The sequence below is a fragment of the Mycobacterium sp. genome (assembly GCF_052145595.1).
Classification (GTDB): domain Bacteria; phylum Actinomycetota; class Actinomycetes; order Mycobacteriales; family Mycobacteriaceae; genus Mycobacterium.
The window spans coordinates 1-55971 of the sequence record NZ_JBKQOI010000161.1 but is presented as its reverse complement, the minus strand read 5'-3'; the positions used below and the strand labels follow the sequence as shown (position 1 = coordinate 55971).

At 66.7% G+C, this 55971-nt stretch carries 37 protein-coding genes and 1 pseudogene; 27 read left to right on the top strand and 11 right to left on the bottom strand.

Annotation, left to right across the window (positions count from 1 at the left end; translation table 11 throughout):
- Positions 1–135 precede the first annotated feature (135 nt).
- From ACLP4W_RS14570 to ACLP4W_RS14550, 5 genes are all read right to left on the bottom strand, one after another.
- Complete coding sequence (locus ACLP4W_RS14570; RefSeq protein WP_442387007.1) at positions 136–552, bottom strand: hypothetical protein; 417 nt, start codon at positions 550–552, stop codon at positions 136–138.
- 61 nt (positions 553–613) lie between these two features.
- Positions 614–1504 carry a non-homologous end-joining DNA ligase gene (gene ligD / locus ACLP4W_RS14565; RefSeq protein ID WP_442387005.1) on the bottom strand — a complete coding sequence of 297 codons (891 nt, stop codon included), beginning with the start codon at positions 1502–1504 and terminating at the stop codon, positions 614–616.
- The gene (ligD, locus tag ACLP4W_RS14560; protein WP_442387003.1) at positions 1504–2514 is read right to left on the bottom strand and encodes a non-homologous end-joining DNA ligase; all 1011 of its coding nucleotides are present in this window, start codon (positions 2512–2514) and stop codon (positions 1504–1506) included. Before ligD (ACLP4W_RS14560) ends, ligD (ACLP4W_RS14565) begins: the two co-directional genes overlap by 1 nt.
- Before the next feature lie 4 nt (positions 2515–2518).
- Positions 2519–2959, bottom strand: coding sequence for a DUF402 domain-containing protein (locus ACLP4W_RS14555; RefSeq protein WP_442387015.1), 441 nt, complete (start codon positions 2957–2959; stop codon positions 2519–2521).
- A gap of 97 nt (positions 2960–3056) precedes the next feature.
- The gene (locus ACLP4W_RS14550) at positions 3057–5786 is read right to left on the bottom strand and encodes an ATP-binding cassette domain-containing protein (protein ID WP_442387001.1); all 2730 of its coding nucleotides are present in this window, start codon (positions 5784–5786) and stop codon (positions 3057–3059) included.
- A gap of 280 nt (positions 5787–6066) precedes the next feature.
- On the opposite strand from ACLP4W_RS14550, the gene ACLP4W_RS14545 reads away from it, so the two are divergent.
- The 3 genes from ACLP4W_RS14545 to ACLP4W_RS14535 all read left to right on the top strand — a co-directional run bounded on the left by ACLP4W_RS14545 (position 6067) and on the right by ACLP4W_RS14535 (position 11816).
- Complete coding sequence (locus ACLP4W_RS14545) at positions 6067–8148, top strand: serine/threonine-protein kinase (RefSeq protein ID WP_442386999.1); 2082 nt, start codon at positions 6067–6069, stop codon at positions 8146–8148.
- Between the two features lie 114 nt (positions 8149–8262).
- Positions 8263–10422: an excinuclease ABC subunit UvrB gene (uvrB, locus tag ACLP4W_RS14540; RefSeq protein ID WP_442386997.1), complete on the top strand. Its 2160-nt coding sequence runs from the start codon at positions 8263–8265 to the stop codon at positions 10420–10422.
- Entirely contained in the window at positions 10419–11816 is a 1398-nt protein-coding gene (locus ACLP4W_RS14535; RefSeq protein ID WP_442386995.1) for an MFS transporter, read from the top strand. The genes uvrB and ACLP4W_RS14535 overlap by 4 nt, the downstream gene beginning before the upstream one ends.
- 86 nt (positions 11817–11902) lie before the next feature.
- On the opposite strand, the gene ACLP4W_RS14530 is transcribed toward ACLP4W_RS14535, so the two are convergent.
- Positions 11903–13471 (bottom strand): glycosyltransferase family 39 protein, encoded by a 1569-nt coding sequence (locus ACLP4W_RS14530; protein WP_442386993.1) that lies wholly within the window; start codon positions 13469–13471, stop codon positions 11903–11905.
- A gap of 309 nt (positions 13472–13780) precedes the next feature.
- Here ACLP4W_RS14530 and ACLP4W_RS14525 point away from each other — a divergent pair, with 309 nt between their 5' ends.
- A complete protein-coding gene (locus ACLP4W_RS14525; protein ID WP_442386991.1) occupies positions 13781–14224 on the top strand; it encodes a universal stress protein in 444 nt (147 codons plus the stop codon).
- Positions 14225–14659: 435 nt separating this feature from the next.
- On the opposite strand, the pseudogene ACLP4W_RS14520 reads toward ACLP4W_RS14525, so the two are convergent.
- Both ACLP4W_RS14520 and ACLP4W_RS14515 read right to left on the bottom strand, forming a co-directional pair.
- A pseudogene (locus ACLP4W_RS14520) lies at positions 14660–15740 on the bottom strand (PPE family protein); the annotation flags it as partial.
- Between the two features lie 311 nt (positions 15741–16051).
- The gene (locus tag ACLP4W_RS14515) at positions 16052–16738 is read right to left on the bottom strand and encodes an MBL fold metallo-hydrolase (RefSeq protein ID WP_442386989.1); all 687 of its coding nucleotides are present in this window, start codon (positions 16736–16738) and stop codon (positions 16052–16054) included.
- 120 nt (positions 16739–16858) lie between these two features.
- Here ACLP4W_RS14515 and uvrA point away from each other — a divergent pair, with 120 nt between their 5' ends.
- On the top strand, positions 16859–19771 hold the full coding sequence (gene uvrA, locus ACLP4W_RS14510) for an excinuclease ABC subunit UvrA (RefSeq protein ID WP_442386987.1): 2913 nt from the start codon (positions 16859–16861) through the stop codon (positions 19769–19771).
- Between the two features lie 77 nt (positions 19772–19848).
- Here the strand turns inward: uvrA and ACLP4W_RS14505 are convergent, their stop codons facing one another.
- Together ACLP4W_RS14505 and lysX are read right to left on the bottom strand one after the other, a co-directional pair.
- Complete coding sequence (locus tag ACLP4W_RS14505) at positions 19849–20088, bottom strand: hypothetical protein (protein WP_442386985.1); 240 nt, start codon at positions 20086–20088, stop codon at positions 19849–19851.
- Positions 20089–20278: 190 nt separating this feature from the next.
- Positions 20279–23602, bottom strand: a complete 3324-nt coding sequence (gene lysX, locus ACLP4W_RS14500; RefSeq protein ID WP_442386983.1) for a bifunctional lysylphosphatidylglycerol synthetase/lysine--tRNA ligase LysX — start codon at positions 23600–23602, stop codon at positions 20279–20281.
- A gap of 447 nt (positions 23603–24049) precedes the next feature.
- On the opposite strand from lysX, the gene infC reads away from it, so the two are divergent.
- The 4 genes from infC to ACLP4W_RS14480 all read left to right on the top strand — a co-directional run bounded on the left by infC (position 24050) and on the right by ACLP4W_RS14480 (position 26173).
- A complete protein-coding gene (gene infC / locus ACLP4W_RS14495) occupies positions 24050–24658 on the top strand; it encodes a translation initiation factor IF-3 (protein ID WP_442387013.1) in 609 nt (202 codons plus the stop codon).
- Positions 24659–24697: 39 nt separating this feature from the next.
- Positions 24698–24892: a 50S ribosomal protein L35 gene (rpmI, locus tag ACLP4W_RS14490; RefSeq protein ID WP_442386981.1), complete on the top strand. Its 195-nt coding sequence runs from the start codon at positions 24698–24700 to the stop codon at positions 24890–24892.
- Between the two features lie 91 nt (positions 24893–24983).
- Positions 24984–25379: a 50S ribosomal protein L20 gene (gene rplT / locus ACLP4W_RS14485; protein ID WP_442386979.1), complete on the top strand. Its 396-nt coding sequence runs from the start codon at positions 24984–24986 to the stop codon at positions 25377–25379.
- Between the two features lie 8 nt (positions 25380–25387).
- Positions 25388–26173, top strand: a complete 786-nt coding sequence (locus ACLP4W_RS14480; protein ID WP_442386977.1) for a TrmH family RNA methyltransferase — start codon at positions 25388–25390, stop codon at positions 26171–26173.
- On the opposite strand, the gene ACLP4W_RS14475 is transcribed toward ACLP4W_RS14480, so the two are convergent.
- The gene (locus ACLP4W_RS14475) at positions 26170–27213 is read right to left on the bottom strand and encodes an oxygenase MpaB family protein (protein ID WP_442386975.1); all 1044 of its coding nucleotides are present in this window, start codon (positions 27211–27213) and stop codon (positions 26170–26172) included. The genes ACLP4W_RS14480 and ACLP4W_RS14475 overlap by 4 nt on opposite strands.
- A gap of 261 nt (positions 27214–27474) precedes the next feature.
- Here ACLP4W_RS14475 and ACLP4W_RS14470 point away from each other — a divergent pair, with 261 nt between their 5' ends.
- From ACLP4W_RS14470 to ACLP4W_RS14385, 18 genes are all read left to right on the top strand, one after another.
- Positions 27475–28245 (top strand): PE family protein, encoded by a 771-nt coding sequence (locus ACLP4W_RS14470; protein WP_442386973.1) that lies wholly within the window; start codon positions 27475–27477, stop codon positions 28243–28245.
- Between the two features lie 117 nt (positions 28246–28362).
- Positions 28363–29211 carry an adenylate/guanylate cyclase domain-containing protein gene (locus tag ACLP4W_RS14465; RefSeq protein ID WP_442387011.1) on the top strand — a complete coding sequence of 283 codons (849 nt, stop codon included), beginning with the start codon at positions 28363–28365 and terminating at the stop codon, positions 29209–29211.
- 15 nt (positions 29212–29226) lie between these two features.
- Complete coding sequence (locus ACLP4W_RS14460) at positions 29227–30048, top strand: rhomboid-like protein (protein WP_442387009.1); 822 nt, start codon at positions 29227–29229, stop codon at positions 30046–30048.
- 213 nt (positions 30049–30261) lie between these two features.
- Entirely contained in the window at positions 30262–31305 is a 1044-nt protein-coding gene (gene pheS, locus ACLP4W_RS14455; RefSeq protein ID WP_442386971.1) for a phenylalanine--tRNA ligase subunit alpha, read from the top strand.
- A complete protein-coding gene (gene pheT / locus ACLP4W_RS14450) occupies positions 31305–33791 on the top strand; it encodes a phenylalanine--tRNA ligase subunit beta (RefSeq protein ID WP_442386969.1) in 2487 nt (828 codons plus the stop codon). Before pheS ends, pheT begins: the two co-directional genes overlap by 1 nt.
- Positions 33792–33974: 183 nt before the next feature.
- Positions 33975–35699 carry a PE family protein gene (locus ACLP4W_RS14445; RefSeq protein ID WP_442386967.1) on the top strand — a complete coding sequence of 575 codons (1725 nt, stop codon included), beginning with the start codon at positions 33975–33977 and terminating at the stop codon, positions 35697–35699.
- Positions 35700–35977: 278 nt separating this feature from the next.
- Positions 35978–37144: a PE family protein gene (locus ACLP4W_RS14440; protein WP_442386964.1), complete on the top strand. Its 1167-nt coding sequence runs from the start codon at positions 35978–35980 to the stop codon at positions 37142–37144.
- A gap of 559 nt (positions 37145–37703) precedes the next feature.
- Positions 37704–41384: a PE domain-containing protein gene (locus ACLP4W_RS14435; RefSeq protein ID WP_442386962.1), complete on the top strand. Its 3681-nt coding sequence runs from the start codon at positions 37704–37706 to the stop codon at positions 41382–41384.
- Positions 41385–41530: 146 nt separating this feature from the next.
- Positions 41531–42574 (top strand): N-acetyl-gamma-glutamyl-phosphate reductase, encoded by a 1044-nt coding sequence (gene argC / locus ACLP4W_RS14430; protein ID WP_442386960.1) that lies wholly within the window; start codon positions 41531–41533, stop codon positions 42572–42574.
- Positions 42571–43782, top strand: coding sequence for a bifunctional glutamate N-acetyltransferase/amino-acid acetyltransferase ArgJ (gene argJ / locus ACLP4W_RS14425; protein ID WP_442386958.1), 1212 nt, complete (start codon positions 42571–42573; stop codon positions 43780–43782). The genes argC and argJ overlap by 4 nt, the downstream gene beginning before the upstream one ends.
- Positions 43779–44666, top strand: a complete 888-nt coding sequence (gene argB / locus ACLP4W_RS14420) for an acetylglutamate kinase (protein WP_442386956.1) — start codon at positions 43779–43781, stop codon at positions 44664–44666. The genes argJ and argB overlap by 4 nt, the downstream gene beginning before the upstream one ends.
- Positions 44663–45874 (top strand): acetylornithine transaminase, encoded by a 1212-nt coding sequence (locus tag ACLP4W_RS14415; RefSeq protein ID WP_442386954.1) that lies wholly within the window; start codon positions 44663–44665, stop codon positions 45872–45874. Before argB ends, ACLP4W_RS14415 begins: the two co-directional genes overlap by 4 nt.
- Complete coding sequence (gene argF / locus ACLP4W_RS14410) at positions 45867–46793, top strand: ornithine carbamoyltransferase (protein ID WP_442386952.1); 927 nt, start codon at positions 45867–45869, stop codon at positions 46791–46793. Before ACLP4W_RS14415 ends, argF begins: the two co-directional genes overlap by 8 nt.
- A 49-nt stretch (positions 46794–46842) precedes the next feature.
- On the top strand, positions 46843–47343 hold the full coding sequence (locus ACLP4W_RS14405) for an arginine repressor (RefSeq protein ID WP_442386950.1): 501 nt from the start codon (positions 46843–46845) through the stop codon (positions 47341–47343).
- Positions 47344–47356: 13 nt separating this feature from the next.
- Entirely contained in the window at positions 47357–48553 is a 1197-nt protein-coding gene (locus ACLP4W_RS14400; protein ID WP_442386948.1) for an argininosuccinate synthase, read from the top strand.
- An 87-nt stretch (positions 48554–48640) separates the two neighbouring features.
- Positions 48641–50068 carry an argininosuccinate lyase gene (gene argH / locus ACLP4W_RS14395; protein WP_442386947.1) on the top strand — a complete coding sequence of 476 codons (1428 nt, stop codon included), beginning with the start codon at positions 48641–48643 and terminating at the stop codon, positions 50066–50068.
- Between the two features lie 105 nt (positions 50069–50173).
- On the top strand, positions 50174–51235 hold the full coding sequence (locus ACLP4W_RS14390) for a type III polyketide synthase (RefSeq protein ID WP_442386945.1): 1062 nt from the start codon (positions 50174–50176) through the stop codon (positions 51233–51235).
- Positions 51236–51460: 225 nt separating this feature from the next.
- The coding region (locus ACLP4W_RS14385; protein WP_442386943.1) for an acyltransferase domain-containing protein at positions 51461–55971 on the top strand (4511 nt) is incomplete at its 3' end.

The following is a 55971-nucleotide window of genomic DNA, read 5'->3' as shown; positions in this document are numbered from 1 at the left end:
CAGAGACACGCCGATATACCGCTTTCGATACATGACTACACATCAGCTGCCAAATGGACACAGAACACCTGCTCATCAAGGGCAAACTGGATTCAGACCCGTGCTACCAGGGGGAACTTCGGCCTAGCCGGGAACTTAGCTTGGCAAGGGTGCGCCGCACTGCAGCACCCCGTTCATCGGGTCGGCGCTTCCGGGCCCCGCCCTGACCATCTGGTCGACCTGTGTGAAGACGTTGTCGTCCACGTCGATCTCGCAGTGCACGTTCGCCGAGTAAGGGAAATGAAGCACAATCCGCAAGCCGGCCTGCTGCGGATCGCCCAGCACCGTGTTGGCCTCGAAGACGTTGCCTGGCATGGAGGGAAGGCCGGTGGTACTCGTCTGGCCGCCGTTGATCACGAACGTGGCCTGACTACCGGTTGTCAGCGCGTCGATCCTGGCCCGGTAGGTGATGTTGTGGAGATCCGCCCGCGCGATTGCCGGACTTGGCTGCGAGCCGGCCGCGATGACTGTCAAGGCGGCGATCGGCATCCATCTGCGCTTCCTGGGGAGCATAGCTGCCGAGATTACGCCCGGCCGCGCAGCTTGCGCAGGTCGGCAGCGTGGTTAACGCTGTTCAGGCACGAAGCTTCGCCAGGCGCTGCGCGGGACGGGTCAGCGAACGGGCATGCCGATACATATCGGCCCACGGATCGCGTTGCCCGGCAAGCCGTTTCGGAAGATCACGGATCGTGAATCGGTCGGCCCGCAAGTCGCGAACGTCCAGTTCATCCCACTCCAGCGGGGTGGCCACGGGCGCACCACCGAGGGCGCGGACCGAGTACGGTGCGATCGCGGTCTGAGCGTACGCGTTTCGCATGATGTCGAGATACACCCGGTCGCCTCGCTTGTCCTTGCGGGCTTCCACGGTGCGGTGCGCGGCGTCGTCCGCCACCACCACCTCGGCGACGTCGCGGGCGAATTCGCGGGCAGTGTCGAAATCGGTGTCAGCGCGCAGCGGCACGACGACGTGCAGTCCACGCGAGCCGGTGGTCTGCACATAGCGCGCCAGTCCCAGCTCGTCCAGCACCCCGGCCACCGCGCGGGCGGTCGCCCGCACCACGGCAAAGTCGGTGTCGGACGGGTCGAGATCGAAGACCAGCCGATCGGGATTGTTCAGCCGCCCCTGCCGCGACTGCCACACGTGCAATGCGATGCAGCTCTGGTTGGCCAGCCAGCGCAACGCTTCCGGGCGGTCGGCTAGCGGATGCACCACGGTGCCGCCCTCTTTGGCGACCTCGACGCCGCTCATCCAGTCCGGCAGGGAATCGGCGAAATCCTGCTGCACGAACCCTTGTTCACCGATTCCCCGGGGAAACCGTTGCACGTTCAGTGCCCGGCCCTTGAGATGCGGCAGCATCGTGCCGGCCACCTCGCCGTAGTAGTCGGCAAGATCGCGTTTGGTGATGCCGTCCTCGGGGAACAAAACCCGGTCCGGGTGGGTGATCTCGACCTCGATGCGTGGCATCAGCGTGTCTCCCGTACGACGTCGTCGGGGTCCTTATCGGTACGCAAGCCTTGGTAGCGGGGGTGGCGCAGCTTGCCGTCGCGTGTCCACTCGGTGAACCCGATCTGGACCACCAGCTGCGGGCGTACCCAGTGGGCGCCCTTTTCATGCACCAGACCCCGGGTGAACGGTGGTGCATCCTGCTCGAGCGGCGACAGCCGCTCATGCAGGCTATGCAGCGTGGTTTCGTCGAAACCGGTTCCCACCTTGCCGGCGTAAACCAGGTCGCGGCCTTCGTGGTAGCCGATCAATAGCGCGCCCAACTCGATACGGCTGCCCTTGGGACTGGTGTAACCCCCAACGACGAACTCCTGGTCGCGGACACATTTGAACTTCAACCAATTCGGCGAGCGGCGGCCGTCGTACTTCGAGTCGGCCAGCTTGGCGATCACCCCTTCGTCGCCACGTTCGCACGCAGCCCGGTAGGTTGCTTCTCCAACTCCCGTGCCATCCTCGACCCGGTGGGTGGTGTAACGTAGCGGATCGTTGAATTTAAAGGCATTGCGCAGCAGACGTTTACGCCACAGCAGCGGCACATCGATGGTCGACTTGCCGTCGAGGTGCAGCAGGTCGAAAAGGTAATAGAAGACGCGGACCGGCGACGCCCGGGCCACGTCGGGGTTGGTGATGCCCAGACGTCCCTGCAAACGGGCGAAGCTGGTGCGGCGTCCCTCGAACGCCACCACCTCGCCGTCCACGACAAACCGGGTGGTGTGCTGGGCGTTGAGCGCGTCAACGAGCTCCGGATAGGTTCCGTTGAGCGGCTGGCGATTTCGCGACAGCAGCCGCACCCGGTCGCCGTCGCGAAACGCCAGGCAGCGCATCCCGTCCAATTTCCGTTCGAAGATCCATTGCGGATCGGAAAACCGCTTCTCGGTCAGGGTCGCCAGCGCGGGAGCCCGCCAGTCGGGCACCGGCTCGTCGTGCAGCGCCGCGCGCACCGAGGCGGGCAGACCGGCGAAATCCGTCATGAGACTATGCTCCGCGCCAGGTGAGCTGCATGCCGTTGCCCGCGAGCCATGCGTGCAGGTCATAGTCGTTGCGGGCCAGACCGTCGACGGCACCCACGGCGCGCCGCACCGCCTGCTCGCCGACCTCCGGGGTCAGCAGACCCAGGCGCACGGCGTCAAGCAGCTCATCGACATCGGCCAGCTCGGCGCCGATACGGGTCCGCACCTCGATGTCAAGGTAATGGTCTTCTGAATGCCACACCTTCGGGCCGGGCGTGTATTCACCCACGTCGAGGTAGTAGTCGTGGTCGCGTTCATGACCCGGGTTGAAATGAAAGACGGTGGCGCGCAAGCCCAGCGACGGCAGCAGCCACGACTCGAGGTAGTGGAACTGAGCCCGTCCGGGGGTGGGACGGGCGACGTAGAGCCCCCACGGGCGCGCCACGTACTCGTCGACGGCCCGCACCATCCCCTTCGGGTCGGTATTGGTGCGGGCGACCAGGTCGAACGTCTCGTGCTTCGGCGGATGGATGATGGTCAGCCTTTCGGCCCGTAACGACCCCTTAACGTCGGAGCCGGATTTTCCACCGCACAAAGGTGGCATAGAACACCGACAGCGCGGCCAGCATGCCCATGTCGAGCAGCCAGATCTTTGATGTGTGCTGCCAGAACCGGTCCTGGGGCAGCAGCGAACCGGGTACCAGGTGGCGTACGTCGACCGTGGACGCCGCCGCCGCGTAGCCCCAGCGCGCCGGCATCGCCCAGGACAGCTGGTCGAGGGCGAGCCGGCCGGTCACCGGGACCATCCCGCCGCACAGCACCAGCTGCGCCATGATCGACACGACGAACAGCGGCATGATCTGCTCGCTGGAGCGGACCAGCGACGAAATGGCCAGGCCGAGGATGGCCGAGGCGACACAGGTGGCGGCGACGGTCAAGAACAGCTCGAAGGTGGCCCCCAGAGTTCCGTGGCCCAGCAGCACGGCACCCTGCGTCGGCGCGCCCTTGCCGACCACCACGATCGTGGTGGTGATCGCCGACTGCAGGATGGCGAAGCCGCAAAACACCGCGGTCTTGGCCAGCAGGTAGGCCGAGGTCGACAATCCGACTGCCTGTTCGCGCTGGAAGATGGCCCGTTCGCCGACCAGGTCGCGGATCGTCAGCGCGGTGCCCATGAAGGCCGCGGCGAGCAGCAGCAGGTTGAGTATCTGTGCGGACTCGTCGGGCGTGCCGGCGTGCGGGGCGGGAACATGGAATCCACTGTTGCCGGGGACGGTCAGCGACAGCGCGCCAAGGATGAACGGCAACAACGCCAGGAATATGAAGTAGGCGCGGTCGGCGACGACCAGGCGCACCTGCCGGCGGGCGACGGTCGAGATCTGGCGCCGGACGCTGGTGTGCACCGGTTCGCCCAGGTCACCCGGCTCGTCGGCCTTGTCCGGCATGAGCTTCTGGGGCCGCTTCTGGGCCTCACGCTGAGCCAGAAAGCGCCTGTTGGCCTCCTCGGGGTCGGCGCCGACCTTGGTGAAGATCTTGGCCCAGTTGGTGGTCCCCATCGCCTCACCGATCTGGTCAGGCGGGCCGCAGTAGGCCGTCTTGCCGCCCGGTGCCACCAACAGCAACTGGTCGCAGGTGTCCAGGTAGGACAACATGTGCGTCACCACGATCACCACGCGACCTGCGTCCGCCAGCTGGCGCAGCATCGTCATGACCTGGTGGTCCAGCGCCGGGTCAAGACCCGAAGTCGGCTCGTCGAGGATTAGCAACGACGGCCCGGTGAGCAGCTCCAGCGCCACCGAAGCGCGCTTGCGTTGACCGCCGGACAGCTTGTCGACGCGGGTGTCGGCGTGCTTGGTCAGGTCGAGTTCCTCGAGTACCTGCGCGACCACTTTGGCGCGATCCGCTTTGCTGGTGTCGGGCGGCAGCCGCAGTTCGGCGGCGTACCCCAGCGCCTGGTTGACCGTTAGCTGGCGGTGCACCACGTCGTCTTGCGGGACCATGCCGATCCTGCTGCGCAGCGACGCGTATTCGGCGTGGATGTCGTGGCCCTCGAAGGTGACCGAGCCCGAACTGGGGCGGAGATACCCGGCGATCAGCCTGGCGAGCGTGCTCTTCCCGGCGCCCGAGCCGCCGATGACCGCGGTCAGGGTGCCGGGCCTGGCCGCCAGTGAGATGTTGTCGAGCAGTTGTTTGCCGTTGTCGACGACGTACTTGACCCCGCGCACCTCCAGGCCACCGGTCCGCGTCGCGGCCTGACTTTGCCGGATCAGGGTTCCATCGCGGAATACCAGATCGACATTGCCGATGGTGACGACGTCGTTCTCGGTCAAGATCGCCGACCCGACCCGGGTGCCGTTGACGAAAGTTCCGTTGATGCTGTTGTCCCGGATCTCGGTGCCGAGCGGCGTCGGCACCAGTGTCGCGTGCTGACGCGACGCCAGGACGTCGGAGACGACGATGTCGTTGTCGGCGGCGCGACCGATCGTCTTGGCGCCGGCGGTGCCCGCGGCGGCCGACGAGCGCGGCGAGAACAACTTCACAAACCTGGTCGCCAGGTTGGACACGTCGGCCGTCTTGGCGTCGATCACGGTGACCTCGGCCGGTGGCGTCGACTCCGGCCGGGCAAGTGCTCCGGTACCGACCACGGTCGGCTGATCGGGTGGCGTTCCACGAGGCGGCATCACCGGCGGTGGCATTCCCGCGGTCGATATCGGTGGTGGCGGCGCCGGGCGCGGCTGCGAAACCGGCTGCCTCGGCGGGGGCGGGTTCGGTGGCCTGGCCGGCCGGTTGGGCGGCACTGGACGCGGCGGCGCGAGGTTGGGACCGCTTCGAGCGGGGCTTCTTGGCTGGCTGCCGGTCTGGCCGGGCGGCGGCGCCGGCGGCTGCGTGGGATTCGTCTGCTCCGGGATCGCCGACCAGGCCAGAGTGGGCGGTCCGGAGTCCCGGGTCGGTCGCGGCTGGGGTGGCCGGTTGGCTTGGCCGTGCTGCGGTCCGATCGCGAACGTCAGCCGCGGGCCTTGCGGGTTCCCGACGTTGATGCTCTGGCCGTCGTGGATGTCGATGACCGGCATCCGGTAGCCGTTGACATAGGTCCCGTTCAGCGACCCGTTGTCGATTGCCAGCCAGCGGCCTTGGTCGAACCGCAGTATCAGATGCGCGCGGGAGATCCGCGGATCCGGGATGCGCAGGTCGGCGTTCACGTCACGTCCGATGACCACCTCGTGGCCCGCGGCGTAGGAACGTTGGGACCCGTCGTGCCGGATTGTCAGGACAGGCGGGGCGGGTCGGGTCACTACTCAAGTATCGGTCCGCGGCTCGAGTGCGCTCCATGGGACTCGCCTGTGATTTGGCTTTGTTTCAACTCGGCCACTCATAGCAGTTTCATAGCCTGCTGAGACGAATCGCCCACCGAGGCCCGGCATGATTCGAATGTGAGGGGAGCTAAAAGAATTGTGTCCGGACGTGCGAAGCAACGGGTCCCGATCCCGACGCAAACGCCCAGGGTGTTCCGTCCCGCGTCAGATTTCGGCGATACCCGCAGGTAGTGCCGAGAAAACAAGGGGGCAACCATAGATGGACGATCACAGGGGGACTACCCGGCGCATTGATGCCGGGCGACGGCTGCTGAGCAACCCGCGCGGGGCCCGCGAGGCCCTGCGCGCGGGCTTTCAGTCGCTGCCCTCAGCGACCGTCGCGCACCTGTTCCGCCGCGTTCCTCCCGTCAGCTCGGCCCCGAACGCCGCGCCTGCGGCGGCGGAGCACCACGGCGAGGAGAGCGGATCGCTTCTCGCGTTGACCGGTGGCCCGCCATTTGCCGGCTACACGATCTTGCGGCAGCTCGGCGTCGGCGGCATGGCCGAGGTCTATCTGGCTCTGCATCCCAGGTTGCCGCGTCGCGACGTGATCAAGGTCCTCGCCGAGGCGGTCACCGCGGATCCCGAGTTCCGCGAGAGGTTCAACCGGGAAGCCGATCTTGCCGCAACGCTGTGGCACCCGCACATCGTCGGCGTCCACGATCGTGGCGAATTCAACGGTCAGCTCTGGATTTCCATGGACTACGTGGAAGGCACCGACGCCGCCCGACTGGTCAAGGAGCGCTACCAGGACGGGATGCCAATCCATGAGGTGTGTGCCATCCTGCAAGCCGTAGCCGGTGCGCTCGACTACGCCCACGATCGCGGCCTGCTGCACCGCGACGTCAAACCCGCCAACATCCTGCTCACCCATCCCGAGGACGGGGAACGCCGAATCCTGCTGGCGGACTTCGGCGTAGCGCGCCACCTCGGCAACATCAGCGGTATCACCGAGACCAATGTCGCGGTGGGAACGGTCGCCTACGCCGCGCCCGAACAGCTGACGGGTTCCAACATCGACGGCCGGGCAGACCAATACGCGTTGGCCGCCACCGCGTTTCATCTGCTCACCGGTGCGCCGCCGTTCCAGCACTCCAACCCGATCGCGGTGATCAGCCAGCATCTGCACGAGGATCCCCCCCGGCTCAGCGCTTACCGCCCGGATTTGGCGCACCTCGACGACGTGTTCTTGAAAGCCCTTGCCAAGCAACCCGAGGACAGGTTCGAGCGGTGTCGCGCGTTCGCGGCCGCCCTCAGCGGGCAGTTCGACGCGGCCTCCGAGCCCGGTCGGGGCGCGCAAGCCGGTACCGCGTTGATGACCCCGCCGCGGCGGCGCGGAATCCGCGGCGCGATCGCGGCGATAAACCACAGGTTTTCGTCACGGACCCGATGGGCGACCGCGCTGGTCTGCGCGGTGCTGATCGCCATCGCGGCGACCTGGTCGGCCCTGTACACGTTTCAGCCGGAGAATTCTCCGACCAACGTCCCTGCGCTTGCCTCGAAACCGTCCGTCCCGGCGCCCAGCGCTGCGCCCGCTCGGCCCGGGGGTCCGGTACTCAATGGCACCTACCAGTTGACCTACGACCGCAGCAAGCAGACCACCAACGGCATCCCGATCCGTCACGACGGCCCAGCCACCAGTTGGTGGGCGTTCCGCTCGGTGTGCACCGCCAACGGGTGCGCGGCGACCGGGACCCAGCTCGACGACGCCAACCACCAGGTCGCCAGCGCCACCGACGGCGGTCACACGTACGCGCTGCGCTTCGTTGGTGGTTATTGGCAGGGCGGATTTCAGGAGGAGCGGTCGGGCTGCACTCAGCCCAACGGACAAGTGCAGGCGACCCAGCAGGAAACCGTCGCAGGGTCGTTGGCGCCGCAAGCCGACGGCACGCTGCGCGGCACGGTGACGCAAACCGCACTGTCCAATGAGTGCGGCGCACAGGGCGCGGTGGTGCGGGTGCCCGTGGTTGCCACCCGTGTTGGTGACGCGCCGCCGAGCGTGCCCTTGGCCGACCCCACCCAGGTCGTCAACACCTCGACCGCGCCGTCCCACCCGGCACCGGCCGTCCTCGGCGGGTTGTGCAGCGACGTGGACAAGCTCGCCTACGACCCAACCAACAACGAGCAGGTCGTCTGCGAGGGCAACACCTGGGCCAAAGCCCCGATCACGATGGGAGTTCACGCCTCCGGTAGCTCATGCGACAGACCCGGCACCTCGGTGTTCGCGATGTCCACCTCAAACGACGGGTACTTGCTGCAGTGCGATCCGGTCACGAGGACGTGGGCCCGCCCCGCCGGATAGCCCGGGACCACAGCCGCGAGGGTGCGTGTCTGCACGACGACACACCGCGTGGCGTGTCATCCTGCGCGCGCTCGAGCGCGAGAGCTTGTCGGTGCCTCCCATTACCCTGGTGACATGGCCTTCGCCACCGAGCATCCGGTAGTCGCGCATTCCGAATACCGCGCCGTCGAGGAGATCGTGCGCTCCGGTGCGCGTTTCGAGGTGGTCAGCCCGCACGCTCCGGCCGGCGACCAGCCGGCCGCCATCGACGACCTGGAGCGGCGGATTCTGGCGGGGGAGCGCGACGTGGTGCTGCTCGGTGCCACCGGCACCGGGAAGTCGGCCACCACCGCCTGGCTCATCGAGCGGCTGCAACGGCCGACGCTGGTGATGGCGCCCAACAAGACACTGGCCGCCCAGTTGGCCAACGAGCTGCGAGAGATGTTGCCGCACAACGCAGTCGAGTACTTCGTGTCGTACTATGACTACTACCAGCCGGAGGCGTACATCGCGCAGACCGACACCTACATCGAGAAGGACAGCTCCATCAACGACGACGTGGAGCGGCTGCGGCACTCTGCGACGTCGTCGCTGCTGTCGCGCCGAGATGTGGTGGTGGTGGCCTCGGTGTCATGCATCTACGGCCTGGGCACGCCGCAGTCCTACCTGGACCGCTCCGTCGAACTGCGGGTGGGTAGCGAGGTGCCGCGGGACGGGCTGCTGCGGCTGCTGGTCGACGTCCAGTACAGCCGCAACGACCTGTCCTTTACCCGCGGCTCGTTCCGGGTGCGCGGCGACACCGTGGAGATCATCCCGTCCTACGAAGAGCTGGCGATTCGCATCGAGTTCTTCGGCGACGAGATCGAGGCGTTGTACTACCTGCACCCGCTGACCGGCGAGGTCATCCGCCAGGTCGACTCACTGCGGATCTTCCCCGCCACCCACTACGTGGCGGGCCCCGAGCGGATGGCGCACGCGATCTCCACCATCGAGGAGGAGCTCGCCGAGCGGCTCGCCGAATTCGAGAGCCAGGGCAAGCTGCTGGAGGCCCAGCGACTGCGGATGCGCACCAACTACGACATCGAGATGATGCGCCAGGTCGGGTTCTGTTCGGGTATCGAGAATTACTCCCGCCACATCGACGGCAGGGGCCCGGGCTCGCCGCCGGCGACCCTGCTGGACTACTTCCCGGAGGATTTCCTGCTCGTCATCGACGAGTCGCACGTCACCGTTCCGCAGATCGGCGGCATGTACGAGGGCGACATGTCCCGCAAGCGCAATCTCGTCGACTATGGGTTCCGGTTGCCGTCGGCGGTCGACAACCGCCCGCTGACCTGGGAGGAGTTCGCCGACCGGATCGGGCAGACGGTGTACCTGTCGGCCACCCCGGGGCCCTACGAGCTCAGCCAGTCCAGCGGTGAGTTCGTCGAGCAGGTGATCCGGCCCACCGGCCTGGTGGACCCGAAGGTGGTGGTCAAGCCGACCAAGGGGCAGATCGACGACCTGATCGGCGAGATCCGCAAACGCGCCGAAGCCGACCAGCGGGTACTGGTGACGACGCTGACGAAGAAGATGGCCGAGGACCTGACCGACTACTTGCTGGAGATGGGCATCCGGGTGCGCTACCTGCACTCCGAGGTCGACACGTTGCGCCGGGTGGAACTGCTGCGCCAGCTGCGGCTCGGCGACTACGACGTGCTGGTCGGCATCAACCTGCTGCGGGAGGGCCTGGACCTGCCCGAGGTGTCGTTGGTGGCGATCCTCGACGCCGACAAGGAGGGCTTCCTTAGGTCGTCGCGAAGCCTGATCCAGACCATCGGCCGCGCCGCCCGCAACGTCTCCGGCGAAGTGCACATGTACGCCGACTCGATGACCGACTCCATGAAGGAGGCCATCGACGAGACCGAACGGCGACGGGCCAAGCAGATCGCCTACAACGAGGCCAACGGCATCGACCCGCAGCCGCTGCGCAAGAAGATCGCCGACATTCTCGACAAGGTCTATCGCGAGGCCGACGACACGGAAGCGGTGGAGATCGGCGGATCGGGCCGCAACGTGTCCCGGGGCCGACGTGCCCAGGGCGAGCCCGGCCGCGCAGTCAGTGCCGGTGTGTTCGAGGGTCGCGACACCGCCAACATGCCGCGCGCCGAACTGGCCGACCTCATCAAAGACCTCACCGCGCAGATGATGGCCGCCGCGCGGGATTTGCAGTTCGAGCTGGCCGCGCGGTTCCGCGACGAGATCGCCGACCTCAAGAAGGAACTGCGCGGGATGGACGCCGCCGGCCTGAAGTGATGCACACGGCCAGCATCACCGGCAGCTGGCGGGAGCTGCTGGGCGCCAAGCACTTGGGGACGTCCGTGGTGCTGGCCGGCGGCGTCGGGTTGTACGCCACCAACGAGTTTCTGACCAGCAGCCTGCTCCCGAACACGGTCGCAGAGATCGGCGGCGGCCGACTCTACGCATGGGTGACCACCCTGTATCTCGTCGGCTCGGTGGTCGCGGCGACCATGGTCAATCCGATGCTGATGCGCGTCGGGCCGCGTCCGTCGTACCTGATGGGGCTGGCGGTATTCGCCGTCGCGAGCCTGGTGTGCGGGGCGGCTCCCGACATGGGGATTCTGATAGCGGGACGCGCTTTGCAAGGAGTGGCCGGCGGCCTGCTGGCAGGCCTTGGCTACGCGGTCATCAACGCTGCGCTGCCCCGCTCGCTGTGGACCCGGGCCGCAGCACTGGTGTCGGCGATGTGGGGCGTCGCCACCGTGGTGGGGCCCGCGACGGGTGGCCTGTTCGCGCAGTTTGGCCTGTGGCGGTGGGCCTTCGGCGCGATGGCGATTCTGACAGCTCTGATGGCCATGCTGGTACCGATCGCACTGCCCGCCGGCCGGGTCGACCCGAGCGCCGCCACACCCGCGATGAAGGTGCCGGTGTGGTCGCTGATGCTGATCGGTGCTGCCGCGCTGGCCGTCAGCGTCGCCCAGATTCCGCACAACATAGCCGCGACCGCTGGGCTGCTCGCCGCCGGCATTGTGCTGGCCGGGTTGTTTGTGGTCGTTGACTGGCGGATGCACGCAGCGGTGTTGCCGCCCAGCGTATTTGGTCGTGGGCCCTTGAAGTGGATCTACCTGACCATGGGCGTACTGATGGTCGGCGCGATGGTAACCACCTATGTGCCCCTGTTCGGTCAACGGTTGGCACATCTGTCGCCGGTGGCGGCCGGTTTTCTGGGTGCGGCGCTGGCGGTCGGCTGGACGGTCAGCGAGATCGTGAGCGCATCACTGGAGAACCCGCGAACGATCGGGCGGGTGATCGCGGTCGCACCGGTGGTGGTCGCGTCGGGCCTGGCGCTGGGTGCGCTCTCCCAGCGCGAGAACGCGTCGGTCGGGATTGTCGCGCTCTGGGCGTCGGGATTGCTGGTGGCCGGTATCGGGATCGGGATGGCCTGGCCCCATCTGTCGGTGCGCGCAATGGAATCCGTCAACGACCCGGCCGAAGGGGTCGCTGCGGCCGCGGCGATCAACACCGTGCAGCTCATCTCCGCGGCATTCGGCGCCGGGCTGGCCGGTGTCGTGGTCAACACGGTCGAGGGCGGTGGCGTGATGGCGGCCCGTTGGTTGTTCACGGTGTTCGCGGCTTTGAGCGCTGTCGGTGTCATTTCTTCCTACGGCGCGGTGCGCGGCAAGCGCTGAGCCCAGTCCACCGTGCGGCGCCCAGAAAGCCTATGCCCCATAACGATTTGGGGCGCGACGCGTGAGGTGTCCAGCTCCCGCGCGCGTTACCGCGTTGACTTGACAACCTGCGAGAAGTGAAATTGCCAACGCTCGACGATGTGGAAGCCGAGGTAGCCCGGGAATCGATATGCCGGGGCCCGCCCGAACGCTCCCGGCGGCAACGGTTGTCCGGTTTGATGATCAGGCAGCGACTTGTCTTTGCTGGTGATGGTCCAGATGGCGGGGCATTTGTTGATCTTCGCCGTAACCAGCCACACGGCGACATGGCCATCCCAGAGCCACCCCACCTTGGGTCCGTAGGCGCCACGCCCGACGTCGATCAGCGACCGATAGGCCGCCGGCCGCGCGGCCAGCAGGGCGCGGATCGGACCGGGCTTCCAGGGCGCGGTGTTGTCCACCATCAGACAGTCCCCGGGTGACGCATGGGAGCTGATCAGGTCCGCCACTTGGCTGTAATCCCACTCTTCTTTGGCGTACGGCCCGCGTTGTGTGAAGTAGTAATCCGGAAAAGCGGCGACGGCGAAGAGCGCTATGACGCCGGCAATGGGCCACGGTTTGCGGGCGAGCGTGACGATGCAGACCGCCAGAACGATGGCCGCGGCGGGCACGGTGAAGATCAGGTAGCGCGGGTAGTAGATCGGTTCATTGATGGCCGAGTAGATGACCGTGAGGCCGGTGGGGAGGACGATCCAGGCTGTGCATATGACCAAGAGGGTGCGCATGTCGCCCGCTGGTGCTCGCAGGCCGATCAGTCGGGCCACGACCGCCGCAACGATGAGCACGCCCGCGAGAATGGCGAACGGAACGCTGTGGTCGAAGTACTGCCGGTGGAAGATGTCGAAGGCGTAATGCCAGCTGACGGGATAGATCCAGTTGATTTGCCCGACCTGAGCATGGGCGAACACGATGAACGGCGTCGTGATCCCGATGGCGACGGCCGAGCTGACTGCCCACCAGATAGCGGGAGATTTGCGGGATTCTTTGGGCGCCAGGAGCGGCAGCATCGACGCGTGCACCAGCATCAACAGGATCAGGTTGAGGTTCAGCAAAATCGACAGCGCGAATGCCAGCGCGTAGGACACCCATAATCGGGGCCTATGGCGCCGGACAGCGGCAACGAGCAATACGGTCAGCCAGATGGCCGCGGCAACCACGAAAGCATACGAGCGGGCTTCGATACCCGCCCAGGTGGTGCGGGGCAGGATCGCGAAGACGGCACCTGCGCTCACCGCGGTCGTGCGTGTCGAGAATCGCCTGGTGAACACTGTGACGCCCGCGGCAGCTGCCGCCACCGCCAGAACGCTGGGAACCCGCGACCAGAATTCGGTCGGGGGAAATATGGCGAACCAGCCGTGCATCAGCAGGTAGTGCAGGCCGTGCACGGCGTCGATATTGCCGAGCAGTTTCCACAGCTCAGGCAGGGTGCGGCTGGCGGAAGCCGAAATGGTGGCGCTCTCGTCGAACCAGAACGCAGGCCGACCGGCCCAAGCGCCGCTGATAACCGCGGTCAGCACGGCGATCGCCCACGGGTCGAGGAATCTGCCGCGCGGGCGTGTGGGCGCGGGCTCGGCGACGACGTCCGCGGCGGTCTGCTCAAGGGTGAACATGGACATGGTGCTTGTCACTGTAGGGTGCGCCAGATGAATCGGCTCACCATAAGTCCTGCATGCGAGGGTGGACCCGCGGTGCGCCAGCCCGGATTACTCCCTGCATTTCACGAAAAGGTCTGCAATGCAACCCTTTCCACCTTGAGCATGACGGTTGGATCGCCTTTTCGCCGCGGAATATTGTTCGTTGACGCAGCGTGGCCCCGCAAAATGCTGGTCGCGGCGCGCCACGCTGTGTCGTTAAACTTTCTCCTCCGCGTCCGGCAAACGCGATACTGTCTTTGGTTGGCTGACCAACCGAAACTGGGAGGGTAAATGAGTGCCTATCGGACCGTGCTGGTGGGGACCGACGGCTCGGCTTCATCGTTTCGTGCGGTGGACCGCGCAGCGCAGATCGCCGGGGCCGACGCCAAGTTGATCATCGCGTCGGCGTACCTGCCCCAGCATGAGGACACCCGGGCCGCCGATGCGCTGGGGCAGGAAAGCTACAAGGTGTCGGGCACCGCGCCGATTTACGCGATTCTGCAGGACGCCAAGGAACGGGCGCACGCGGCGGGTGCCAAGAACGTGGAAGAGCGGTCGATCGTCGGCGCTCCGGTCGACGCCCTGGTCAAGCTGGCCGAGGACGAAAAAGTCGATCTGCTGGTCGTCGGCAACGTCGGTCTGAGCACGATCGCGGGCCGGCTGCTGGGATCGGTGCCAGCCAACGTCTCGCGTCGGGCCAACGTCGACGTGTTGATCGTGCACACCACGAGCTGACTCAGGGTTGCCACCGGCCGGGGTCTGAACGGGAGTCAGCACGGCCGGGCTTGCTCACTGTCCCATCGATTCCCTGGCCCACAGGGCCATGGAGCGCATGAGCAGATCGCGCTCCATCGCCAACTCGCTGATCTGCCTGCGCAGATCGTTGATCTCGTCGCGCAGATTCTGGCTCAACGGGCCCTCGTCACCTTGAGCACGCTGATCCGGCCACGTCGCCTGGCCGTGCGTGCCCTGGGGCTGGCCCGCCTCGCGAGCCACCTGCGGTATCACCGAAGGCGGCGGGCCGTATCGGGGACTTGTCGCGCTGCCGGGTTGCGCGGCCGCGCCGCCGGGTTGCGCGGCACCGCTTCCGCGTTGCGCGGCCCCGCGTGTGGCGGCCCAGCCACCGCCTGCCGCGCCGCCACCGCCTGCCGCGGCGGCCATGAGGCTTCCCGGCAGCATCCCGCCCGCCCCGGGTCCGAGTCCGTCCAGCTCCGCTTCCGGCAAGCCGACCAGCGTGGGTGCCGGCAATGCCGTGGCCGCACGGGTGGTCGCCGGCGCCGCCGAGGCCCAGGTCTGCGGCACCGATAACCCGCCGATGGACGCTGCCCGGCCCGCGCTGGCCAACACCGGGGTACGGCCCAGGCCCGTCGACGTCCCAATGCTGAACAGCCCTGATGCGGCTGGCGCGTCGGCACTCAGGAGGCCCGCCGCGCCCGACGCGCCCAGTCCTGCCCCGGACCAACCAAGGGACGTGGCCGGCAGGGCCCCAGCTATCGGGCCCGTCAGCAACGGGCCGAGGATGAACAAGACCCCACTGGCTACAAACGTCCAGCCACTCGCGAAATTCAGGTAATCCGCTGTTGTTGCTGCGGACGCCCCCGACGCGAGTCCTTGTAGCACGGTGGGCAGCGTGGAGATCAGCTGCGACAGAGCGCTGGCGCTGAACGTGGCCGACGTGCCGGTCGCCTGACCGACGGCGGCGGCCTGGGCGCCCACCCCCGGCCGGGTCGGTGGTCTGCGGCGGTGCGGCGAACGGCGTCAACCTGGACGCGGCCGCCGACCCACTCGCATAGGCATACATCGTCGTCGCATCCTGCGCCCACATCTCGGCGTACTGCGTCTCGGTCGTCGCGATCGCGGCGGTGTTCTGGCCGAGAAGGTTCGTCGCCACCAACGACATCAACAACGTCCGGTTCTCCGCGATCACCATCGGCGGTACCGTCGCCGCGAATGCCGCCTCGTAGGCCAATGCCGCCGCCCTGGCCTGATCAGCGGCCTGCTTAACCTGCTCGGCGGTGGTGCTCATCCACGCCATATAGGGGGCGGCCGCAGACCCCATCGACGCCGACGCCGGACCGAGCCACGGCCCGCGAGTCAGCCCCGACACCACCGACCTATACGAGCCCGCCGCCGAACTCAATTCCGCCCCCAACGCGTCCCAGGCCGCTGCGGCGGCCCACATCGGCGCCGACCCCGCTCCCGTGTACATCCTCCCGGAGTTGATCTCGGGCGCTAGCGCTGCAAAATCCATGTCCGTCGCCGATCACTTAACTGGCCAACCGCTTTCGCGGCTCGCGTGGGTGTGGGTAAATCAACATGCAAGAACCGGCGTCCGTGACCCGCAGGGTGCGGTGTTGGAATCCAACGGCTTAAACCGGTGGAGGACGTCAACGTGGCCTACCGATCAAATGTTGTGCGTGTGCGCGGACCAGAGAATATGACGATGCCGGTCACTCGAGATGCTAGGGCATCGCCATCCTGCCGGCGGGGCCATTAGCCTCGCCGTTTTTCCGCGATCGTGACTACGGGGTCATCGGAGCGCGCCGGACTTTTCGCGCTGCCTCACCAGCGTCGTTCGCGCCACTCCTCGAGATGCGGACGCTCGACACCCAACGTGGTGTCGTCGCCGTGGCCGGGGTAGACAACGGTCTCATCGCCGAACCGGTCGAACACCCTCGACTTCACGTCTTGGAAGAGGGAGTCGAACTCTGCCGGCTTTGTTGTCCGCCCAAGACCGCCCGGGAACAGGCAGTCGCCGGTGAACAACTGCGTGACTCCGCCGGTGGCGGGACCGTCGAGGGCCAGCGCAATCGATCCGGGAGTGTGTCCGCGCAGGTGGATGACGTCGAAGCTGAGCTCGCCGACTTGTACGGTGTCGCCGCCCGCCAGCAAACGGTCCGGTTTGACCGGCAGTGGTCCGGCGTCGATCTCATTGGCGGCGGTGGGCGCGCCGGTGGCTGCGGCCACGGCTTCCAGGGCCTGCCAGTGATCGAAGTGCTGATGGCTGGTCACGATCAGCGACACCTTCGGGGCGTGGCGCCGGATCAGGTCGATGAGGACATCGGCGTCGTTGGCGGCGTCGATCAGCAGAGTTTCTCCGGTGGCCGAACAGGTCACGAGGTAGGCGTTGTTGTCCACCGGGCCCACCGACGTCTTGACGATCGTGGCGCCGGGTAGGGTGCGGCGGGCTGCGGTACCAGGGTCGACGTGTCCGGTGTAGTGGTCGCTGGGCTCGTACGGGACAGTCATACGGGTCACGTTACTGGTCCCCGGTTGCGTGTCGGTACGGGCACATAGCATGGAATGCGCCGTGCGCGATAACTGCTTTAGGCAAGCGAGAGTTGCCGGATAGTTTCTGAGAGGGGCAGCGTGGCTGACCGCCTGATCGTCAAAGGCGCCCGTGAGCACAACCTGCGCGGCGTCGACCTCGACCTGCCGCGCGACTCGTTGATCGTGTTCACCGGGCTGTCCGGGTCGGGCAAGTCGTCGCTGGCGTTCGACACCATCTTCGCCGAGGGACAGCGTCGTTACGTGGAGTCGCTGTCGGCCTACGCCCGCCAATTCCTGGGGCAGATGGACAAGCCGGACGTCGACTTCATCGAAGGTCTCTCGCCGGCGGTGTCGATCGACCAGAAATCGACCAACCGCAACCCGCGATCGACCGTCGGGACGATCACCGAGGTCTACGACTACCTGCGGCTGCTCTACGCGCGCGCGGGCACACCGCACTGCCCGATCTGCGGCGAGCGGATCGCCCGCCAGACCCCGCAGCAAATAGTCGACCAGGTGCTGGCGATGCCGGAGGGCATCCGGTTCCAGGTGCTGGCGCCGGTGGTGCGCACCCGCAAGGGCGAGTTCGCCGACCTGTTCGACAAGCTCAACGCCCAGGGCTACAGCCGGGTACGGGTCGACGGCGTGGTGCATCCGCTGACCGACCCGCCCAAGCTGAAGAAGCAGGAAAAGCACGACATCGAGGTGGTCGTGGATCGCCTCACCGTCAAGGCCACCGCCAAGCAGCGGCTCACCGATTCGGTGGAGACCGCGCTGAACCTGGCCGACGGCATCGTGGTGCTGGAGTTCCCCGACGATCGGGCCCATGAGCACGACCGTCCACGCGAGCAACGGTTCTCCGAGAAGCTGGCCTGCCCCAACGGACATGCGCTGGCGGTTGACGACCTGGAGCCGCGGTCGTTCTCGTTCAACTCGCCCTACGGAGCCTGCCCCGAGTGCGTCGGCCTGGGCATCCGCAAGGAAGTCGACCCCGACCTCGTGGTGCCCGACCCGGATCGCACGCTGGCCGAGGGTGCGGTGGCGCCGTGGTCGACGGGTCACACCGCGGAGTACTTCATCCGAATGATGGCCGGGCTCGGTGACGCGCTGGGATTCGATGTCGACACGCCATGGCGCAAGCTGCCGCCCAAGGCCCGCAAGGCGATTCTCGAGGGATCCGATCAGCAGGTGCACGTGCGGTACCGCAACCGGTACGGCCGCACCCGGTCGTACTACGCCGACTTCGAAGGCGTGCTGGCGTTCCTGCAGCGCAAGATGGCGCAGACCGAATCCGAGCAGATGAAGGAACGCTACGAGGGCTTCATGCGTGACGTGCCCTGCCCGGTGTGTGAGGGCACCCGGCTCAAGCCGGAGATTCTGGCGGTGACGCTGGCCGCGGGGGAGCGCGGCGCGAAGTCCATCGCCGAAGTGTGTGAGCTGTCGATTTCGGACTGCTCGGATTTTCTGAACGCGCTCACCATGGGTGCGCGGGAGCAGGCGATCGCCGGACAGGTGCTCAAGGAAATCCAGTCGCGGCTGGGCTTTTTGCTCGATGTCGGGCTGGATTATTTGTCGCTTTCCCGCGCCGCGGCCACGCTGTCCGGCGGTGAGGCCCAACGCATCCGGCTGGCCACCCAGATCGGGTCCGGCTTGGTGGGTGTGCTCTACGTGCTCGACGAGCCGTCCATCGGGCTGCACCAGCGCGACAACCGTCGCCTCATCGAAACCCTCACCCGGTTAAGGGATTTGGGGAACACGCTGATCGTTGTGGAGCACGACGAGGACACCATCGAGCACGCCGACTGGATCGTCGACATCGGCCCGGGCGCCGGCGAGCACGGTGGTCAGATCGTGCACAGCGGAACTTACAGCGCGCTGCTGGCTAATCAGGACTCGATCACCGGCGCCTACCTGTCGGGCAGGGAGAGCATCGAGACCCCCGCGATCAGGCGCCCCGTCGACCGACGGCGTCAGCTCACTGTCGTCGGGGCGCGCGAACACAACCTGCGCGGGATCGACGTTTCTTTCCCGCTCGGCGTGCTGACCGCGGTGACCGGTGTGTCCGGCTCCGGTAAGTCGACTCTGGTCAACGACATCCTGGCCGCGGTTTTGGCCAACCGGCTCAACGGCGCTCGGCAAGTCCCGGGTCGCCATACCCGGGTCACCGGGCTGGACCACCTGGACAAGCTGGTGCGGGTCGACCAATCGCCGATCGGCCGCACGCCGCGATCCAACCCGGCCACCTACACCGGGGTGTTCGACAAGATCCGCACCCTGTTCGCTGCCACCACCGAGGCCAAAGTCCGTGGGTATCAACCCGGCCGATTCTCGTTCAACGTCAAGGGCGGTCGCTGCGAGGCGTGCACGGGTGACGGCACCATCAAGATCGAGATGAACTTCCTGCCCGACGTATATGTGCCGTGCGAGGTCTGCCATGGCGCTCGCTACAACCGCGAAACCCTCGAAGTGCACTATAAGGGCAAGACCATCTCCGAAGTGCTGGACATGTCGATCGAGGAAGCTGCGGAGTTCTTCGAGCCGATCACCGGCATTCACCGCTATCTGCGCACGCTGGTCGACGTCGGGCTGGGCTACGTGCGGCTCGGCCAGCCCGCGCCGACGCTGTCCGGCGGCGAGGCACAGCGCGTCAAGCTGGCCGCAGAACTGCAGAAGCGCTCCACCGGGCGGACCATCTACATCCTCGACGAACCCACCACCGGCCTGCATTTCGACGACATTCGCAAGCTGCTGGACGTCATCAGTGGCCTAGTCGACAAAGGCAACACGGTCATCGTCATCGAACACAACCTGGACGTGATCAAGACATCGGACTGGATCGTCGACATGGGGCCGGAGGGTGGCGCCGAGGGCGGAACCGTTGTCGCACAAGGCACTCCAGAGGACGTTGCCGCGGTGCCGGAAAGCTACACCGGGAAATTCCTCGCCGAGGTGGTCGGCGGCTCGGCGGCCGGCGCGCCGCCGCGCGCCAAGCGGCGACGAGTCAGCGCCTGAGCTGCTGTCCTCGCGACACTGAAACGTTGGCGAAGACGCGCCGGGCAAGTTCGCCGTGGTGCAAGTTTCGCTGCCCCTCAACCCTCTTCGGAGCGCATCGACTCGCGGATCTGCGCCAAGCGCTCGGCCGCCGAACGCTGACGCTCTTCGTACTGCTCCTCGACGGAGCGGCCCTCCGCGGTCTCGGCGTCGAGTTCTGACGCACCCTGTGCCGTCGTGTACCGGGTTTCGATTTTCTCGCGGACGGATTCGAAGGTGGGCACACCGGCGCTGTCGTACCCGGGGTCGGGTTGGGTGTTTCCTGGTTCGTCGGGCATGCCGCAACGCTACTGCGCCAGCGTGTCTCCCAGTACACCAGCGTGAGCGCCATCTGCACCGCGGTCGGGACCGCCGCCGGTATCAGCGCGTCCACGCGCTCCACGCACTGCAGTGCCGGGCGAATATCGCACGCCGAACGCGCGCAAGGGAAAGCACTGGCGGCACCACCTCAACCCGCCTGGCCTTCGGTTAATGCGGCTTGGCGAGCGGGAATGGCAGTGTCTCGCGGATGCTGCGGCCAGTTATGAGCATGACGAGCCGATCGATGCCCATGCCGAGCCCGCCCGTGGGCGGCATCGCATATTCCATGGCTTGCAGGAAGTCTTCGTCGAGCTCCATCGCCTCGGGGTCTCCGCCGGCGGCCAACAGCGACTGTTCCTGTAGACGGCGCCGCTGCTCGACCGGATCGGTGAGCTCGCTATAAGCCGTCCCCAGCTCGACGCCCCACGCCACCAGGTCCCACCGCTCGGCGACGCCGCGTTGACTGCGGTGCGGCCGGGTCAGCGGCGACACGGAGAGCGGAAAGTCGATGTAGAAGGTCGGTTGCTCGGTGTGGTCCTCAACCAGGTGCTCGTACAGCTCGAGCACCACCGCGCCGGCATCCCAATGCGGTCGATACGCGATGCGTGCGGCGTTGGACAGTTTGCGCAGAGCGCCCAGGGAGGTGTCGGGGTTGATGTGTTCCCCAAGCGCTTCGGAGACAGCGTCGTACACGGTCTTCACTGGCCAGACACCGGAGATATCGACCGGTTCGAGGCGGCCGTCGGCATCGGTGCGGGGCCGCAACAAGATCTGCTCGCCGTGGGCGGCCTCGGCGGCGTTTTGGATCAGCTCACGGCTGCCGTCGATCCACACCTTGTAGTCGGCATGCGCCTGGTAGGCCTCCAGCAAGGTGAACTCCGGGTTGTGGCTGAAGTCGACACCCTCATTTCGGAAGGCCCGGCCCAATTCGAACACCCGCTCCACGCCGCCGACGCACAACCGCTTCAGGTAGAGCTCCGGCGCGATGCGCAAAAACAGGTCCATGTCATAGGTATTGATGTGAGTGACGAATGGCCGGGCGGTGGCGCCGCCGTGGATCTGCTGCAAGATCGGGGTCTCGACCTCGATGAAGCCCTTCGCGAACAGCGTTTCCCTGACCGACCGCAACACGTTGCTGCGCGCCTTGATCAGCTCACGCGACTCGGGATTGACCGCCAGGTCGACGTAGCGGGTCCGCACTCGCTGCTCGGGGTCGGTCAGCCCCTTCCACTTGTTCGGCAATGGCCGCAAGCACTTACCCGTCATCCGCCAGTCGCGCACTATCAATGAGCGGGTTCCGCGCTTGCTGAAGCCCATGTGCCCGGTCATCTCAACCAGATCGCCGAGATCAATGGCCGCGGTGAAATCGGCGATGCGGCCGTGCTCCAGGCGTGAATTGTCCAGCAGCACTTGCATTTCGGCCGACCAGTCTCGCAACTGGGCAAACAGCACGCCACCAAAGTCGCGGATCCGCAGTATCCGGCCGGCCACCGAAACGGGTTCCTGGTCGTCTGCGTCCAGCGCCTGGGCGATGGTGTGGCTGGGCGGAGAGCCCACCGGGTAGGCGTCAATACCACTGCGCCGCAGGGATTTCAGCTTGGTCAGGCGCACCCGCACCTGCTCGGGAAGGCGGGACTGCGGTTCCTCCGCCTCGGCGGCGGCTCCTTGTTGCAGTCCGCTCACGTCGGGCGCCGACCCGTCGTGGTGCAGCAGTCCGGACTCCGCAAGCCTTTGTGGCACCGCCGGGTGGTGGCCGGTATGCACCTTGTCGCGCCGGCTGAACGGCAAGACGAGGAAACCTTCCGCGATCACCGAGGCGACGCCGACACGGGGAATCAACCGGGCGTCCTCGTAGCAGGCGTAGCGCGGAACCCATTCGGGTTGGTATTTCATGTTCGAGCGGTAGAGCGTCTCGAGCTGCCACCACCGCGAGAAGAACAGCAGCAGTCCCCGCCACAACCGTGCGATCGGACCCGCGCCGAGTTGGGCGCCCTGCTCGAAGGCGGACCGGAACATCGCAAAGTTGAGTGAAATGCGAATGATGCTAAGGGCTTCAGCGTTGAGGGCCAGCTCGCTCACCATGAGTTCGATCGTCCCGTTGGGGGACTGCGGTGACCGGCGCATCAAGTCGAGGGAGACCCCGGTATTCCCCCACGGGACCAGTGACAGCATCGCAACCACTTGGCCGTCGCGGTCGATCGCTTCTACCAGCAGGCAGTCTCCGTCAGCCGGATCACCGAGCCGGCCCAGTGCCATCGAAAAGCCGCGCTCGCTTTGCGTGTCGCGCCAGGCATCGGCGCGCGAAATGGTGGCGGCCATTTCCTCGGCGGAGATGTCGCGGTGCCGCCGGATGCGCACGGTCAGCCCGGCTCTGCGGGCTCGTGTCACCGCCTGGCGTACCCCGCGCATGTCCGGACCGGACAGCTTGAAATCGGCCGTTCGCAGAATTGCTTCGTCACCCAGCTCCAGGGCGTTGAGGCCGGCCTCACGATATGCCTGCGCCCCTTGCGAACTGGCGCCCATCACACCGGGCGCCCAGCCGTAGGTTTGGCACAACCCCAACCACGCGTCGATAGCCTGGGGCCAGGCCCGTGGGTCGCCCACCGGGTCACCGCTGGCCAGGCAGACGCCAACTTCGACCCGGTAGGTGATGGCGGCGCGGGCGCTGTGCGCGAAAACCACCGACTTGTCGCGACGGGTGGCGAAGTAGCCCAAGGAGTCGTTCTTCCCGTACAGCTCGAGCAGCCCGCGGATCGCGGACTCGTCCTCACCGGTCAGCGCGTTGTCGGCGCGCTGGGACTGGAACAGCACGATCGCCGCCGCTATCAGCGCGAGCGCGCCGAACAACCCGAAGATCGCGTTGAGCAAGACATGCGGCCGGCCGGTGAACGCCTCGGGATCGACGATGGAGAACCCGACCACCCGGTTGACCACGTACCAAAAGCGGGAATCCGGCGCCAGGGTGCCGGGGAACATCTCGACCAGACCCCAGGACGCCAGGATTCCGATCACGTCCCCGACGACCAGCACCGCGGCCGCTTTGAACAGCGCGCCCTTGCGGACCTTGGCCCAGAACTCCCGATAGGCCAAGACCAGCAGGACGACCGCGACGATGTGTACGGCGAACCCGAGGTTCTCTCCGAAGTTCTCGGCTGCGGTGTTGTCGCCCGCGGCGATATCGGCGGCGTTCAACCCGGCGGCCAGGACCATGTTGCCGAGCAGCAGCAGCCAGGCAACGCGTTTGCGCGCGGTCAAAGCCGCGGCCAGCAACGCCAGTACGAACGACCACGCGATGCTGGTGTCGGGGAAGTTGAACAGGTAGTTGTTGATGAATTCCCGTGGGGCCTTGATCAACCACCGGATCAGCGGTGACACGCTGGCGAGCAGTGACAGGGTGGCGATGACACCGACTAACCAGCCGGCCGCCGCCGGTACCCAGCGGTACCGGGAGCTCGTCCGGCTCGGCACGGAACGGGGAGTTGCGAGTGTCACAGACCGCGAGGATATTCCCTCAACCCGTGAAATTCCTGGCGAAGCGCCAAGAGTCAGGACGAGCAAATATCCAGGTTTGTCGGACTGGGGTAACGCAAGCCAAACGCCCGCCTGGCCGCAGAAGTGCAGGGAGACACCTCATGGCTGCTAAACTACTGACTGCGACCATCCCCGCGAAGTCCGGGGACAGTTAAGTGGAGTCCCACTCCCACCGCTGGCCGAGATTCTTATCCAAGGCTCAGCGGTCCGGTTACAGGCATTGTGTATGCCTGTTCCGCGGGTAGCGCGGGCGGCTCGAGTAGTTGTGGGCCGCGATCGGTCGGCATAGGGCCCTGCTTGTGCAGGGCTTTTTTGCTGATGGTGTGGTGTTTCCACCGCTGATTCCGGATGGGCCCGGAGACTGGCCGCGACTGCAGGACGACCCAGAAACCCAACAAGGGAGGCCCCATCAGCACTGAGACCCGCGTCAACGAGCGCATCCGCGTACCTGAAGTCCGATTGATTGGCCCCGGGGGAGAGCAGGTAGGCATAGTGCGCATCGAAGACGCACTGCGCGTCGCCGCGGACGCCGATCTCGACCTTGTCGAAGTTGCCCCGAACGCCAGACCGCCGGTCTGCAAAATCATGGACTACGGCAAGTTCAAATACGAGGCGGCGCAAAAGGCGCGCGAATCCCGCCGAAACCAGCAGCAGACCGTGGTCAAAGAACAAAAGCTGCGACCAAAGATCGACGATCACGATTACGAGACCAAGAAGGGCCACGTAATCCGCTTCCTGGAGGCGGGATCGAAGGTGAAGGTCACCATCATGTTTCGCGGACGTGAGCAGTCGCGGCCCGAGCTAGGTTATCGATTGCTCCAGCGCCTGGGCGCCGACGTCGCCGAATACGGATTCGTCGAAACGTCCGCCAAGCAGGACGGCCGCAACATGACGATGGTGCTGGCACCGCATCGCGGCGCGAAGACTCGCGCCAGGGCGCGGCACCCCGAAGGACCGGGGTCCGGCCCGGCACACGATGCCGATGCAGCCGGCGACACCGAGCCTTCACCGAACTGACCTGACAGCGAGAACAGAACTAACAGAACTAGGGGAAACATGCCAAAGACCAAAACCCACAGCGGGGCGTCAAAGCGGTTCCGGCGCACGGGGACCGGGAAGATCGTCCGCGAGAAAGCCAATCGCCGGCATCTGCTCGAGCACAAGCCCTCCAAACGAACCCGGCGGCTCGACGGCCGCACGACGGTTTCAGCCAACGACACCAAGCGGGTCAACTCGCTGCTGAACGGCTGACCGCTATTCGACCGAGTGCCGGACCATCCAAACCCAAGGAGCCGGCCCCAACCTGACCATTTACGTCTGAAAAACGAGAGTAGGAACATCCATGGCACGCGTGAAGCGGGCAGTCAACGCCCACAAGAAGAGGCGCAGCGTCCTGAAGGCCTCGAAGGGCTATCGCGGCCAGCGGTCCCGGCTCTATCGCAAAGCCAAAGAGCAGCAGCTGCATTCACTGAACTACGCCTACCGCGACCGTCGTGCGCGCAAGGGTGAGTTCCGCAAGTTGTGGATCTCGCGGATCAACGCGGCCGCCCGCGCCAACGACATCACCTACAACCGACTGATCCAGGGCCTGAAGGCCGCGGGTGTCGAGGTGGACCGCAAGAACCTCGCCGACATCGCGATCACCGATCCGGCGGCGTTCACCGCGCTCGTCGACGTCGCCCGGGCGGCACTGCCCGAAGACGTCAACGCCCCCTCGGGTTCTGGAGAGGCTGCCTAGCCAGGGCCGTGCTCAGCGAACGCTCAGCCCGGGTGGCGGCGGCCGTCAAATTGCATCGTCACGTCGGCCGTCGGCGGGCGGGCCGATTCCTCGCCGAAGGCCCCAACCTGGTCGAGGCCGCGTCGGCACGTGGGCTGGTCCGGGACGTATTCGTCACCGAATCCGCGGCGCAGCGGCATCGGTCGCTGCTGGCCGGGCAGCAGGCTCCGGTCAATCTGGTAACCGAGCGGGCGGCAAAAGCGCTGTCCGACACGGTCACTCCGGCGGGGTTGGTAGCGGTTTGCGAAATGCCGACGATCCAGCTAGAGGATGTGCTGGCGCGCTCGCCGCGGCTCGTTGCGGTCGCTGTCGAGATCAGTGAGCCCGGCAATGCGGGCACGGTGATTCGCGTCGCCGACGCCATGGGCGCGGGGGCGGTGATCCTGGGTGGGCATAGCGTCGATCCGTACAACGGCAAGTGTCTGCGCGCGTCGGCCGGCAGCATTTTCTCGATTCCGGTCGTCGCCGCGCCCGACGCCCGCGCCGCCGTCATCGCGCTGCGTGCCGCCGGGCTGCAGGTGCTGGCCACCACGGTGGATGGGAAGACGCGCCTTGACGAGGCGGACCTCGGTGCGCCGACGGCCTGGTTGTTCGGGCCCGAATCGCACGGCTTATCGGCTGAGATCGCGGAAGCGGCAGACCACCGGGTGCGCATCCCGATGTCCGGTGGCGCCGAGAGCCTGAATGTGGCCGCCGCCGCGGCGATCTGCCTGTACGAGAGCGCGCAGGCTCTCGGGGTGCTGAAGCGTTCTTAAGCGGCGTTCTTGCCGCGGCCCCTCGCCGGGCGCAGACCGGTAATCGAGAGCGTGGTGTGCACCAGCGATCCCGCGCGCTCCATCAGGAACTTGGCGGGGTCGAGAGGGGAACCCCGGGGTGGGAAGTAGTGCATCGGCAGCCCGCGGCGGTCACGCGGCGGCGCCATGAACGCCGGCGCCTCGATCAACGGCGCGTCGCCGGGAGTCCGCCCTGCGGCGCGGCGGTAGGCGGCCAGCGCGCGCGGGTGCAGTCGGATTTCGTCGGGCACCGCCAGGAAAGCCAGCTCGACGAGCTTGCCGAACACCCGCAGCAATATCTCGTCGCCCGGTGTCCAGCGCATACCCGCCTTCTCCCGAACGGCCGGTTCGAACAGTCCCGCCGCGATCCAGCGCTGACCGGCCACCAGCGGCTTGAACAATTGGTCCCAGATCGGCGTCGGCATGAGAATGAACTTCGGCTTGGGGATCCGCATGTTGAAGATGTCCAGGGTCGCCTGGTTGATCTCGAGCTCCTCTCGGCCAACGCGTTCCCAGTACTCCTGGAATTCCCCCCACGAATTGGGCACCGGCCGCATGCTCATCCCGTACATCCGGTACCACTGCACGTGCTCGTCGAACAGCTGTCGCTTTTCGGACTCGGTCAAGCCTCCGCAGAAGTACTCGGCCACCTTGACAACCAGCATGAAGAACGTGGCATGCGCCCAGTAGAAGGTCTCCGGATTCAGCGCGTGATAGCGACGCCCCTCGGCGTCGACACCTTTGATGGTGCGGTGGTAGCCCTTGATCTGCCGGCCGGTCTGGGCCGCCCGGTCACCGTCGTAGACCACGCCCATGATCGGGTAGACCGACCGCGCCACCCGCTGCAACGGTTCGCGCAGCAGGATCGAATGCTCCTCGACACCCGCGCCGAGTTCCGGATACATGTTCTGGATCGCGCCGATCCACACGCCCATCATCCCGGTGCGGAGGTCACCGAAATACTTCCAAGTGAGCGAGTTGGGTCCGAGCGGATCGGCGGATGTTGTTGAACTGGCAGTCATCTCGGCCTCCATGCGCCTAACTGCGCTCACGATAACTTTGACAACGCGCGTTGTCTACGATTTCGCGAAATGGCGCGCGGCAGTGTTACCGAGTCTCCACGGCGCCGCCGCAACTGCGTGATCAGCGTGTTTACCGAGAACGTCGGTAAAAAAGTCTGAGATCGATTCCGGGGCGGAATCGATCGCTGGTTGTTACGATTTGCCGGTCGCCAGATGTGTCGGCGTTTTGTATCGCGGACTGTTCGAGGGGGGGAGGACATTATGTCGTTGCTGAGCATCACGCCGGACATCGTGGCGGCGGCGAGTGGGAATTTGCAGAACTTGGGCTCTGCGCTGCGTAGCGCGAATGCGGCGGCGGTGAGCCAAACGACTGCGGTCGTGGCCCCCGCCGCCGATGAGGTGTCGGCGGCGATCACGGGACTTTTTGGTACGCACGCTCAAGAATTCCAGGCCCTCAGTGCCAAGGCGGCGACATTTCATGACGAGTTTACGAACTTGTTGAATGGTGGCGCCGCTCAGTATCTGAGCGCCGAAGTTACTAATGCTCAGGAAACGTTGGCGAATGCGGTGAACGGGCCGGCCGAGGCGTTGCTGGGCCATCCGCTGATTGGAACCGGGGGGGCTGCCGCCGCCAATCCGGCTGTGACGGTCACTCCCACTCCCGGCAGCCTTGGTGGTATTAACTACGCGTTGGGACCCTTTGGGTTCTTGGCGAACTTCAACCAAGTCTCCTTTACCGGCGGCGGGTTCGCGCTAACCGGAAATGTGGCCGTAAACCTAAACACCTTGTTTGGTTCCGCGACGTTGGTGGGGGGAAACGCGACCGTGGGCATCTTGTCCGACGGAACTTTCGTGGGGAACATCCTGGAAACCACTCCGATTGGTTTCGTCACGGTCGACGCGCTCGGGAATTTTGCAACCGGAAGCCCCATACCCACCTATCTGGCGTACAACTTCAACGGTTTGCAGCTCGCATGGCCAGGAAGCACCGTGCCCTTTGTTCCCAATGTGAGCTACAACCCCACCCCTTAACATCCAGGCTCGGCCGCGACCGGGGCTGCCGCGCCCGTCCACACCGCCTACCCTTGCCACGTGGACGTTGGACAACGCGATTCGGAGTCCGGCGAATCCGAAGAGACGCTCACTGCGCTGGCGTCGCGCGACCAACGGAGGCGGTCGCCCGCCCGGTGGCTGCACACCACGAATCACAGCCCTGATGTGATCGCGTTCGTCCGCCGCGCGCGGCGGATGCTGCCCGGCGACCCGGAGTTCGGCGACCCGCTGTCCACCGCGGGCGAGGGTGGTCCCCGCGCCGCGGCGCGAGCCGCCGACCGGCTGCTGGGGGATCGCGATGCGGCATCGCGCGAAGTCAGCCTCGGTGTGCTGCAGGTGTGGCAGGCGCTGACCGAAGCGGTTTCCCGACGGCCGGCAAACCCGGAGGTGACGCTGGTCTTCACCGACCTGGTCGGCTTCTCTGCGTGGTCGCTGCAAGCCGGTGACGAGGCCGCGCTCGCCCTGCTGCGACAGGTGGCGCGAGCCGTCGAGCCGCCGCTGCTCGACGCCGGCGGGCACATCGTCAAACGCATGGGCGACGGAATCATGGCGGTGTTCCGTAATCCGACGGTCGCCGTGCGGGCGGTGCTGGCCGCCACGGAGGCGCTGCGATCGGTCGAGGTCGCGGGCTACAGACCGCGGATGCGAGTCGGGATCCACACCGGCCGGCCGCAGCGGATGGCGGCGGACTGGCTCGGTGTCGACGTCAACGTCGCCGCTCGCGTCATGGAACGCGCCACCAAAGGCGGAATCATGGTGTCGAGCGCGACGTTGGACCTGATACCCCAGGGCGAACTCGACGCGTTAGGAGTCGTCGCCAAACGGGTACGCAAGCCCGTGTTCGCCCACAAAACCGCTGGTATTCCCGCCGACCTGGGGATATACCGGCTCAAGAGTGTTAGAGAGCTAACAACCTCCAGTGACACAGCCGAAACAATTCCGTAGCCATAATGGATGTCAATGATTGGGGGCATCCTTTCCCGGCTCGCACGGGTCCAGTTCACGGTGGGCTACGTGGCGGTCCTGCTCGCCATCAGCTGCGCGATCCTGGTGCTCGGACCGCACGCGCATGACGTCATCGTCGAACGCGCCAGCACCAACCTGCACAACCTGGCCCACGGACACCTGGGAACCCTGTTGGGCAGCGCGCTGGTCGTCGACGCCGGTCCGCTCTACTTCTGGCTGCCGTTCCTGACCTGCCTGCTCGCGCTCGCGGAGTTGCATTTGCGCACCGTCCGCCTGGTAGTGGCGTTTGTCGCCGGCCATATCGGCGCGACGCTGGTGGTGGCCGCCGCCCTTGCCGCCGCGGTCGAGTTCGGCTGGCTGCCGGGGTCGGTCACCCGGGCCAGCGACGTCGGCATGAGCTACGGCGCCCTCGCGGTGCTCGGAGCGATGACGGCGGTGATTCCCTCGCGCTGGCGGGCGGCCTGGGTCGGCTGGTGGGTGTCGGCGGGCCTTGCTGCGGCGATCATCGGCGGCGATTTCACCGATGCGGGTCACACCGTCGCCGTGGTCGTGGGCGTGCTGGTCTCTTCCCGGTTCCGGCAGCCGATCCACTGGACGCCGGTCCGGCGTCTGATGCTGGCGGCGTCCTCGGGGTTCGGCTTCCTCATGCTGGCCCACCACTGGGAGACGATGGCCGCCGCGCCGGTGTTCGGTGTCCTCGGCGCGTTGGTGGCTTACAAGATCGGTCAACTGGTCACAGCGCGCCGTTCGTTGTCGGCTTTGCCGCTGGCGGATGCCGACACGCTGACCGGTCCGCAGCCGGTCCTGGCCGGCTAACCATCTCGCCGGGCAACTGCGCAAGCGCGCGCCCAGCGGCATACACCGAATCCCTTATGATCGGCACTCGACCCGTGCCGCGCGCGAGCCCCCTCGCCCGCTCGGCGACGATGCGGTCCGCTGATCGGACCGAGCAGGAGCCGGGCAATCGAACCCCGTTCGGCGACGACGCGGGCAACCGAACAGGCTCGTCAGCAAGGAGAGTGTCGCCGCGTGGGTGATCAACCCGTCGACCTGTCGCCGGAAGCCCTGGCGAAGGCGGTCAACGCCGCCCGGGAGGCGATCGCACTCGCCGACGATCTCGACGCGCTGGCACGCATCAAGACCGAGCAACTCGGTGACCGTTCGCCGTTGGCGCTGGCGCGACAAGCGCTGGGCACCGTCCCCAAGGATGAGCGCGCCGATGCCGGCAAGCGGGTCAACACCGCACGCGGCGAGGCCCAACGCAGCTACGACGAACGGCTGGCCGCGCTGCGCGCCGAGCGCGACGCGGCGGTGCTCGTCGCCGAAGGCATCGACGTCACACTGCCGTCGACTCGGCAGCCGCCCGGCGCCCGGCACCCGATCACGATATTGGCCGAGCACATCGCCGACACCTTCATCGCGATGGGCTGGGAGTTGGCGGAGGGACCGGAGGTCGAAACCGAGCAGTTCAACTTCGATGCTCTCAACTTCCCCGCCGATCACCCGGCGCGCAGCGAGCAGGACACCTTTTACATAGCGCCGGAGGATTCCCGGCAGCTGCTGCGCACCCATACCTCACCGGTCCAGGTGCGCACCCTGCTGGCGCACGAGCTGCCCGTCTACATCATCTCGATCGGCCGCACGTTTCGTACCGACGAGCTCGACGCCACCCACACGCCCGTCTTCCACCAGGTCGAAGGCTTGGCGGTGGACCGCGGCCTGTCCATGGCACACCTGCGAGGAACGCTGGACGCGTTCGCGCGCGCCGAGTTCGGCCCCTCCGCGCGCACCCGGATCCGGCCACACTTCTTCCCGTTCACCGAACCGTCCGCCGAGGTCGACGTCTGGTTTGCCAACAAGAAGGGCGGCGCCGACTGGGTAGAGTGGGGCGGCTGCGGAATGGTGCATCCAAACGTGTTGCAGGCCGCGGGAATTGACCCCGAAGTTTACTCGGGCTTCGCATTCGGCATGGGTCTGGAACGCACGCTGCAGTTCCGCAACGGGATTCCCGACATGCGCGACATGGTCGAGGGCGATGTCCGGTTCTCGTTGCCGTTCGGGGTAGGTGCCTGATGCGCATTCCATACAGCTGGCTGCGCGAAGTCGTGGCGGCCGGCGCCCCGGGCTGGGATGTCGCCCCCGGCGATCTCGAGCAGACGCTGGTGCGCATCGGCCACGAGGTCGAAGAGGTCGTCACCCTCGGCCCGGTCGACGGCCCGCTGACCGTGGGGCGCGTCGCCGCCATCGAAGAGCTCACCGAATTCAAAAAACCGATCCGGGCCTGCCTGGTGGATGTCGGCGGGGATCGGCAGCGCGAGATCATCTGTGGCGCAACAAACTTCGTGGTCGGCGATCTGGTTGTAGTGGCGCTACCCGGCGCCACGCTGCCTGGCGGCTTCGCGATCACGGCCCGCAAGACCTACGGCCGCGATTCCGACGGGATGATCTGCTCGGCGGCCGAACTCGGTTTGGGTGCAGACCATTCCGGGATCCTGGTGCTACCGCCCGGAACCGCCGCACCGGGAGCCGACGGCGCCGGCGTGCTGGGGCTAGACGACGTGATCTTCAACTTGGCAATCACCCCCGACCGTGGCTACTGCATGTCGGTGCGTGGCGTGGCCCGCGAGATCGCATGCGCCTACGACCTGGACTTCGTCGACCCGGCCGAGGTAAAGCCGTTGCCGGTTGAAGGAGAGGCCTGGCCGCTGACGGTGCAGGCCGAGACGGGCGTTCGCCGGTTCGCGCTGCGCCCGGTGACCGGGATTGACCCCGCTGCCGTATCGCCGTGGTGGCTGCAGCGTCGGTTGCTGCTAGCCGGCATCCGCGCGACCTCTCCGGCGGTCGATGTCACCAACTACGTGATGCTGGAACTGGGCCACCCGATGCACGCCCACGACCGCAATCGCATCACCGGTGGCTTCGCCGTGCGGTTTGCCAAGCCCGGCGAGACCGTCGTCACCCTGGATGACATTGAGCGTCGGCTCGATCCGGGTGACGTCCTCATCGTCGATGACGTGGCGACCGCGGCGATCGGCGGCGTGATGGGTGCGGCAAGCACCGAGGTGCGCGCGGATTCAACCGACGTGCTGCTGGAGGCAGCGGTGTGGGACCCGGCCGCGGTTTCGCGCACCCAGCGCAGGCTGCACCTGCCCAGCGAGGCCGCCCGCCGCTATGAGCGTGCGGTGGACCCGGCCATTTCGGTGGCCGCGCTGGACCGGTGTGCCGCCCTGCTCGCCGACATCGCCGGGGGAGCGGTGTCTCCGGCGCTGACCGACTGGCGAGGCGATCCGCCGCGCGACAACTGGTCGCTGCCACGGATCCGGATCGTCACCGACCTGCCGGACCGCGTGGCCGGAGTGGCGTATGCGCAAGGTACGACCGCCAGGCGGCTGACCCAAATCGGCGCGGCGGTGGCCGAGAACGACGACATCCTGATCGTGACGCCGCCGAGTTGGCGACCCGATCTCTTGCAGCCCGCCGACCTCGTCGAGGAGGTGCTGCGGCTGGAGGGGCTGGAAGCCATCCCTTCGGTGCTGCCATCGGCCCCGGCGGGCCGGGGGCTCACGCCGGTGCAGAAGCGTCGCCGGGCGATCGGCAAGTCGCTGGCCCAGTCCGGTTACGTCGAGGTTCTGCCGACCCCGTTTTTGCCCGCCGGGGTGTTCGACCTGTGGGGACTGCCGGCCGACGACCCGCGACGCACGACGACGCACGTGCTCAATCCGCTGGAAGCCGACCGCCCTCAGCTGGCCACCACGCTGCTGCCCGCATTGCTGGAAGCGTTGGGGCGCAACGTATCCCGCGGTCTGGTCGATGCGGCACTGTTCGCTTTGGCGCAGGTGGTCCAGCCGACGGAAGAGACTCGCGGCGTCGAGCCCATCCCCGTCCACCGCCGGCCGACCGATACCGAGATCGCCATGCTCGACGCGTCCTTGCCCCGGCAACCGCAGCACGTCGCCGCGGTATTGACCGGCCTGCGCGAGCCACGAGGGTCCTGGGGCCCCGGCCGCCGAGTTGAAGCCCCCGACGCGTTCGAGGCGGTCCGAATTGTCGCGCGCGCCAGTGGAATAGACGTGACTCTGCGGGCGGCCCAATACCTGCCGTGGCATCCGGGTCGGTGTGCCGGGGTGCTCGTCGGGGAAACGACCGTCGGTCACGCGGGTCAGCTGCATCCAGCCGTGATCGAGCGCTCCGGCCTGCCCAAAGGCACCTGCGCGATGGAGTTGAATCTCGACGCGATCCCCATCGTCGGCGCGTTGCCGGCGCCCCGGGTATCGCCATTTCCGGCGGTGTTTCAGGACGTCAGCCTCGTGGTGTCCACGCAGGTACCCGCGCAGGCGGTGGCGGACGCCGTTCGCGAGGGGGCGGGCGAACTGCTGGAAGACCTGCAGCTGTTCGATGTGTTCACCGGCCCGCAGATCGGCGAGGATCGCAAATCGCTGACGTTCGCACTGCGTTTCCGCGCGCCGGATCGCACGCTGACCGAAGACGACGCCAGTGCGGCTCGCGATGCAGCGGTGCGACGCGCCGCCGAGACGGTCGGCGCCGTTTTACGCACCTAGCGTGGTTCTGGCTACGCGTTTCGGTGGGCTGGGCTTCAACGTGCGCGGGACCGGACAAAGGCCGTGAAAACGCCGGTGGTCTTTTCCTCCGGTTCACCCACGCGGATGGATGGAATGTGATTACGCTCACATTGCCGCGATGACCATCGGGCAATCGTCGTACCAGGTCGGTGGGAGTTCCATATGTCGTTTGTGGTCGCGGCCCCCGAGCAGGTGCAGGCAGCAGCGCATGATTTGGCAGGCATCCGGTCGATGCTCGCCGAGGCCTCTTCAACCGTTGCATTCCCGACGACCGCGGTGGTTCCAGCGGCCGCGGATGAGGTATCGGCCGCGATCGCGACACTGTTCGGCGACTTCGGCCAGCGATATCAACTCCTGAGCGCCCAAGCGCAGGCGTTCCACACGGAGTTCGTCGACTTGTTGAACGCCGGCGCGGGCGCCTATCTCAGCACGGAGATCGCCAACGCCGAACAGAATTTGCTGAATGCCGTCAATGGGCCCGTCCAGGGACTGCTCGGGATGTCGGGTGGCGGGGCCGCCGCGCAGCCGGCCGCCCTCCCGATCCTCGGCGGTCTGGGCGGCGGCACGCCTATAGGCCAAAGCCTCGGGGGCGTGGTGACCGCGCTTCAGAACGGCAACGCCGTCTCGCTCCTGTCGGGCCAGATTGGGACCGGCTTGCAAACCCTGTCCCGGGACATCACCGGTCTGACGGGGCTTGGGAGTGCCCTGGCACCCGGGCTGTTGCAGACCGGCGCGAGCACCACCGTCCTTGCAGATATTGCCGGCCCGTATCAAACGCTTTTCGCAAATACCGCCACCAATTTGCAAGTCTTCGGCGACGCCTGGCTCGCGAACCCGTTGCCTTTCCTGCATCAGTTCATAACTAACCAGATCGGCTACGCGCAGACGCTCGCCGCGGGCGTCGAATATGTAATCCAGAACCTCCCTGCCGTGTTGGCGAATTTGCCGGCGAACATCCAGGCGGCCATCCAGGCGCTCTTGGCCTTCGACCCGGCGCCCTACATACAGCAGTTCATCAACAACCAGATCGCCTACGCCCAGCTGATCGGCATGTCGCTGCAGAACGCGGCTCAGTCCTTCGGCACCGGACTGCAGGCTTTGCCGGCGGCCTTCCAGTCCGCCTTCCAGGCCCTGCAGACGGGCAATATCGGCGGCGCGGTGAGTGACGTCGCACAGGGTGTCCTCAACCTGTTCGTCACCGGTGCCGATGTCACCACTACCGGGTCTATCACTGTGCCGCCTGGGATTGTCGCCACCGTCACCCCCGCGGGCACTCTGGGAGACCTGTTACCCATCCTCACCGTCCCGGGAATGATCGCCCAGAACTTCACCAACCTGCTGCCGCCCGGTTCGATCCCGGCGCAGATCTCGCAGAACTTCACCAACGTGCTCGACACGGTCACGGACACATCTCTCGGCGCACCGGCGTTACTGACGATCAGGCTTATTCCTCCCTCCGCCGCCCTCTCCGTCGACGTCAACGCCGGGCTGCCGGTGGCGCTCGTCCTTGACACGCTGGGGGCGCCGGTCAACGCGCTAAACGCCACGTCCGCCACCGCGTCGCAATTCGTTGGCCAGTTGCAAACTGGGAACCTGCCCGGCGCGATTGGCACACTTATCGATAGCCCGGCCGTCGTCACCGACGCCTTCCTCAATGGCCAATCGACGCTGCCCATAAATTTCGACATCAGCGGCAACCCCACTACTATCAATCTTCCTTTGAATGGAATTCTTGTTCCTCAAACCGGGTACACCGCATCGATCACCCTAACTTCCCCCCCGATTGGAACGATTACTGTCGGTGTCGGAGGCACCCCCCTCAGCGGCCTCGCTACCGGTCTGCTGGTCTACGCGCCCCAGCAACTTGCGTTGGCAATAACCCCATAGCAGCCAGTAAGGGACATGGCGTCGAGGGGCGCCGGTGTCCCAAACGTCGAGACTATGAGTCGTCGAATTGCCCATTAATTCGACTTTCGGTATCCGCAGAGTTGATCCACCAGGGCAACGGCAATCCTTTGCATCGGTTCGGTTTGAAGTGCGTCCTGTTTTGGGCCGATTAATATCCGAAAACGCTGAATTCCTCCCCGCGCGGATCACATCTCATTACGCTTATTCCTGCGTCGGCGATCATCGGGCGGTCGCCTAACTGAGCCAAGGGGACGGACATGTCGTTCGTGATCGCAGCGCCGGAGATGGTGACGACGGCGGCCCAAAATTTGGCAGGTATCCGTTCAATGCTGGCCGAATCAAGTGCGGCCGCCGCGGCTCCCACGACGGGGGTGGTTGCTGCGGCCGCCGATGAAGTCTCGGCGGGAGTCGCGTCGCTATTCGGCGCCTTCGGTCAGGAATATCAGGTCCTTAGTGCCCAAGCGTCGGCGTTTCATGATCAGTTCGTCAATTTGTTGAACGCGGGCGCCGCTGCCTATCTCAGCACCGAAGTTGCCAACGCGGAGCAGGCTGTCGCCAATGCGGTGAACGCGCCCGTCCAAGCACTGCTGGGACAGTCGTCAATTGGAACCGGCGCCGCGGTGGCTGCCGGCGAGAGCGCGGGCTCGGCCGCTACATCCGCGGTCAGCGGCGCGTCCAGCGCCATCCGCGCTGCCGCCACGTCCGGCTTGACCAGCGCCGCCTTTAGCGGCAACATCCTTGCGCCTTACCGCAGTCTCGCCACGAACACGCTCGGCAACCTGCAAGGCATCAGCACTACCTGGGATTACGTCACGACGCCGGCCCTGCTCCAGGCTCTTACCAGCCCGGCCGGCTACCCGCAGCTGATCCTCGGCTCGCTCGCGAATGGAAACGTGCAGCCGATCCTGGCCATACCCGCAAACATCGCGCAGAGCTACGCAAACTTCGTCGGGGAGCTAGCCGTCCCGTTTTCGCTATCAATAACGTCTATCAGCCCGCCGAACGCAACAGTGGCGCTCGGATTTGGGCTGCCGCAGCTTCTGGCCTTTGATGCTTTGGGGGCGCCGTACAACGCAAGCATCGCCGCTACGGCAAGTGGCACAGCATTTTTCAACGCTATGCAGACCGGCGACCCGCTGGGTGCGCTCGCCACGGCCGTCGACGCGCCCGCCAACATCGCCAACGCCTTCCTCAACGGCGAACAGATGTTAGCGCTGACGGTGCCGCTGGGGGGACTGTCATTGACGGCCGATATTCCCCTTGGCGGGCTTCTCGTTCCCCTCCAACCCTTTACGACGACGGTGACCCTGCCTGGCAATCCAGTGATACAGACAGTCACAATCGACGGCCCGCCCGTCGGCGGCCTTGTTCCCGCCCTGCTGAACTACGCGCCGGAACTGCTTGCGTCGACATTCGGAGGCTAGTCTTCCACGAACAGCCACCGGATTTTGCCGATCCCGGGAACCTCGGTGGGGCGGTCACCGCTCTCCTTCCTGGTGAACTACGAACCCGAACAGCTCGCATAGCAATCGACGCACCGACGTCGCCGCCGCCACTGATATCGATACCGGTGCTGACCTTCTAGCCCGGGCGGTCGCTCTTCCAGGCGGTCCACGAAAAGCATTGTTAGGCAAGTATTTCGGATGCTGGATGGCGCATTCGTTGACTGGCCGCCGCGGGGTGGCTCACCAAACCGCCAGTGTGGCGCTGGCGAAAACGTTCTTGCTGCAACGAATCTGCTTCGCAAACTGAAAATCATTGTTTTCAGTCACTGAGGTTCCTCGCGCCGGCTCGCCGCGCGAACAGGCGACGGTGGCACATCTCGGCGCCCTACCGTCGCGTGGAGGGTACGCAGACGCGCCGAACATTTCTGAAAACGGCTATTTTCGGAATCGCTTGTGCGGCGCGCTATTACGCTCAGTTTGTCTCGGGGATTCGGGGGCATAGTCGCATACGTCGTTCATTTGTCGTGGGGAGATGAACATGTCTTTTGTAATCGCGGTTCCGGATTTGGTCGAGGTGGCAGCCCAAGATCTGGCAGGTATTCGCTCGTCGCTGGACGAGGTCACTGAGGCGATAGTCGCCCCGACGACTAGCTTGGTGCCTGCCGCCCAGGATGAGGTGTCGGCCGCTATCGCGAAGCTGTTCGGCGCCTTCGGTCAGGAATATCAAGCCCTCAACGCCGAAGTGGCGACGTTCCACAACGCGTTCGTCAACGCGATGACCAGCGGTGCGGCCGCGTATCTCGACGCCGAGATTGCCAACGGCGCTGCGCTGCTCTCCGGGGGTGGCTCTCTGACCGCAGACCTGGGCGCCGGGCTTTCCGGGCTCGGCGCCGCCCTGTCCGGGGGTTTGAGCGGTGGGCTCTCGGCCAGCATCGGCGGTTCGCTGGGCACGCTCTTGGGTGCTGGGCTCGGCGGCCTCGCCCTGCAGACCGGCGGCGCCCTCCTGTCGGGTGTTGGTGCCGGTCTCGTCCAGACCGGTAACGCCATCGTCACCGTCGGGACGGCCCTGGAGAATAGTGGTGCCCTCTTGTCGAGTGTTGGCGCCCAGCTGGTTGGCCAAGCCGGTGGTGCTCTGTCGACACTTTTGAACGGTTCCCTGTTTCTTCAGCTCGGTGCGGACATCTCGTTGGCGTTGGGTGGCAACCTGGCCGGGCTCGGTAACCTGGCGGCGGCCCTTAGCGGTGGACTATCCGGTCTGGTGCAGACCGGCGGAACGTTGGTGGGCCACCTGGCGGCCGGCGTTGGTACCGCGTTGAACGGTTTGGTGCAGACCGGTGAGGCCGTGGCGGCCAACTTGGCGGCGGGCCTGGGCAACTTGGGTGGCTTTGGGAGCCTGGCGGTCCAGTTGGGTACGGACATCTCGTTGGCGCTGGGTGGCAACCTGGCCGGGCTGGGGACCTTGGCGGCTGTCCTGAGTGGTGGCCTGGGTGGTTTGATCACCGAGGGTGAGCATGTGGCGGCGGGGTTGGCCAACACGCTCGGTGCAGGGTTGAACGGTTTGGTGCAGACCGGTGAGAGCCTGGCCGCGAGTTTGGCTGCGGGCCTGGGTAATTTGGGTGCCTTCGGCAGCCTGGCGGCGCAGTTGGGTCTGGACATTTCGTTGGCGCTGGGTGGCAACCTGGCCGGGCTGGGGAACTTGGCCGCGGCGCTAAGCGGCGGGCTGGGTGGGTTGATCCAGACCGGCGCGTCCCTGGCGGGCAACCTGGCGGCCGGCTTTGGCACCGCGCTGAACGGCCTGGTGCAGACGGGCGAGAACCTGGCCGCGAGTTTGGTCGCGAGCCTGGGCAACCTGGGTGGCTTCGGCAGCCTGGCGGTCCAACTGGGACTCGCATTGAACGGCGGGTTGACGGATTTGCTGCGGACTGGTGAAGGCCTAGCGGCTGCTTTTAGCGGTGGCCTCTCAGGTCTGGTCAACACCGGCGAGGTGGTGGCCACCGGCCTGGCCAACACCTTCGGTGCCGGGCTGAACGGTCTGGTGCAGACCGGTGAGACGTTTGTCGCCAACGTTGCCGCGAGCCTGGGCAACTTGGGTGCCTTTGGCAGCCTGGCGGCGCAGATCGGTGCGGACATTTCGTTGGCGTTGGGTGGCAACGTGGCCGGGCTGGGCAACCTGGCCGTGGCGCTGAGCGGTGGCCTGGGTGGTCTGATCCAGACCGGGGAGACCCTGGCCGGCAGCCTGGCGGCCGGCTTTGGTGCCACGCTGAACGGTTTGGTGCAGACCGGTGAGAGTCTGGCCGCCAACTTGGCGGCGGCCCTGGGCAACCTGGGTGGCTTCGGCAGCCTCGCAGCGCAGTTGGGTCTGGACATTTCGTTGGCGTTGGGTGGCAACCTGGCCGGGTTGGGCAACTTGGCCGCGGCGCTGAGCGGTGGGTTGGGTGGTCTGATCACCACCGGTGAGAATGTGGCCGCTGGGTTGGCCAACACGCTCGGCGCCGGGCTCGGCGGCCTTGTGCAAACCGGTGAGAGTCTGGCCGCCAACCTGGCTGCGGGCCTGGGCAATCTGGGCGGCTTCGGCAACCTCGCCCTGCAAATCGGCGCGGACATCTCCGCCACCTTCGGCGGCGGCCTGAACGGTTTGGTTCAAACCGGCGAGGCCTTGGCGGCGGTCCTCGGTGGTGGGCTGGGTGGTCTGATCAACACCGGTGGAACCCTGGCCGTCAACCTGGCCAACGCCCTCGGTACCGCGCTGAGCGGGTTGGTGCAGACAGGTGAGAGCGTAGCGGTCGGCCTGGCGGCGGTACTCGGCAATCTGGGTGGCTTTGGCAGCCTGGCGGCGCAGCTGGGTCTGGACATTTCGTTGGCGTTGGGTGGCAACCTGGCTGGGCTGGGCAATCTGGCGGCGGCCCTGAGTGGTGGCCTCGGTGGTTTGATCACCGCCGGTGAGAATGTGGCTGCCGGCTTGGCTAATACCTTGGGTGCTGGGTTGACCGGTTTGGTGCAGACCGGTGAGAGCCTTGCGGCTGGCTTGGTGGCGGGCCTGGGCGACCTGGGTGCGTTCGGCAGCCTGGCGGTGCAGCTGGGTACGGACATCTCGTTGGCGTTGGGCGGCAACTTGGCCGGGCTGGGCAATCTGGCCGCGGCGCTGAGCGGTGGCCTGGGTGGTCTGATTCAGACCGGGGAGAGCCTGGCTGGCAGCCTGGCGGCCGGCTTCGGCGCCACGCTGAACGGCCTGGTGCAGACCGGTGAGAACCTGGCCGGCAGCTTGGCTGCGACGCTGGGCAATCTGGGTGCCTTCGGCAGCCTGGCGGTCCAGTTGGGTACCGACATCTCATTGGCGCTGGGTGGCAACCTGGCCGGGCTGGGCAACCTGGCGGCAGCCCTTAGCGGTGGCCTGGGTGGCTTGATCACCACCGGGGAGAATCTGGCTGCCGGGTTGTTCAACACCTTCGGTGCCGGGCTCGGCGGCCTTGTGCAAACCGGTGAGAGCCTGGCCGCCAACCTGGTGGCGGGCCTGGGCAACCTCGGCGGTTTCGCCAACCTGGCCGTCCAACTCGGCGCCGCGCTGCAGGCCAGCTTCAGTGGCGGCCTGAGCGGCCTCCTGCAGGCGGGCGAAACCCTGGCCGCCGGCTTGAGCGGCGGGCTGGGTGGTCTGATCCAGACTGGCGCGACCCTGGCCGGCGGCCTGGCCAGCACCTTTGGTGCAGGCCTGTCCGGTCTGATCCAAACCGGCGAGAGCCTGGCCGCTAGCTTGGCGGCCGCACTGTCCAGTGCCAACCTGATGCTGTCGATCGATTTGGCACTGTCGGCTAGCCTCGGTGCGGCGCTGAACGGCCTGGCACAGACGGGTACAGCCCTGGCAGCCGGCCTCAGTGGGGGCCTGGTTGGCCTGATCAACGCCGGTGTCGGTTTGGCGGGCGGCCTGGGTGGCGCATTGACGGATCTGGCGCAAACCGGGGACGCCTTAGCGAACATTTGGGTAAATGCCACGGATGCGGTGGCTAACCAGATCGGCGGTGCACTGGCGGCGAGCGTCGGTGTTGCGTTCCCGGGCCTGCTCCAGACCGGTGAGGCGTTGACACTGGGCCTCGAAGGTGCCGCCGACGGGCTTGCCCAGACCGGTGGCGCACTCGTGACATCGTTGGAAGGCGCCTTGTCCGACCTTGAGCTCTCACTCCAGGCCGCCCTGAATGCGAGCCTGGGGATCGGTATCGCCGCCTAGGGGGGTGGTGCCCAGGAGACCCGTGTAGGTGCTCGGCTCTTCCGAAGCGGAGCCTCGACCGACACGGCCTCCTGGGCACCTGCGGCACCACACCCAACTGAAGAATGGATTTGCAAACCACTGCATAACCATGCAGAATCGTCGAGATGGGCGACGTGTTAAAGGTCGCGGTTGCCGGTGCCACCGGTTATGCGGGCGGGGAGATCCTACGGCTCCTGCTCGGGCATCCGGCCTACGCCGACGGTCGGCTCACGGTCGGCGCCGTGACCGCGGCCGCTAGCGCCGGCAGCGCGCTTGGTGAGCACCATCCGCATCTGATTCCGCTGGCCCAGCGCGTGGTCGAACCCACCGAGCTTGCCGTGCTCGCAGGCCACGACGTCGTATTCCTGGCCTTGCCGCACGGGCATTCGGCCGCGCTGGCCGAACAGCTCGGCCCCGAGACGCTGATCATCGACTGCGGCGCGGACTTCCGGCTCACCGATGCCGCCGCATGGGAGCGGTTCTACGGGTCCCCGCACGCCGGCAGCTGGCCGTACGGGCTGCCGGAGCTTCCCGGCGGACGAGCGCCGCTGCGCGGTGCACGCCGCATCGCGGTCCCGGGCTGCTACCCGACCGCGGCATTGCTCGCGTTGTCGCCCGCGGTGGCCGACGACCTCATCGAGCCCGCCGTCACGGTCGTCGCCGTCAGCGGCACCTCCGGGGCGGGTCGCGCGGCCAAAACCGACTTGCTCGGCTCGGAGGTCATCGGATCGGCGCGGGCCTACAACATTGCCGGCGCACACCGGCACACCCCCGAGATCGCCCAGGGACTGGAAGCCGTCACCGACCGCGACGTCACGGTGTCGTTCACCCCGGTGCTCATCCCGACGTCCCGCGGCATCCTGGCCACCTGCACCGCCCGCACCCGATCGCCGCTGTCGCAGCTGCGGGCGGCCTACGAAAAGGCTTATGACACGGAACCTTTCATATACCTGATGCCCGAGGGGCAGCTGCCCCGCACCGGAGCGGTGATCGGCAGCAACGCGGCGCACATCGCCGTCGCGGTGGACGAAGCGGCCGAGACGTTCGTGGCGATCGCCGCGATCGACAACCTGGTCAAGGGCACCGGCGGTGCGGCGGTCCAGTCGATGAACCTGGCGCTGGGTTGGCCGGAGACAGAAGGCCTTTCGGTGGTCGGAGTCGCGCCGTGACCCATACAGCCGCAGCACGGTTGATTCGCGAGCAGGGCGTCACCGCGCCGGCCGGTTTCCGTGCCGCCGGCATCGCCGCCGGGATCAAGAAATCGGGGGCCCGCGACCTCGCGCTGGTCTTCAACGAAGGGCCCGACTACGCGGCCGCTGGAGTGTTCACCCGCAACAAGGTCAAAGCCGCGCCGGTGCTGTGGACGCAGCAGGTGTTGAGCACCGGACAGCTGCGCGCGGTGATCCTCAACTCCGGCGGCGCCAACGCCTGCACGGGACCCGGCGGCTTCCAGGACACCCATGCCACGGCGGAGGCGGTCGCGGCCGCACTATCAGACTGGGGAACCGAGACCGGGGCCATCGAGGTCGCGGTCTGTTCCACCGGGTTGATCGGTGACCGGTTGCCGATGGGCAAGGTGCTCGCCGGAGTGCACGAGATCGTGCACGAGATGGCGGGCGGGCTGACCGGCGGCGAAGATGCCGCGCAAGCCATCATGACCACCGACACCGTGCCCAAACAGGTTGCGCTGCATCACCCCAACAACTGGACGGTCGGCGGGATGGCCAAAGGCGCGGGCATGCTGGCACCGTCGCTGGCCACCATGCTCTGCGTACTCACCACCGACGCCGCGGTCGAGCCGGCGGCGCTGGACCGGGCGCTGCGCCACGCCACCGCCCGCACCTTCGACCGGCTCGACATCGACGGCAGCTGCTCCACCAACGACACGGTGCTGCTGCTGGCGTCGGGAGCCAGCGAGATCGCCCCGTCCCAGGCCGATCTGGACGAAGCCGTGCTGCGGGTCTGCGATGACCTTTGCGCTCAGCTGCAGGCCGACGCCGAGGGCGTCACCAAGCGCCTCACCGTGACCGTCACCAGCGCCGCCTCCGACGACGATGCGCTGACCGCCGCACGGGCGGTGGCCCGCGACAGCCTGGTCAAGACGGCGGCGTTCGGGTCCGACCCCAACTGGGGCCGGGTGCTCGCGGCCGTAGGCATGGCGCCGGTAGCCCTCGATCCCGATCGAATCTGGGTGTCTTTCAATGGATTTGCGGTGTGCATCGATGGAGCTGGAGCTCCAGGTGCGCGTGAGGTGGACCTTTCGGGGGCCGACATCGACATCACCGTCGACCTGCGCATCGGCGACGGCCGGGCCGCGATCCGTACCACCGACCTGTCGCACGGCTACGTCGAAGAGAATTCGGCCTACAGCTCATGACCATCAAGATCGAAGCATTGCCCACTCAGGTCAAGGCCCAGGTGCTGGCCGAGGCCCTGCCCTGGCTCAAGCAGTTGCACGGCAAGATCGTCGTGATCAAATACGGCGGCAACGCCATGACCGAGGACGGGCTTCGGCAGGCCTTCGCGGCCGACATGGCGTTTATGCGCAACTGCGGAATCCATCCCGTCGTCGTGCACGGCGGCGGACCACAGATCACCGCGATGCTGCGGCGGCTCGGCATCGAGGGAGATTTCAAGGGCGGCTTCCGGGTCACCACACCGGAAGTGCTCGACGTGGCGCGGATGGTGTTGTTCGGACAGGTGGGCCGCGAACTTGTCAACCTGATCAACGCGCACGGACCCTACGCCGTCGGCATCACCGGAGAGGATGCGCAACTGTTCACCGCGGTGCGGCGCAGCGTCACCGTCGACGGTGTGGCCACCGACATCGGCCTGGTCGGTGACGTCGAGCTCGTCAACACCGCGGCGGTGCTGGATCTCATTGCGGCAGGCCGGATTCCGGTGGTGTCGACGCTGGCGCCGGACGCTGAGGGTGTGGTGCACAACATCAACGCCGACACCGCCGCGGCGGCGCTGGCCGAAGCGCTGGGAGCCGAAAAGCTGTTGATGCTCACCGATGTCGAAGGCCTGTACACCAGCTGGCCGGACCGGGATTCGTTGGTCAGCGAAATCGACACCGCCACGCTGACGCAACTGCTACCGAAGCTGGAGGCGGGCATGATACCCAAGGTGGAGGCGTGTCTGCGGGCCGTCACCGGGGGCGTGCCCAGCGCGCACGTCATCGATGGACGTGTCGAACACTGTGTGCTGGTGGAGCTTTTCACCGATGAGGGCACCGGCACCAAGGTGGTGAGCGCATGACAACCACGGACACGATGCGACACCGGTGGGAAGCCGTGATGATGAACAACTACGGCACCCCTCCGGTGGCGCTGGCCAGCGGTGACGGCGCCGTGGTCACCGACGTCGACGGCAAGACCTACCTGGACCTGCTCGGCGGCATCGCGGTCAACGTCCTCGGCCATCGCCACCCAGCGGTCATCGAGGCCGTCACGCATCAGATGACGACGCTGGGCCACACGTCCAACCTGTATGCCACCGAACCCGGCGTCGCGCTGGCCGAAGAACTGGTCGCCCTGCTGGATGCGTCCGAAGAACCAGGGGCCCAGGCGCGGGTGTTCTTCTGCAACTCCGGCACCGAGGCCAACGAGGCGGCGTTCAAGCTGTCCCGGCTCACCGGTCGCACCAAACTGGTTGCCGCACAGGGAGCTTTTCACGGCAGGACGATGGGCTCGCTGGCGCTGACGGGTCAGCCGAGCAAGCAGGCACCGTTCGAGCCGCTGCCGGGCTACGTCACGCATGTGCCGTACGGGGACACCGATGCGCTGGCCGCGGCCGTCGAAGACGACACCGCCGCGGTGTTCCTCGAACCGATCATGGGGGAGGGCGGCGTCGTCGTCCCACCCGAGGGTTACCTGGCTGACGCTCGGGATATCACGGCGCGGCGCGGCGCCCTGCTGGTGCTCGACGAGGTGCAGACCGGAATGGGCCGCACCGGCGCGTTTTTCGCCCACCAGCACCACGGCATCACCCCGGACGTCGTGACACTGGCCAAGGGTCTCGGCGGGGGGCTGCCCATCGGCGCGTGCCTGGCCGTCGGGCCGGCCGCCGAGCTGCTGACGCCCGGCCTGCACGGCAGCACCTTCGGCGGCAACCCGATCTGCACCGCGGCGGCGCTGGCGGTGCTGCGGACAATCGCGGCCGAGGACCTGGTCCGGCACGCCGACTTGCTGGGCAAGTCGCTGCGCCACGGCATCGAAAGGCTCGGCCACCCGCTGATCGACCACGTCCGCGGCCGCGGATTGCTCTGCGGGATGGTGCTGGCCGCGCCGCGGGCCAAGGACGCCGAGGCGGCCGCGCGAGACGCCGGATTCCTGGTCAACGCCGCCGCCCCCGACGTCATCCGGTTGGCGCCGCCGCTTATCATCACCGAAGCACAGATCGACGGCTTCATCACCGCCCTGCCGCGGATCCTCGACAGCGCCGAGAGGAGCGGCGCACATGACTAGACACTTCCTGCGCGACGACGATCTGTCGCCCGAAGAACAGGCCGAGGTGCTCGAACTGGCCGCCGAACTGAAGAAGGACCCATTCAGCCGTCGTCCCCTCGACGGGCCGCGCGGCGTCGCGGTCATCTTCGACAAGAACTCCACCCGCACCCGGTTCTCATTCGAGATGGGGATCACCCAGCTCGGCGGGCATGCCGTCGTCGTCGACGGCCGCAGCACCCAGCTCGGCCGGGACGAGACCCTGCACGACACCGCAAAAGTGTTGTCCCGCTACGTCGACGCCATCGTCTGGCGGACCTTCGGCCAGGACCGGCTAGACGTTATGGCCGCGGCCGCGACGGTGCCGGTGGTGAATGCGCTCTCCGATGAATTCCACCCCTGTCAGGTGCTCGCCGACCTGCAGACCATCGCCGAACGCAGGGGATCGCTGCGCGGCTTGAAGCTGTCCTACTTCGGCGATGGAGCCAACAACATGGCCCATTCACTGATGCTCGGCGGCGTCATCGCGGGCATCCACGTCACGGTGGCCGCTCCCGACGGTTTCGCCCCCGACCCGGCGCTGGTGGCCGCTGCCAGGGAGCGCGCCGAGGCCACCGGCGGCTCGGTCACCCTGACCGCCGATGCCGACGCGGCCGCCGACGGCGCCGACGTCCTGGTGACCGACACCTGGACGTCGATGGGGCAGGAGAACGACGGGCTGGACCGGGTGAAGCCGTTTCGGCCTTTTCAGGTCAACGCGCGACTTCTGGCGCAGGCCGACCCGGAAGCCATTGTGCTGCATTGCCTTCCGGCCCACCGCGGCGACGAGATCACCGACGACGTCATGGACGGGCCGGCCAGCGCCGTGTGGGATGAGGCCGAGAATCGGCTGCACGCCCAGAAGGCGCTGCTGGTGTGGCTGCTGGAGCGGTCACGATGACCCGCGTCGGCGACGATGCAGAGCGACGCGATGCGGAGGAGCGGCGCTCATGACCCGTAGCGGTTCGAAGACCACACCCGAGACCACCCGGGCCGGGCGGCAGGCCCGCATCGTGGCGATCCTGTCGTCGGCGGCGGTGAGCAGTCAGAGCGAACTGGCGGCGCTGCTGGCCGACGAGGGCATCGACGTCACCCAGGCCACGTTGTCGCGGGACCTCGAGGAGCTGGGTGCGGTGAAGCTGCGCGGCGCCGACGGCGGCGTCGGGGTGTACATCGTTCCCGAGGACGGCAGCCCGGTGCGCGGGGTATCCGGTGGCACCGCGCGGCTATCCCGGCTGCTGAGCGAGCTGCTGGTGTCCGTCGACGCCAGCGCCAACTTGGCGGTGCTGCGCACCCCGCCCGGCGCGGCTCACTATTTGGCCAGCGCACTCGATCGCGCGGCGCTCCCGTACGTGGTCGGCACCATCGCTGGCGATGACACCGTCTTCGTGGCCGCCCGCGAGCCGATGACCGGCGCCGAGTTGGCCGGCACGCTGGAAAGCCTCAAATAACCTAAGGAGATCTATGTCCGAGCGCGTCATCCTGGCGTATTCCGGTGGTCTGGACACCTCCGTGGCGATCAGCTGGATCGGCAAGGAGACCGGCCGCGAGGTCGTGGCGGTGGCGATTGACCTCGGCCAGGGCGGCGAGGACATGGAGGTGGTACGCCAGCGCGCGCTGGACTGCGGCGCCGTGGAGGCCGTCGTCGTCGACGCGCGCGACGAGTTCGCCGAGGGCTACTGCCTGCCGACTGTGCTGAACAACGCTCTGTACATGGACCGCTACCCGCTGCTGTCGGCGATCAGCCGACCGCTGATCGCCAAGCACCTGGTCGCGGCCGCCCGCGAGCACGGCGGCAGCATCGTCGCGCACGGCTGCACCGGCAAGGGCAACGACCAGGTCCGCTTCGAGGTCGGCTTCGCGTCGCTGGCCCCGGATCTGCACGTGCTGGCGCCGGTCCGCGACTACGCCTGGACGCGGGAGAAGGCCATCGCTTTCGCCGAGGAGAACGCCATCCCGATCAACGTCACCAAACGCTCGCCGTTCTCGATCGACCAGAATGTGTGGGGCCGTGCGGTGGAGACCGGCTTCCTGGAACACCTGTGGAACGCCCCCACCAAGGACATCTACGCCTACACCGAAGACCCCACCCTCAACTGGAGCACGCCCGACGAGGTGATCATCGGGTTCGAGCGAGGGGCGCCGGTTTCCATCGATGGCAAGCCGGTGTCGATGCTGCAGGCCATCGAGGAACTCAACACGCGCGCCGGCGCGCAAGGGGTCGGGCGCCTGGACGTGGTCGAGGACCGGCTGGTGGGGATCAAGAGCCGCGAGATCTACGAGGCGCCGGGGGCGATGGTGCTCATCACCGCTCACGCCGAACTCGAACACGTCACCCTCGAGCGCGAGCTGGGCCGGTTCAAGCGTCAGACCGACCAGCGCTGGGCCGAGCTGGTGTACGACGGGCTGTGGTACTCGCCGCTGAAGGCCGCACTGGAAAGTTTTGTCGCCAAGACTCAGGAACACGTTTCCGGCGAGGTGCGAATGGTGTTGCACGGCGGCCACATCGCGGTCAACGGCCGGCGGAGCGCCGAGTCGCTCTACGACTTCAATTTGGCCACCTACGACGAGGGCGACAGTTTCGACCAGTCGGCGGCGAAGGGCTTCGTCTATGTGCACGGGCTGTCGTCCAAGATCGCGGCCCGCCGGGACCTGCGGTGACGTGTGATTGGCGCGAGTGTGAATCGAGCGACGCGACATGCTGCCGAAGCGTCGCCAGATTCACCCTCGCGGTGAGGTGACAGCGCGATGAGCACCAACCAGGGGTCGCTGTGGGGCGGGCGGTTCGCCGACGGCCCGTCTGACGCACTCGCCGCGCTGAGCCGGTCCACCCACTTCGACTGGGTGCTGGCACCGTACGACATCACCGCGTCGCGGGCGCACACCATCGTGCTCTTCCGGGCCGGACTGCTCACCGAAGAGCAGCGCGACGGGCTGCTGGCCGGGTTGGACAGCCTCGCCGAGGACGTTGCCGATGGCAGCTTCGGCCCGCTGGTCACCGACGAGGACGTGCACGCCGCGCTGGAGCGAGGGCTGATTGACCGGGTCGGGCCTGATCTGGGCGGCCGGTTAAGGGCCGGGCGGTCGCGCAACGACCAGGTGGCCACCCTGTTCCGGATGTGGCTGCGCGACGCGGTGCGACGGGTCACCGCCGGTGTGCTCGATGTGGTCGGCGCGCTGGCCGCCCAGGCCGCCGCGCACCCGACGGCCATCATGCCCGGTAAGACCCATCTGCAGTCCGCCCAGCCGATCCTGCTGGCACACCACCTGCTGGCACACGCCCACCCGCTGCTGCGTGATGTGGACCGGATCGTCGACTTCGACAAGCGCGCGGCGGTGTCCCCCTACGGCTCCGGAGCGCTGGCCGGATCGTCGCTGGGCCTGGATCCGGACGCGATCGCCAAAGACCTGGGTTTTGCGGCCGCCGCCGACAATTCCATAGACGCGACCGCGTCGCGTGACTTCGCGGCCGAGGCCGCGTTCATCTTCGCCATGATTGCCGTCGACCTGTCGGGGCTGGCCGAGGACATCATCATCTGGAGCTCGACGGAGTTCGGCTACGTCACCCTGCACGATTCCTGGTCCACCGGCAGCTCGATCATGCCGCAGAAGAAGAATCCGGACATCGCCGAACTGGCCCGCGGAAAGTCCGGCCGGTTGATCGGAAACCTGGCGGGGCTGTTGGCGACGTTGAAGGCCCAGCCGCTGGCCTACAACCGCGACCTGCAGGAGGACAAGGAGCCGGTGTTCGATTCGGTGGCCCAGCTGGAGTTGCTGCTGCCTGCGGTGGCGGGGCTGGTGGCCAGCCTGACATTCAACGTCGAGCGGATGGCGGAGCTGGCCGCGGCGGGCTACTCGCTGGCCACCGATGTCGCCGAGTGGCTGGTGCGTCAAGGCGTCCCGTTTCGCTCCGCCCACGAGGCCGCCGGTGCCGCGGTGCGTGCCGCTGAACAGCGCGGAGTCGGGCTGGAAGAGCTCACCGATGACGAGCTGGCCGCCATCAGCACCGAGCTGACGCCGGCGGTCCGCGATGTGCTGACAATCGAAGGCTCGGTCTCGTCGCGTGACGCTCGGGGCGGCACGGCGCCTCGTCGGGTCGCCGATCAACTGGAAGCCGTCCAGACAAGCTCGAAGCAGCTGCGGGCCAGGTTGCTCCGGCAGCCTACGCATAGCTGAGCCCCGGACTTTGCCAGGCAGTTGTGGGCGGATTAAACTTCAAAGATCTGAATGATCCGGTTGAACTCCACGGCCGAGATCTTCGTCTCCAAAAGGGTGGGACCAATGAGCGTCATCGCGGGCGTGTTCGGTGCGTTGCCGCCGTATCGTTATTCTCAGCGCGAAATCACGGAGATGTTCCTCAGGCATGCGGATTTTGAGGGCTACGAAGACATAATTCAGCAGCTGCATACCAGCGCCAAGGTCAATAGCCGCCACCTGGTTCTGCCGAAGGACAGGTATCCGGGCTTGCGTGACTTCGGCGAATCAAACCGGATCTTCATCGAAAAAGCCGTGGATCTTGGCTGTGAGGCGCTGGTAGGCGCGCTCGACGAGGCGGGCCTGCGACCACAAGACCTCGACACGCTGATCACGACGACGGTCACCGGTCTGGCGGTGCCGTCCCTGGACGCCCGGATCGCCGGGCGGCTCGGGCTGCGCGACGACGTGCGGCGGGTGCCGCTGTTCGGCCTGGGCTGCGTGGCCGGAGCCGCCGGGGTGGCCCGGCTGAACGACTACCTGCGCGGCGCGCCGGACAGCATCGCCGCGCTGGTGTCGGTCGAGCTTTGCTCGCTCACCTACCCGGGATACAAGCCTTCGCTAGCGGGTCTGGTCGGCAGCGCGTTGTTTGCTGACGGAGCGGCCGCGGTGGTGGCCGTCGGCGAGCGGCGCGCCGAACAGGTCGGCGCCGGCGGCCCGGACATCATCGATTCGCGCAGCCATCTCTACCCCGACTCGTTGCGCACGATGGGTTATGACGTCGGGGCCAACGGGTTCGAGCTGGTGTTGTCGAAGGACGTGGCCGCCGTGGTCGAGCAGTACATCGCCGACGACGTGACCTCTTTTCTGGGCGCGCACGGCCTGAGCATCACCGACATCGGCGCTTGGGTCAGCCATCCCGGCGGTCCCAAGGTCATCGAAGCGATCAATGCGGCCCTCGACCTGCCGGCCGAGGCGCTGGAGCTGACCTGGCGCTCGCTTGGCGAGATCGGCAACCTCTCGTCGGCGTCGGTGCTGCATGTGCTGCGTGACACAATCGCCAAAGAGCCGCCCAGCGGAAGCCCGGGGCTGATGCTGGCGATGGGTCCCGGATTCTGTTCCGAGCTCGTCTTGCTCCGCTGGCACTGATGCTGATCCGCGCCTGTGGACTCTCTCTCGTCTCGTAATCGTCGCCGCATGGGGGTGCTGGCGATGGATCGAGGAATGTTTGGCCGGGGGTCCTTGAAAGGTGCGATCCGTGGCCAGTGGGGCGAATGACGCCGGCAAGCGGCGATATCTTTCATTCATGCGGTTGTGCCGAATGGAGAGCACAGTTTCGTCTGCTGGCTTGAGCAGCACGAAAGGCCGGGTCGCATGAGTAGCACGCAAGACGATCTGGTCAAGGCCCTCCGCGAGTCTCTCAAGGAAAACGAACGGCTGAAGCGACAGAATCGCGAGTATCTCGGCTTAGCTACCGAGCCGGTGGCAGTGGTAGGGATGGCGTGCCGGTATCCGGGTGGTGTGGATTCGCCGCAGGCCTTGTGGGAGATGGTGGCCGAGGGCCGCGACGTGGTGTCGGATTTCCCAGCCGACCGTGGCTGGGATTTGGGTGGCCTGTTTGATCCCGATCCTGATGCGATAGGGAAGTCGTACTCCCGCTGCGGCGGGTTCTTGGCGGATGTCGCGGATTTCGATGCCGCGTTCTTTGGGATCGCACCCAGCGAGGCGTTGGCGATGGATCCGCAGCAGCGCCTGCTGCTGGAAGTGTCGTGGGAGGCGCTGGAGCGGGCCGGGATCGACCCGTTGGCGCTGCGGGGCTCTTCGACCGGCGTCTTCGCCGGGGTGTTCCACGGTTCCTACGGGGGCCAGGGTCGGGTGCCCGGCGACCTAGAGAGGTACGGGATCCGCGGCTCGACGCTGAGCGTCGCGTCGGGGCGGGTCGCATATTCGTTGGGTCTGGAGGGTCCGGCGGTGTCGGTGGATACGGCGTGTTCGTCGTCGTTGGTGGCGTTGCATTTGGCGGCGCATTCGTTGAGGTCGAGGGAGTGCGATTTGGCGCTTGTCGGCGGGGTGACGGTGATGGCGACCCCGGCGATGTTCGTGGAGTTCAGCAGGCAGCGGGCACTTTCCCCCGACGGGCGGTGCAAGGCGTACGCCGGTGTCGCCGACGGAACTGGCTTTTCCGAGGGCGTCGGGGTGTTGGTGGTCGAGCGGTTGGCTGATGCGCAGCGGTTGGGGCATCCGGTGTTGGCGGTGGTGCGAGGCTCGGCGGTCAATCAGGACGGTGCCTCCAACGGGCTGGCGACTCCCAACGGGCCGGCGCAGCAGCGGGTGATTCGGGCGGCACTGGCCAGTGCGCGGCTGACCCCGGCCGATGTGGATCTGGTGGAGGGCCACGGGACGGGCACCACGTTGGGGGATCCCATCGAGGCCCAAGCGATTTTGGCGACGTACGGACAGGATCGGGCGGCGGATCAGCCGTTGTGGTTGGGGTCGATTAAATCGAACATGGGCCATGCGTCGGCGGCGGCGGGGGTGGCCGGCGTGATCAAGATGGTGCAGGCGATGCGCCATGGGGTGATGCCCAAGACGTTGCATGTGGATGTGCCCACGCCGCACGTGGATTGGTCGGCGGGTGCGGTGTCGTTGCTGACCGAGCCTCGGGCGTGGCCCGCGGGGGATCGGCCGCGTCGGGCGGGGGTGTCGTCGTTCGGCATTAGTGGGACCAACGCGCATGTGATCCTCGAGCAAGCTCCGTCGTTGGAAAGTGTTGGGGCTTCGGGCAATAACGATATGAGGGTGGTTCCGTGGGTGCTGTCCGCCCGTTCGGCTGAGGCGTTGGCTGGTCAGGCGGAGCGGTTGTTGACGCACGTGCGTGCCAACCGGGATCTCGGTGTGGCCGATGTGGGGTGGTCACTGGTGTCGACGCGGTCCGTGTTTGACCATCGGGCGGTGGTCGTCGGCGCCGACCGCGAGCAGCTGATGGCCGAGTTGGCAGGGTTGACCGTCGGCGAGCCGGGTGCGAACGCGGTGGTGGGGCAGGCTCAAGCGGTGGGCAAGACGGTCTTGGTGTTTCCCGGCCAAGGCTCGCAATGGGTCGGCATGGGAGCCGAGTTACTCGATACCTCGAAGGTGTTCGCCGGCCATATGCATCAATGCGATAAGGCGCTCGGCGAGCACGTGGAATGGTCCTTGATCGACGTCATCCGCGGCGTGTCGGGTGCCCGGGGACTCGATCGGGTGGATGTGGTCCAGCCGGTCTTGTGGGCGGTGATGGTGTCGCTGGCCGAATTGTGGCGTTCACTGGGCGTGGTCCCGGACGCGGTGATCGGCCATTCGCAGGGCGAGATCGCGGCCGCGTATGTGGCCGGCGGGTTGTCGCTGGAGGACGCGGCCCGGGTGGTCGCGCTGCGAAGCCGGCTGCTGGTGCGGTTGTCGGGCGCCGGGGGCATGGTGTCGCTGGCGTGTGGGGTGTCACAGGCAGGGGAGTTGGTGGCCCAGTTCGGCGATCGGCTCAATATTGCTGCGGTCAATGGTGTGTCGTCGGTGGTCGTCTCTGGCGAGGTGAGTGTGTTAGAGGAGTTGGTGCGGCGTTGCGAGGCCGATGGCGTGCGTGCCCGCAGGATTGATGTCGACTATGCCTCGCACTCGGCGCAGGTCGACGCGATTCGTGAGCCTCTGGTCGAGGCGCTGGCGGGCATCGAGCCCCGTTCGTCCTCAGTGGCCTTTTTTTCAACGGTCAGCGGTGAGTTCATGGACACGGCCGGTTTGAATGCCGACTACTGGTACCAAAGCATCCGGCGCACTGTGCAATTCGAACGGGCTGTGCGCAGCGCGTGCGACGCGGGGTATCGCGTGTTCGTCGAATCCAGTCCGCATCCGGTGTTGATCGCCGGCATCGAAGACACTTTGGCCGATGGGGCCGTCGTTATTCCCTCGCTGGGCCGCGATGACGGTGGGCTGGACAGGTTTTGGCTGTCTGCGGGTCAGGCCCACGTCGCGGGCGTGGCCCTTGATTGGCGCGCGGCGTTCGAGGGTGGCAATCAGGTCCCGTTACCAACATATGCTTTCCAGCGGCGGCGGTTTTGGTTGCCGCCGTTAGGAATTAGCGATGGCGATCTCGGTGGCTTGGGGCTGAGCGGGGCCGAGCATGGCTTGCTGGGCGCGGTGGTGGAACGTCCCGATTTGGGTGGGGTCGTGTTGACCGGCCGATTGTCGATGGTTGCTCAGCCGTGGTTGACCGATCACGCGGTAGCCGGGATCGTGCTGTTCCCCGGCGCGGGCTTTGTCGAGTTGGCATTGCGGGCTGGCGATCAGGTCGATTGCTCTGTGGTGGAGGAGCTGACGCTGTCGTCGCCGTTGCTGTTGCCGGTGGCCGACGGGGTTCAGGTGCAGGTGGTGGTGGGTACCGCAGATGATTCCGGCCGTCGGACCGTGTCGGTGTATTCCCTTGGTGATCAGTCTGATTCGAAATGGATACTGCATGCCGAGGGCGTGCTGAGCACGGGACCGTCTGCGCCGGCCACGGATTTGTCGGTGTGGCCGCCGGTAGGGGCGATAGCGGTGGATGCGACTGACGCCTACGAGCGGCTGGCCGCGCGAGGCTATGAATACGGCCCGGCGTTTCAGGGACTGCGGGCGATGTGGCGGAACGGAGACGAGGTATTCGCCGAGGTCGCCCTGCCAGAGGTCGCAGGACTGAAAGTTGGCGGCTTCGGGGTTCATCCGGTGTTGCTAGACGCGGCGCTGCACGCGATGGGGGCGGCTGGCGCGCAGGCCGAGACGATGTTGCCGTTTTCCTGGCAGGGTGTGTGTTTGCATGCCACGGGGGCATCGCGGGCGCGGGTCCGGATAGCGCCGGTGGGTGTGGGAGCGGTGTCGGTGGACCTGGCAGATGGTGCGGGCCTGCCGATTTTGTCGGTGCGGGAGTTGGCGGTTCGTCCGGTCTCAACGGCGCAATTGGCCGGGGCAGCTCCCCGCGTTAGTGGCGGGTTGTTCGCGGTGGGGTGGTCGCCGGTGTCGATGGCGCCCAACGATATTTCCGGTGACGGCATGGTGGTGTGGGAGCCAAGCCCTGCCGTCGACGGAATGGTGGGGTCGGTGTATGCGGTCGCGCATGAGGCGTTGGGGGTGTTGCAGTCGTGGTTGGCCGGCGATGGGTCGGGCGTGCTGGTCGTGCTGACTCACGGCGCGGTGGGTCTGGCCGGCGAGGATGTCGCGGATTTGGCTGGTGCGGCGGTGTGGGGGTTGGTGCGTTCCGCGCAGGCCGAGCATCCGGGTCGGGTGGTGTTGGTCGACTCTGACGGATCGGTGGATGTTGGAACGGTAATCGGCTGTGGTGAACCGCAATTGGTGGTGCGCTCCGGTGTGGCCTACGGCGCGCGGCTGACGCCGGTTGGCGCGGGTGCGGAACCGGTGCTGGAATTGCCGGCCGGGGCATGGCAGATCACCGCCGGCAGCGGGGGCACGTTAGAGGGTCTGGTGGCGCGGTCGTGCCTACCAGTGGAGCTGGCGGCCGGGCAGGTCCGGGTGGCGGTTGCCGCGGTGGGGGTGAACTTCCGAGATGTGTTGGTGGCGTTAGGGATGTATCCCGGCGGTGGGGAGTTGGGCGGCGAGGGCGCCGGGGTGGTCGTCGAGCTCGGTCCCGGGGTAGAACGGCTCGCCGTCGGGGATGCCGTGATGGGACTGTTGGGGGTGGTGGGTTCTGAGGCGGTGGTGGACGCCCGGTTGGTGACCACGATCCCGTCGGACTGGTCGATGGTGCAGGCCGCGGGCGCGCCGGCGGTGTTCCTGACGGCGTTGTACGGGTTGTCCGTATTGGCCGGCGTCAAGGCTGGCGAAAAGGTCTTGGTGCATGCCGCCACCGGCGGGGTTGGCATGGCGGC

What these genes read in the sequence shown, in the direction of transcription:
- ACLP4W_RS14570 (WP_442387007.1), bottom strand. Translation starts at nt 552, where the DNA reads ATGCTCCCCAGGAAGCGCAGATGGATGCCGATCGCCGCCTTGACAGTC.
- ligD (WP_442387005.1), bottom strand. Translation starts at nt 1,504, where the DNA reads ATGCCACGCATCGAGGTCGAGATCACCCACCCGGACCGGGTTTTGTTC.
- ligD (WP_442387003.1), bottom strand. Translation starts at nt 2,514, where the DNA reads ATGACGGATTTCGCCGGTCTGCCCGCCTCGGTGCGCGCGGCGCTGCAC.
- ACLP4W_RS14545 (WP_442386999.1), top strand. Translation starts at nt 6,067, where the DNA reads ATGGACGATCACAGGGGGACTACCCGGCGCATTGATGCCGGGCGACGG.
- uvrB (WP_442386997.1), top strand. Translation starts at nt 8,263, where the DNA reads ATGGCCTTCGCCACCGAGCATCCGGTAGTCGCGCATTCCGAATACCGC.
- ACLP4W_RS14530 (WP_442386993.1), bottom strand. Translation starts at nt 13,471, where the DNA reads ATGTCCATGTTCACCCTTGAGCAGACCGCCGCGGACGTCGTCGCCGAG.
- ACLP4W_RS14525 (WP_442386991.1), top strand. Translation starts at nt 13,781, where the DNA reads ATGAGTGCCTATCGGACCGTGCTGGTGGGGACCGACGGCTCGGCTTCA.
- ACLP4W_RS14515 (WP_442386989.1), bottom strand. Translation starts at nt 16,738, where the DNA reads ATGACTGTCCCGTACGAGCCCAGCGACCACTACACCGGACACGTCGAC.
- ACLP4W_RS14505 (WP_442386985.1), bottom strand. Translation starts at nt 20,088, where the DNA reads ATGCCCGACGAACCAGGAAACACCCAACCCGACCCCGGGTACGACAGC.
- rpmI (WP_442386981.1), top strand. Translation starts at nt 24,698, where the DNA reads ATGCCAAAGACCAAAACCCACAGCGGGGCGTCAAAGCGGTTCCGGCGC.
- rplT (WP_442386979.1), top strand. Translation starts at nt 24,984, where the DNA reads ATGGCACGCGTGAAGCGGGCAGTCAACGCCCACAAGAAGAGGCGCAGC.
- ACLP4W_RS14475 (WP_442386975.1), bottom strand. Translation starts at nt 27,213, where the DNA reads ATGACTGCCAGTTCAACAACATCCGCCGATCCGCTCGGACCCAACTCG.
- ACLP4W_RS14470 (WP_442386973.1), top strand. Translation starts at nt 27,475, where the DNA reads ATGTCGTTGCTGAGCATCACGCCGGACATCGTGGCGGCGGCGAGTGGG.
- ACLP4W_RS14460 (WP_442387009.1), top strand. Translation starts at nt 29,227, where the DNA reads ATGATTGGGGGCATCCTTTCCCGGCTCGCACGGGTCCAGTTCACGGTG.
- pheT (WP_442386969.1), top strand. Translation starts at nt 31,305, where the DNA reads ATGCGCATTCCATACAGCTGGCTGCGCGAAGTCGTGGCGGCCGGCGCC.
- ACLP4W_RS14445 (WP_442386967.1), top strand. Translation starts at nt 33,975, where the DNA reads ATGTCGTTTGTGGTCGCGGCCCCCGAGCAGGTGCAGGCAGCAGCGCAT.
- ACLP4W_RS14440 (WP_442386964.1), top strand. Translation starts at nt 35,978, where the DNA reads ATGTCGTTCGTGATCGCAGCGCCGGAGATGGTGACGACGGCGGCCCAA.
- ACLP4W_RS14435 (WP_442386962.1), top strand. Translation starts at nt 37,704, where the DNA reads ATGTCTTTTGTAATCGCGGTTCCGGATTTGGTCGAGGTGGCAGCCCAA.
- argC (WP_442386960.1), top strand. Translation starts at nt 41,531, where the DNA reads ATGGGCGACGTGTTAAAGGTCGCGGTTGCCGGTGCCACCGGTTATGCG.
- argB (WP_442386956.1), top strand. Translation starts at nt 43,779, where the DNA reads ATGACCATCAAGATCGAAGCATTGCCCACTCAGGTCAAGGCCCAGGTG.
- ACLP4W_RS14415 (WP_442386954.1), top strand. Translation starts at nt 44,663, where the DNA reads ATGACAACCACGGACACGATGCGACACCGGTGGGAAGCCGTGATGATG.
- argF (WP_442386952.1), top strand. Translation starts at nt 45,867, where the DNA reads ATGACTAGACACTTCCTGCGCGACGACGATCTGTCGCCCGAAGAACAG.
- ACLP4W_RS14405 (WP_442386950.1), top strand. Translation starts at nt 46,843, where the DNA reads ATGACCCGTAGCGGTTCGAAGACCACACCCGAGACCACCCGGGCCGGG.
- ACLP4W_RS14400 (WP_442386948.1), top strand. Translation starts at nt 47,357, where the DNA reads ATGTCCGAGCGCGTCATCCTGGCGTATTCCGGTGGTCTGGACACCTCC.
- argH (WP_442386947.1), top strand. Translation starts at nt 48,641, where the DNA reads ATGAGCACCAACCAGGGGTCGCTGTGGGGCGGGCGGTTCGCCGACGGC.
- ACLP4W_RS14390 (WP_442386945.1), top strand. Translation starts at nt 50,174, where the DNA reads ATGAGCGTCATCGCGGGCGTGTTCGGTGCGTTGCCGCCGTATCGTTAT.